This window comes from Kitasatospora sp. NPDC057500, assembly GCF_042802195.1.
GTDB lineage: Bacteria > Actinomycetota > Actinomycetes > Streptomycetales > Streptomycetaceae > Kitasatospora.
This window is the reverse complement of the sequence record NZ_JBHVER010000014.1, coordinates 1-50,647: the sequence shown is the minus strand read 5'-3', so window position 1 is coordinate 50,647 and position 50,647 is coordinate 1. Positions and strand designations below refer to the sequence as shown.

Below are 50,647 nucleotides of genomic sequence, written 5' to 3'. Positions count from 1 at the left end.
CCCGGGGGCCCCGCGGGCCGGGCCCCCCGCGGGGGTGGGGGGGCGGTCGCCGTTCCCCGGGGCCGTCGGGCCGGCCCGACGACCCGAACGGGTGAACAGAGGCGGGCACGCGCACCAGCCCGCGGTTGGGCGGCGTTGAGTGGAGGGACGAGTGCACGCACCACGTGCCCGGGGGCGAGCGAGCGGAAGGGGTCGGCCGATGCCCGGTCTTCAGCGAGCCGTGCTGCTGCGGGCGGCCGCGGCCGCGCTGGCGCTCGGAGCCGCGCTCGGGGCGCAGAGCGCGGTCGGCCCGGCGCTGGCCAGGCGGGGGGTGGAGCGTGCCGAGCGGGACGCGACCGTGTGCGCGGAGGCGCTCCGGACGGGGGCGGCGGCGCGCGGGGCCGGCCCGGACGCACGGGTGCGGGCGGCCCTCGCCGGCCGTTACGACCTCGACCGGTACGACCTGGGGTGGCCGTACGGCTGCGATCCGGATCACCCGTTGGGGTGAAATCACCTCGGATCCGATTAACCCTCACTCTTTCGGCTTAACTCCAAAAACCGGAGGAACCCGGCGCCCCCGGGAGCGTTCATAGGGGCGTGACGGTGTTTCCCGAGGGGGTTGTCCGGATGGCCGGGCCGGCGACGGAGTGGATCGGCACGGCCGCCCGGCTGGGCCTGGCCGTGGTCTGGGGCTGGGCCGGGCTGGCGAAGGTCGCCGACCCGGCGGAGGCGGCCCAGGCGGTGCGCGCGTACGAGATCCTGCCCGAGTCCCTGGTCAAGCCGGTGGGCCACGGGCTGCCCTTCCTGGAACTGGCCCTGGCGCTGCTGCTGCTGATCGGCCTGGGCACGCGGGTGGCCGCGGGCATCTCGGCGGTCCTGCTGCTCGCCTTCATCGGCGGGATCGCCTCCGCCTGGGCGCGCGGCATCTCGATCGACTGCGGGTGCTTCGGCGGCGGCGGGACGGTCGACGCCTCGCAGACCGAGTACCTCCAGGAGATCCTGCGCGACACCGGGTTCCTGCTGCTGGCCGGCTGGCTGCTCCGGTGGCCCCGCACGAAGTTCTCGGTGGACGGCCGGCTGGCGCTCTGAGCCGCCCCGCCCGCCGGTCCCACCGCCGCACCCCCACCCCCGAACCTGGAACTCCAAGGCTGATGAGCGAGAAGAACCGAGAAGGCAAGCGCACCGCCCGTGAGCGGATGCTGGCGGAACGCGTTGAGGAAGAGGCCCGCGGCCGGCGGAAGAAGAAGCTGGTCATCGGCGGCGTGGCGCTCGCGGTGATCGCCGCCGCCGTGGTCACCGGCGTGGTGGTGCAGGACCAGCGCTCCCAGCCGGAGACCCCCACCGCCGCCCCGGCCGGCACGATCGGCGACAAGAACCTGATCGTCCCGGTCGGCTCGGACAACGCGCCCTCCGTCCTCACCGTCTACGAGGACCCGCGCTGCCCCGCCTGCGGCGTCTTCGAGCGGGAGTTCTCGCCCACCATCAGCCAGCTGGAGGACCAGGGCAGGATCTTCACCAACTACCACATCGTCTCGTTCATCGACCGGGCCGTGCCGGGCAAGGGCTCCAAGTACGCCGCCAACGCGCTCGGCTGCGCCCAGGACGCCGGGCACTTCCGCGACTACCACGACGTGCTCTACCGCAACCAGCCGGACGAGACCAACGACGCCTTCGGGGACAAGGCGGTCCTGATCAACCTCGCCAGGCAGGTCGACGGCCTGGTCACGCCCTCCTTCGAGGCCTGCGTCAACGACCTGGAGTTCAGCGGCTGGGTCTCGGCGGTGCAGCAGGACTTCGACAAGTCCAACTTCAAGTCCACCCCGACGGTGCTGCTCAACGGCCAGCCGATCTACCCGAAGTTCAACAACGAGGAGATCACCCCGGCCAACCTGGTGAAGTGGGTGGACGCCGCCAACCAGGGCAAGCAGCTGGGCACCCCGGGCACCCACGGCCAGTCCCCGGCGCCCACCAGCACCGCCTCGGAGCCCAACAACCCCTCGCCCAAGGCGGGGTGAACCGGGCGCGTACGCTGCGGGGTGGCCGCCGCCCCCTCCCCGTCCCGACGGGTCGGGGGGGGGGGGCCCCCCCCCCCCCCCCCGGCGGGTGGGGGGGGCGGCGGGCCGTGCTCCGGGCCGGCGCCGATCTGTGCCCGACTGTGACCCGCCGGGGTGCCCTCGACGGGCCGCCGACCCTGTAGCGTCGGAGCTGCCATGGATATCGCCTACATTCCCAGCCCGTCGCGGGGGGTCCTGTACCTCGGACCGGTCCCGCTGCGCGCCTACGCCTTCTGCATCATCCTCGGTGTCGTCGTGGCCGTCTGGCTCGGCAGCAAGCGCTGGGTCGCCCGGGGAGGCGGGCGGCACACCGTCGGCGACATCGCCGTCTGGGCCGTGCCGTTCGGCCTGGTCGGCGGCCGGCTGTACCACGTGATCACCGACCACCAGCTGTACTTCGGCGAGGGGAAGAACCCCTGGAACGCCCTGAAGATCTGGGAGGGCGGCCTCGGCATCTGGGGTGCGATCGCGCTGGGCGCGGTCGGCGCCTGGATCGGCGCCCGCCGGCGCGGCGTCCCGCTGCCCGCCTACGCCGACGCGATCGCCCCGGGCATCGCGCTCGCCCAGGCGCTCGGCCGCTGGGGCAACTGGTTCAACCAGGAGCTGTACGGGCGGGAGACCACCCTGCCGTGGGGCCTGGAGATCACCAGGACGCTGCCCGGCGGCGAGGTGGTCACCACGATCCACCACCCGACCTTCCTCTACGAGTCGCTCTGGTGCGTGGGCGTCGCCGCGCTGGTGATCTGGGCGGACAAGCGGTTCACCCTGGGCCACGGGCGGGCCTTCGCGCTGTACGTGGCCGGGTACACGGCGGGCCGGTTCTGGACCGAGTGGCTGCGGATCGACGAGGCGCACGAGTTCTTCGGCCTGCGGCTGAACGACTGGGTGGCGATCGTCGTCTTCCTCGCCGCGATCGCGTACTTCGTGATCGTCGGGAAGAAGCGGCCCGGGCGGGAGGACCCGGCGTCCATCGACCCGATGGCGCGCGCCGAGGCGGACGCCGCGGCGCCGGCCGACGGGCAGCAGGACGACCTGTCGAAGGGCGAGCGGTCGAAGGACGGGTCGAAGGACGACGGGCCGAAGGACGAGCTGCCCGGGGACGGCAGGCTCGACAGGCTGGAGAAGGACGCCAAGCACCCCGCCTGACCTGCGCCGACCCCGCTCCCGGCCGCCCTCCGCACCTCGTGCGCAGGGCGGCCGGAGCCATGTTCGGACAGCCTTACTTTGCTGGAAATGCGCAGCTCAACAGGGCTACGGTCGATAAGTAAGGCGATCGGACCAATGGACGGAGGGGTAAGGCCGTGACTGCGACCGCCCTGGAACACGAGACCGGGCACCACCCCCGGATACCCGCCGCAGGACACCACCGGGACGTCAACGGCGGCTGGCTGCGCCCGGCGGTGTTCGGCGCGATGGACGGCCTGGTCTCCAACTTCGCGCTGATGACCGGTGTCGTCGGCGGCGCCGTCTCCAACAGCACCGTGGTGCTCACCGGCCTGGCCGGGCTGGCGGCCGGCGCCTGCTCGATGGCGGCGGGGGAGTACACCTCGGTGGCCTCCCAGCGGGAGCTGGTGCAGGCCGAGATCGAGGTCGAGCGGCTGGAGCTGCGCCGCAACCCGCACGGCGAGCTGGCCGAGCTGACCCAGCTGTACGTCGAGCGCGGGGTGGATCCCGAGCTCGCCCACGAGGTGGCGCGGCAGCTGTCCGCCGACCCGGAGCAGACGCTGGAGATCCACGCCCGGGAGGAGCTGGGCGTCGACCCCAACGACCTCCCCTCGCCCTGGGTGGCGGCCGCCTCCTCGTTCGTCTGCTTCGCGGTGGGCGCGCTGCTGCCGCTGCTGCCGTACCTGCTGGGAGCCACCTCGCTGGTGCCGGCGCTGCTGGTCGCGGCGGTCGGACTGTTCACCTGCGGCGCGGTGGTGGCCCGGGTGACGGCGCGCAGCTGGTGGTACAGCGGGGTGCGCCAGCTGCTGCTGGGCGGCGTCGCGGCCGGGGTGACCTATCTGCTGGGCACGCTGATCGGCGGGCAGGTCTGACGCGGCTGTGCCGTTGCATTGTTATGCGCCTGAACGGGTGAGGTTGCACACATGGTGAGCCGATCAAGCCTGGCCTTGTCTCGCGATGCGGGCCCATTGACCGAGGAATCGCATCCGCGGATCGATTTCCGGGATGGAATCCCAGGGCGCTTTGATCAACTTCCCTGGGTGCGGGATTTCGCCCCTGTTTCAGGCCCCGGGGCGCCGGGCACAATCGTCGGGACGTGCGGTGTGGCACGTCCCCTCACCGCCCGGTGACCTGCGGATCAGTCCGCGATGTGGACGGAAATTTCCGCTTCCCGGGACCTTCGGCATCATGTAACGTGCGTGCCTCAATCGCATCAGGGCCAACGTCGTCCCTACTGCACCAGTTTCGAAAGACGACGACGGGAGAGCCGATGCTGTCTGCATCCATGCACTCCGCCAACGAGCCCCAGGCCGGCGCCGCGCGCCCGCCGTACGCGCTCGTTCCGGATGCGCGACCTGCTGCTCAGGGCCTGTACGACCCGCGAAACGAGCACGACGCCTGCGGCGTCGGATTCGTCGCCACGCTGACCGGCATCGCCGACCACACCGTCGTCGAGCAGGCGCTGACCGTCCTGCGCAACCTGGAGCACCGCGGCGCCACCGGCGCCGAGCCGGACTCCGGCGACGGCGCGGGAATCCTCACCCAGATCCCGGACGCCTTCCTGCGCACCAAGGTGTCCTTCGACCTCCCCGAGGCCGGCGCCTACGCCGTCGGCATCGCCTTCCTGCCCGACGCCGACGACGCGGACGCCGCCGCCGTCGCCCGGATCGAGGCGATCGCGGCCGAGGAGGACCTGACCGTCCTCGGCTGGCGCGACGTCCCGGTCAGCCCCGACCTGCTGGGCGCCACCGCGCGCGGTGTGATGCCGCGCTTCCGCCAGCTCTTCCTGGCCGGCGAGGGCAAGGCCGGCATCGAGCTGGACCGGATCGCCTTCGTGGTCCGCAAGCGCTCCGAGCGCGAGGCCGGGGTCTACTTCCCGTCGCTGTCCGCGCGCACCATCGTCTACAAGGGCATGCTGACCACCGGCCAGCTGGAGCCCTTCTTCCCCGACCTGTCGGACCGGCTCTACGCCTCCGCGCTCGGCCTGGTGCACTCCCGGTTCTCCACCAACACCTTCCCGAGCTGGCCGCTCGCCCACCCGTACCGGTTCGTCGCGCACAACGGCGAGATCAACACGGTCAAGGGCAACCGGAACTGGATGACCGCCCGGGAGTCCCAGCTCGCCACCGACCTCATCCCCGCCAACAAGAACGGGCAGGGTCTGAGCCGGATCTTCCCGGTCTGCACCCCGGACCACTCCGACTCGGCGTCCTTCGACGAGGTCCTGGAGCTGCTCCACCTCGGCGGCCGCACGCTGCCGCACGCCGTGCTGATGATGATCCCGGAGGCGTGGGAGAACCACGCCACCATGGACCCGGCCCGCCGCGCCTTCTACCGGTACCACTCCAACCTGATGGAGCCCTGGGACGGCCCGGCCTGCGTCACCTTCACCGACGGCATCCAGATCGGCGCCGTGCTGGACCGCAACGGCCTGCGCCCCGCCCGCTACTGGATCACCGAGGACGGCCTGGTCGTCCTCTCCTCCGAGGTCGGCGTGCTCGACATCGAGCAGACCCGGGTGGTCAAGAAGGGCCGGCTGCAGCCCGGCCGGATGTTCCTCGTGGACACCGCCGAGCACCGCATCGTCGAGGACGAGGAGATCAAGTCGGCGCTGGCCGCCGAGCACCCCTACGAGGAGTGGGTCGAGGGCGGCCAGATCCAGCTCGCCAAGCTCCCCGAGCGCGAGCACATCGCGCACACCCACGCCTCGGTCACCCGCCGCCAGCAGACCTTCGGCTACACCGAGGAGGAGCTGCGGGTCGTCCTGGCGCCGATGGCCAGGACCGGCGCCGAGGCGCTCGGCTCGATGGGCACCGACTCGCCGATCGCCGCGCTGAGCGAGAAGCCGCGCCTGCTGTTCGACTACTTCGTGCAGCTCTTCGCGCAGGTCACCAACCCGCCGCTGGACGCCATCCGCGAGGAACTGGTCACCTCGCTGCTGTCCAACCTCGGCCCCGAGGGCAACCTGCTGGCCGCCGAGGCCGCCGCCTGCCGCTCCGTCGGCATCACCTTCCCGGTGATCGACAACGACGAGCTGGCCAAGCTGGTCCACATCAACGCGGACGGCGACCAGCCCGGCCTCAAGGCCGTCACGCTGTCCGGCCTGTACAAGGTCGCCGGCGGCGGCGAGGCCCTGGCCGCCCGGCTCGCCGCGATCGCCGCCGAGGCCGATGCGGCGATCGCCGACGGCGCCCGGATCATCGTGCTCTCCGACCGGCACTCGGACGCCGAGCACGCCCCGATCCCCTCGCTGCTGCTCACCTCGGCGATCCACCACCACCTGATCCGCACCAAGCAGCGCACCCGGGTGTCGCTGCTGGTCGAGGCGGGCGACGTGCGCGAGGTGCACCACGTCGCGCTGCTGATCGGCTTCGGCGCCGGCGCGGTCAACCCGTACCTGGCGATGGAGTCGGTCGAGGACCTGGTCGCCCAGGGCACCTTCCTGACCGGGATCGAGCCCGAGAAGGCGATCAAGAACCTGATCAAGGCGCTCGGCAAGGGCGTGCTCAAGGTGATGTCCAAGATGGGCATCTCCACCGTCGCCTCCTACCGCGGCGCCCAGGTCTTCGAGGCGATCGGCCTCTCCCGGGAACTGGTGGACGCCTACTTCGCCGGTACCACCACCAAGCTCGGCGGCATCGGCCTGGACGAGATCGCCAAGGAGACCGCCGCCCGGCACGCCAAGGCCTACCCGGCCTCCGGCATCCCCGCCGCGCACCGCGCGCTGGAGATCGGCGGCGAGTACCAGTGGCGCCGCGAGGGCGAGCCGCACCTGTTCGACCCGGACACCGTCTTCCGGCTCCAGCACTCCACCCGCAACCGCCGCTACGACATCTTCAAGCAGTACACCGACCGGGTGAACGAGCAGTCCGAGCGGCTGATGACGCTGCGCGGCATGTTCAGGCTCGACGCGCTCGGCCGCACCCCGGTGCCGGTCGAGGAGGTCGAGCCGGTCTCCGAGATCGTCAAGCGGTTCTCCACCGGCGCCATGTCCTACGGCTCGATCTCCCGCGAGGCGCACGAGACCCTGGCGATCGCGATGAACCGCCTCGGCGGCAAGTCCAACACCGGTGAGGGCGGCGAGGACCCGGACCGCCTGTACGACCCCGAGCGACGCTCGGCGATCAAGCAGGTCGCCTCCGGCCGGTTCGGCGTCACCTCCGAGTACCTGGTCAACGCCGACGACATCCAGATCAAGATGGCCCAGGGCGCCAAGCCCGGCGAGGGCGGCCAGCTGCCCGGCCACAAGGTGTACCCGTGGGTCGCCAAGACCCGGCACTCCACCCCGGGTGTCGGCCTGATCTCGCCGCCGCCGCACCACGACATCTACTCGATCGAGGACCTGGCGCAGCTGATCCACGACCTCAAGAACGCCAACCCCGAGGCCCGCATCCACGTGAAGCTGGTCTCCGAGGTCGGCGTCGGCACGGTCGCGGCCGGCGTCTCCAAGGCGCACGCGGACGTCGTCCTGGTCTCCGGCCACGACGGCGGCACCGGCGCCTCGCCGCTCACCTCGCTCAAGCACGCGGGCGGCCCCTGGGAGCTCGGCCTCGCCGAGACCCAGCAGACCCTGCTGCTCAACGGCCTGCGCGACCGGATCGTGGTGCAGACCGACGGCCAGCTGAAGACCGGCCGCGACGTCGTCATCGCCGCCCTGCTGGGCGCCGAGGAGTTCGGCTTCGCGACCGCCCCGCTGGTGGTCTCCGGCTGCATCATGATGCGCGTCTGCCACCTGGACACCTGCCCGGTCGGCGTCGCCACCCAGAACCCGGTGCTGCGCGATCGGTTCTCCGGCAAGCCGGAGTTCGTGGTCAACTTCTTCGAGTTCATCGCCGAGGAGGTCCGGGAGATCCTGGCCTCGCTGGGCTTCCGCTCGATCGAGGAGGCCGTCGGCCACGCCGAGCACATCGACGCCGAGGCCGCGGTCGACCACTGGAAGGCCGCCGGGCTCGACCTGGCCCCGCTGTTCCACGTGCCCGAGCTGCCCGAGGGCGCGGCCCTGCACCGCACCACCACCCAGGACCACGCGCTCGACAAGGCCCTGGACAACCAGCTGATCGACCTGGCCCAGGACGCCCTGGAGAGCGGCGACGCCGTCCGCATCCAGCTGCCGATCCGCAACGTCAACCGGACCGTCGGCACCATGCTCGGCCACCACGTGACCAAGCGGTACCGCGGGGAGGGCCTGCCGGAGGGGACCATCGACGTCACCTTCACCGGCTCGGCCGGCCAGTCCTTCGGCGCCTTCGTGCCGCGCGGCATCACGCTGCGCCTGGAGGGCGACGCCAACGACTACGTCGGCAAGGGCCTGTCCGGCGGCGTCATCGTGGTCCGCCCGGCCCGTGACGCGGCGGCGATCGGCAACGACGCGCAGAACCACGTCATCGCCGGCAACACCATCGGCTACGGCGCCACCGGCGGCCGGATCCACCTGCGCGGCAAGGCCGGCGAGCGGTTCGCCGTCCGCAACTCCGGGGCCACCCTGGTCGTCGAGGGCGTGGGCGACCACGGCCTGGAGTACATGACCGGCGGACGGGTCGTCATCCTCGGCGAGACCGGGCGCAACCTGGCGGCCGGCATGTCCGGCGGCATCGCCTACGTGCTGGACCTGCGCCCGGCGAACGTCAACAGCGGCATGGTGGGCATCGAGGCCCCCAGCGCCGCCGACCGCGACTGGCTGCGCGAGACCGTGCAGCAGCACTACGAGGAGACCGGCTCCACCGTCGCCGCCGAGCTCCTGGCGGACTGGGGCAGCGGGGTCTCCCGCTTCTCCACGATCATGCCGACCGACTACAAGGCAGTGCTCGCCGCCAAGGACGCCGCTGAGCGCGATGGCCTCTCCGAGGCCGAGACCACTCGCAAGATGATGGAGGCGGCACATGGCTGACCCCAAGGGCTTCCTGACCACGCCCAAGCAGCTGGCCGAGCGGCGTCCGGTGGACGTGCGACTGCGGGACTGGAACGAGGTCTACGTCGAGCGCAGCCTGCTGCCGATCATCACCAAGCAGGCCGGCCGCTGCATGGACTGCGGCATCCCGTTCTGCCACAACGGCTGCCCGCTCGGGAACCTCATCCCCGAGTGGAACGACCTCGCCTACCGGGACGACTGGAAGGGTGCGATCGAGCGGCTGCACGCGACCAACAACTTCCCGGAGTTCACCGGGCGGCTCTGCCCGGCGCCCTGCGAGTCGGCCTGCGTGCTCGGCATCAACCAGGACGCGGTGACCATCAAGAACGTCGAGGTCACCATCATCGACAAGGCCTGGGACCGGGGCGGGGTCACCCCGCAGGTGCCGGAGCGGCTGTCCGGCAAGACGGTCGCCGTGGTCGGCTCCGGGCCGGCCGGCCTGGCCGCCGCCCAGCAGCTCACCCGGGCCGGGCACACCGTGGTGGTGTACGAGCGGGCCGACCGGATCGGCGGCCTGCTGCGGTACGGCATCCCCGAGTTCAAGATGGAGAAGCGCCACATCAACCGCCGCGTCGAGCAGATGCGCGCGGAGGGCACCCGGTTCCGCACCGGCGTGCACGTCGGCGAGGACATCACCGGGCAGCAGCTGCGCGAGCGCTTCGACGCGGTGGTCGTCGCGGCCGGCGCCACCACCGCCCGCGACCTGCCGGTGCCCGGGCGCGAGCTCAAGGGCGTCCACCAGGCCATGGAGTACCTGCCGCTGGCCAACAAGGTGCAGGAGGGCGACTTCGTGGAGTCGCCGATCAGCGCCAAGGGCAAGCACGTCGTGGTCATCGGCGGCGGCGACACCGGCGCGGACTGCGTCGGCACCGCGCACCGGCAGGGGGCGGCCTCCGTCACCCAGCTGGAGATCATGCCGCGGCCCGGCGAGGACCGGCCGGCCAACCAGCCGTGGCCGACCATGCCGATGACCTACAAGGTCACCTCGGCGCACGAGGAGGGCGGCGAGCGGGTCTACTCCGTCTCCACGACCCACTTCAGCGGCGACGAGGAGGGCAACGTCCAGGAGCTGCACCTCGTCGAGGTGGCGTTCAAGGACGGCCGCTTCGAGCAGGTCCCGGGCACCGAGCGGGCCGTCCCGGCGCAGCTGGTCACCCTGGCGATGGGCTTCACCGGGACGGACGTGCGGAACGGTCTGGTCGACCAGCTGGGCGTGGACCTCGACGCACGCGGTAATGTGGCCCGGGACGGCCGCTTCGCCACCAACGTCGATGGCGTCTACGTCTGCGGTGACGCCGGACGGGGCCAGTCCCTGATCGTCTGGGCTATCGCGGAGGGCCGCTCGGCCGCCGCGGCGGTCGACAAGTACCTGGGCGGCAAGACCCCGCTGCCCGCTCCGATCCGGCCGACGGACCGCCCCCTGGTGGTCTGATCCGGTCCAGGTAGCCCGGCGCCGCACTGCCGGGTCGTACCGAGCCGCACCCCGTCAGCGTCGCCGGGCCACCGCGGTCCATGGCGCCTGCCCACATCCCCGACCAGTTTGGGGGCAGGCGCCTTTCGCGTTCTCCGGGGGCGGGCGGGGCCGCCGGGCGGGCCGGTCGCCGGCGCGAAGCGGACGGGAGGGGCGGCCGTGTGCCCGGGTCGCGTCAACCGTTGTCGATTCCGGCCGAGTTGTGGCTTCCGGGCGGACATCGGGGGGCTGGGGATGTCCATGGCGACGGCGGGGGGCTAGAGTGCGTTCCGGGGAGCTACGGGTCGGCTACCGCGCGTATCCGGACGGTGGTCGTCCGGGAGGTCACGGCGGGGGCCGGCGGTTCCGCGAGGGCGTTCCGAGGACTGTTGTTTGTCGGTCCCTGATGGAAGACTGCGGCCGACGGCCGGGGGGCTGCGCGAGGTGCGGAGGGTTGAGGCGATGGGTGCGACTCAGGCGGGTGGTGGTGCCACCGTGCGGCGTCTGCTACTGGGGTCGCAACTACGAAGGCTCCGGGAGGCCCGGGGCGTCAGCCGCGAGGAGGCCGGGTACTCGATCCGGGCCTCCGAGTCGAAGATCAGCCGGATGGAGCTCGGCCGGGTCGGCTTCAAGGAGCGCGACGTCGCCGACCTGCTGACGCTGTACGGCGTCGACGCCGAGCCGGAGCGGGCCTCGGTGCTGGGGCTGGTGCGGGCCGCCAACGCGACGTCCTGGTGGCACGGCTACGGGGACGTCCTGCCCGGCTGGTTCCAGAACTACCTGGGCCTGGAGGAGGCCGCCACCGAGATCCGCAGCTACGAGGTGCAGTTCGTCCACGGGCTGCTGCAGACCGCCGACTACGCGCGGGCGGTGATCACCCACGGCGGGCACGTCACCGAGCCGGCGGAGATCGAGCGGCGGGTGCAGGTGCGGCTCAAACGCCAGGAGGTGCTGACCGCCGACCGGGCGCCGCGGCTGGTCGCCGTCCTGGACGAGGCCGTGCTGCGTCGCCCCTGGGGCGGGCCGGAGCTGATGCGGGCGCAGGTCGACCGGCTGCTGGAGCTGACCGAGCTGCCGAACGTCGAGCTGCAGGTCATGCCGCTGGGCTTCGGCGGACTGCGCGCGGAGGGCGGGGCGTTCTCGGTGCTGGCCTTCGACGAGCAGGAACTGCCGGACATCGTGTACCTGGAGCAGTTCACCACCGCCCTGTACCTGGACAAGTCGGCCGAGGTCGCCGAGTACGCGGGTGCGATGGACGGACTGGTGGCGGACAGCCTCTCCCCCGAGCGGACACGAGAACTTCTTCGCTCCGTACGCCAAGAACTCTGACGGATAAGTACGATGAGCCCCGATCAGATCTGACGCGAACGACAGCGGACGGTGTTCGTGCGTTCCCGGAGGCATGAGAGGGACCAGATGTCGTACCTTTCCGAGTTGGCGCTGCAGTACATCGACGGTGAGTGGCGCGAGGGCAGCGGCTCCTGGGACATCGTCGACGTCGACCCCTTCACCGGCGACAAGATCGCCGCGATCACCGTCGCCACCGTCGAGGAGGTCGACCAGGCCTACCGGGCCGCGGCGCGGGCGCAGCAGGAATGGGCGGCCACCAACCCCTACACCCGCCGGCTGGTCTTCGAGCGCGCGCTGCGGATCCTGGAGGACCGCGAGCAGGAGATCACCCGGGACATCATGACCGAGCTCGGCGGCACCGCCGTCAAGGCCTGGTTCGAGCTGTCGCTCACCAAGGACATGCTGCGCGAGGCCATGCAGTTGTCGCTGCGCGCCGAGGGCCGGCTGCTGCCCTCCCCGGTGGACGGCAAGGAGAACCGGCTCTACCGGCTGCCGGTCGGCGTCGTCGGCGTGATCAGCCCGTTCAACTTCCCGCTGTTCCTGTCGATGAAGGCCGTCGCCCCGGCGCTGGCGCTCGGCAACGGCGTGGTGCTCAAGCCGCACCAGGAGACCCCGGTGGTCGGCGGCACCCTGATCGCCAAGGTCTTCGAGGAGGCCGGCCTGCCGGCCGGCCTGCTGAACGTGGTGGTCACCGACATCGCCGAGATCGGCGACGCGTTCATCGAGCACCCGATCCCCAAGGTGATCTCCTTCACCGGCTCCGACAAGGTCGGCCGGCACGTCGCCACCGTCGCGGCCTCGCACTTCAAGCGGACGGTCCTGGAGCTCGGCGGCAACAGCGCCCTGATCGTGCTGGACGACGCCGACGTCGACTACGCGGTGGACGCGGCCGTGTTCAGCCGCTTCGTGCACCAGGGGCAGGTCTGCATGGCCGCCAACCGGGTGCTGGTCGACCGCGCCGTGGCCGAGGAGTTCACCCGGAAGTTCGTCGCCAAGGTCGCCACCCTCAAGGTCGGCGACCCCCGGGACCCCGCCACCCACATCGGCCCGCTGATCAACCCGGTCCAGGCCGACGCCCTCACCGCGCAGGTCGACCAGGCGGTCGCCGCCGGTGCCACCGCGCTGCTGCGCGGCACCACCACCGGCAGCCTGATGGAGCCCGTGGTGCTCGGCGACCTGCCGGCCGACGCGCCGATCCTGCGGCGCGAGCTGTTCGGGCCGGTCGTGCTGGTCGTGCCGTTCGACGGCGAGGACGAGGCGGTGCGGATCGCCAACGACACGCCCTTCGGGCTCAGCGGCGCCGTGCACACGGCCGACGTGGAGCGCGGCGTGCGGGTCGCGCAGCGGATCGAGACCGGCATGATCCACGTCAACGACGGGACCATCGCGGACGAGCCGGTGGTGCCCTTCGGCGGCGAGAAGAACTCGGGCGTGGGCCGGCTGAACGGCGAGTCCACGGTCGACGCGTTCACCACGGTGAAGTGGATCTCGATCCAGCACGGGCGCAGCCGCTTCCCGTTCTGACCGTTCCAGCCGTGCCGGCCGTCCCCTCCCGCCCCTTCCCGGCGCCCGAGAGGACGGCCGGGTTCCACTTGCCGGCCGGGGCTGCCCTATGCTGCGCCTGTCGGACCACGGGGGGACTGTGTTCGACCGCGCGTGACCGGAACGGACCGAAGGGGTGGCAGGGGTGACCGGGTTTCAGGACATCGGCCGGGAGTGGCTCGTGGGTGGCGAGGACGACGAGGCGCGTCCGCCCGCCGACCTGCGCCCCGAGATCCCGCACCCCGCCCGGATGTACGACTACTACATCGGCGGCAAGGACAACTTCCCGGCCGACCGCGAGGCCGCCGAGAAGGTGCTCGCCATCAGCCCGATGGTGCGGCTCAGCGCGCTGGCCAACCGGGCCTTCCTCGGCCGCGCGGTGCGGCACCTCGCCGAGGAGGGCATCCGGTGGTTCGTCGACATCGGCACCGGCATCCCCAGCGCGGGGAACACCCACGAGGTCGCCCAGCGGGTGCGGCCGGACGCCCGGGTGGTCTACCTCGACAACGACCCGATCGTGCTGGTGCACGGCCGCGCCCTGCTGAGCGGCACCACCCCGGAGAGCACCTCGGTGGTCCAGGCCGACCTGCGCGACCCGGCCGCGATCCTGGCCGTCCCCGAGGTCCGGCGGGCGCTGGACTCCGGCGAGCCGGTGGCGCTGCTGCTCGTCGCCGTCCTGCACTTCATCGACGAGCAGGACGACCCGTACGCCATCGTGCGCACCCTGGTGGACGCCCTGCCGCCCGGCAGCCGCCTCGTCCTCTCCCACGGCACCCTCGACTTCACCCCGACCGCCGACGCCGGCCGCGGCCCCGCCGTCTACCGCAACGCCTCCGCCCAGCTGACCATGCGCAGCCGCGACCAGGTGCTGCGCTTCCTCGACGGCCTCACCCTCACCGCCCCCGGCCTGGTCACCGCCCCCCTCTGGCGCCCCGACACCCCCGAGCAGCCCACCGACTCCCAGATCGGCATCTGGGCCGCCGTCGCCGAGAAGCCCTAGGCTCTCTCGGGTCGCGCCCGACGGCGGAGGGGCCGGCGCGGGAGCACCGGCTGACGCCGCAGCAGGGGCGACCGGGCCGACGTCCCGCTCCGGGCCACGGTTCAGGCCGCCCGGGCCTCGCGGCGGTAGCCGCCCGGGGCCAGGCCGAACTCGCGCTTGAACGCCTTCGCGAACGCGTACTCCGAGCCGTAGCCGGTCCTCGCGGCGACGGTGGTCAGCGGCGCCTCCGACTCGCGCAGCAGCCGGGCCGCCGTGGTCATCCGCCAGCGGGTCAGATAGGCCATCGGCGGCTCGCCGACCAGCGAGGTGAAGCGGCGGGCGAACGCCGCCCGGGACAGGCCGGCCCGGGCGGCGAGCGACTCCACCGTCCACGCCGTCGACGGCGCCTCGTGGATCGCGGCGAGCGCCGGGGCCACCGCCGAGTCGCCGAGTGCCGCCGCCCAGCCGGCCGCGGCGCCGGGCGGCTGCTCCTCCAGCCACGCCCGCAGTATGTACAGCAGCAGCGAGTCGATCAGCGCCGGGACGATGCCGGCCGAACCGAGCCGGGGGTTCTCCAGTTCGGCGCCGAGCAGCTGGACCGCCGCGCTCAGCTCCGGGTGCCGCCCGTGCCGGGTCTGCAGGTGGACGATCGCCGGCAGCTGCCACACCAGCGGGTGCGGACGGGACTGGTCGAGGTGGTAGTTGCCGCACAGCAGGCTGGTGCGCGGCCCCTCGCCGCCGATCGACAGGGTGCCGATCGGCAGGGACGGCCGGAACTGGGAGGGCTGTTCGAGGACGGCGGGGGTGCCCGGCCGGTCGGCGAGGACGTGGCCGCGCCCGTCGCGCAGGAACACCACGTCCCCCGGGCTGAGCGCGATCGGCGCGGCTCCCTCCTCCAGCGGCACGAGCCAGCACGTCCCGTACAGCACCACGTGGAAGCCGGCGCCGACGACCGGGGGCAGCCGCAGCCCCCACGGGGCCCGCCCCTCGGTGCGGACGGAGGCGGGCTGCCCCGTGCGCATCGAGCTCAGTGCCTCGGTCAGGATGTCCACGTGCCCTCCTCGGTCGCCGCGCCGTCCCAGGGAAACCCTACGGAACTCAGCCGACGGTCAGGACGATCTTGCCCTGGGTGCGGCCGGTGGCGATCAGCGCGTGCGCCTCGGCGGCCTCCTCCAGCGGGAAGGTCCCGGCGATGTGCGGACGGATCCGGCCCTCGTCGACCAGCCGGGCGATCGCCTCCAGCGAGGCGTAGTCCGGCTCCACCGAGATCCCCGCGAACCGCCGCCCGGCGGCCTCGACCTCGGCGGCCAGCCCGGTGTTCCAGTGCTCCATGATCGAGACCAGCACGCCGCCCGCCGGCAGCACCTCCAGCGAGGCGGCGCCCTGCGAGGACGAGTCGAACACCACGTCCACCCGGCCGACCCGACCGAGGAAGCCCTCCTCGCGGTAGTCGAGCACCTCGTCGGCGCCCAGCGAGCGCACGAAGTCGTGCTTCGGCGCGCTCGCCAGGGCCGTCACGTGCGCGCCGCGGGCCTTGGCGATCTGCACGGCGAGGTGGCCGACGCCGCCCGCCGCCCGGTGGATCAGCACCCGCTGGCCCTCGGACAGCCGCGCCGCGTCCACCAGGCCCTGCCAGGCGGTGAGCGCGGCCAGCGGCAGCGCGGCGGCCTGCACGTGGTCCAGCGAGGCGGGCTTGCGCGCCACCTGGCGGGAGGGCACCGCCACGTACTCGGCGTAGCCGGTGGCGGCGCGCGGGAAGAAGGGCATCCCGAACACCTCGTCGCCGGCCTTGAACCGGGCGCCGGGGCCGGCCTGCTCGACCACGCCGGAGATGTCCCAGCCGACCCCGAACGGCGGCTCGCCGAGCAGCGGGAAGACGCCGGCGCGCACCGCCGCGTCCACCGGGTTGACGCCGCTGGCGTGGACCCGGACGAGGACCTCGCCGCCGAGCGGGGTGGGCCGCTCGACCTCGACGACCTCCAGGACCTCCGGGCCGCCGAAGGACTTCTGGGTGACTGCGCGCATGGGACCGCTCCTTCTGGGGAAGACCGTGCTCTCGGTGACGTGATCAACGGTAGGAGCGCTCCGCGCGCGGCTGAATATCCCGCTGTCTCGGGAAGATGTCCCAGCGTCTCGCCGGCCGGCCGCCTCGGCCGCGAAATCCGGGCGCGGTGGACCCTCCCACGGCGGGAGGGTCCACGATGGGGCCGTGCGAGACCCAGACGACGTCCTGCGGGACGACCTCCTCACCATCGGGCGCTTCGCCCGCCTCTGCCGGCTGAGCGTCAAACAGCTCCGCCACTACGACGACACCGGCCTGCTCACCCCGGCCCGGGTCGACCCCGCCACCGGGTACCGCTACTACGCCCCGGACCAGGCCCGCGACGCGCTCACCGTCGCCCTGCTGCGCGAACTCGACGTGCCGCTCGCGGTGATCGGCGCGACCCTGGCGGCCACCGAGGCGGAGCGGGCCCGGCTGCTGCGCGCCGAACGCGACCGGGTCGCCGAGCGGATCACCCGCGACCGGGCCCGCCTGGAGCTGCTGGAGCGCCTCGCGGACGGCGGCGGGCTGCCTGGGTACGAGATCACCACCGGCCGGGAGCCGGGACGCCGGCTCGCCGTGGTGCGGGCGGTGGCCGGGCCGGGCGAGCTGGCGCAGCGGATCGGCGGGTGCGTCGGACGGCTGCTGGCGGGCCTGGACGGCACGCCGTGGCGGCCCCCGCTGTGGGGGCTGTTCCCGCTGGACCTCGCGGAGGGCATGCGGATCGCGGTCGGCGCCGAGACGACGGGGCCGGAGGGCGCAGCGGGTGCGGCGGACGGGGCGGACGCGCCGCCTGCCGGCCTGGAGCGCGCGGTGCTGCCCGGCGGGCCGGTGGTGGCGACGGTGCACCACGGCCCGTACGTCCAACTGCCGCTCGCCTACCACGCGCTGCTGGCCGCCGTGCACGAGCGCGGGCTGCGGCCGCTGGCGCCGGTGCGGGAGGCGTACCTGGTCGGGCCGGGGGAGGCCCCGGCGGAGGAGTGGACGACCCGGCTGGTGGTCCGGGTCGAGGAGCGGACGGAGGAGGCGGCATGACGGAGCCGCGCGGCGGGAAGCACTGCGAGACGACGGCGCTGGGCGTGCTGCTGCGCCACGAGGGCGTCGAGCTGTCCGAGCCGATGCTGTTCGGGCTCGGGGCCGGGCTGTCGTTCGTCTACTGGGACGGCAGGGGAATGGACTTCCCGTTCCTCGGCGGCCGGGTCAAGCCGTTCGAGCTGACCCGCGCCCTGGCCGCCCGGCTCGGCCTGGAGCTGGACGTCCGGGAGACCGCCTCCGCCCGGCGGGCGTGGCAGAACGTGGCCGACGAGCTGGACGCCGGGCGCCCGGTCGGGCTCCAGCTCGACAGCTACCACCTGGAGTACTTCACCTCCAAGGTGCACTTCGGCGGGCACGTGGTCGCGATGGAGGGCTACGACGCCGGGAACGCCCGCCTGGTGGACACCGAGCAGCAGGGCGGCGCGGTCACCACCAGCCTGGCCTCGCTCGCGGCGGCGCGCGCCGAACGCGGCCCGATGACCGCCCGCAACCGCTCCTTCACCCTCGCCCTGCGCGGCGAACTCCCGGACCTGCGGGCCCTGGTGGCCCCGGCGATGGCCGAGTGCGCGGCGGCCTTCCTGCACCCGCCGATCGCCAACCTCGGCCACCGGGGGATCGCCAAGGCGGCCGGCCTGGTGCCCGGCTGGCTGGCCCGCGCCGAGCAGCCGGAGCGCCAACTCCCGCAGGCGGCCCGGCTGATGGAGCTGGCCGGGACCGGAGGCGCGCTGTTCCGCAACCTCTACCGGGACTTCCTCGGCGAGTGCGCCGAACTGCTCGACGACCCCCGGGTCCGCGCGGCCCGCGACCGCTACGCCGAGGCGGCGGCGGGTTGGAGCGAGGTGGCCGAACTGGTCGCCGCGGCGGGGGAGCGCGGGGACGCCGCGCCGCTGGAGCGGGCCGGCCGTCTGTTGGACGGGCTGGCCCGGATCGAGCGCGAGGCGATGGGGGAGTTGATCCGGCTGGGGTGACCGGGTCAGCCGGCGGCCAGGCCGCCGATGGGTCCCCGCTCGTGTCCGTCGGCCGGGCAGCACCAGCGGGCCTCGCCGGCCGTGAGGACGGGCTTCAGGAGGTGCGGGTGCCCCGGGCAGGCCGGCCACTGGAAGAACTCGTAGCCGGCCAGGTGGTCCTGGACGATCTCGGCCACCCAGGCGGTGAGCTGCCCGGAGGGCAGTGCGGGGTCGGCGGGCAGGGCGAACCGGAGGGTGCCCGTGGCCAGTCCGAGCATGAATCCGGACGGGGTGTCCACCGAGAGGTCCCAGCGCAGGCCCGTCGGCGGAACCCCGGACCCGGGCGCCCGCAGCAGGTCCCGCCCGACCCGGGCGCACGGTTCGCCGAACGCGCCCGGCACCCCGCGCGGCGGGCGGCCGTCCAGTGCCCAGGCCGCGACCGGGCGCAGCCGGCCCGGGTGGGTGGGGCCGGGGTCCGGGGGGTTCGCTGCCATGCCGGGCACGCTACCGGGGCCGGGCGGCAGGGAACAGCCCCGGGGTGCGGGCCCGGGGCTGTTCCGGTGGTGCTGCGGTACTGGGGTGGGTGCGGTCAGAAGACCGGCCGGCCGGCCCGGACCAGGCGCCAGGACTCGGTGAAGAAGTCCGCCGGGTCGATGACGCCCTTCTCCTTCACCCACGCGATCATCGCGTTGCGGATCTCGTCCGAGTTGGCCCACACCAGCTGGGCCGCCGCGACGTGCGGGAAGTTGCCGCCGCCGTTGGCGCGGTAGTTGTTGACCGCGAGGACGAACCGGGCGTCCGGGTCGATCGGCCGGCCCTCGAAGGACAGGCCGACGATCCGCGAGCCGACCGGCTGGGCGATGTCGATGTCGTACGAGACGCCGTACACCGCGTCGTAGTTGTAGTCCGGGGTGTTCTGCGCGTTGGTCAGGGTGGCCCGGTCGACCGGCGCGCCCGGGGCGAGCTGCGCGTAGTACTTCGCCGAGAACTCCAGGTAGTCCTTGATCTGGGCACCCGTCAGGATGCGGGCCTCCAGGGTGTTCTCGTAGATGTACAGGCCGGCCGCGTCGCGCAGCTTGACCTGGCCGGCCGGGATCCGCGCGGTGCGGTTGAACGGTGCGGCCTGGGCGAGCACCGGCAGCCCGGCGTACTGGCCGCCGGCCAGCGCGGCGCGCACCACGTCGGCCTGGACCCGGCCGATGAGGTCGATGATCGGGGTGTCCCGGAACGGCGCCTCGGCGATGGACAGCTCGGTCCTGGCGGTGCCGATGACCTGGTTGACGTAGGCGACGACCTTCTTGTGCTGGTCGGCCATCAGGCCGACGATCTCCGGGTCCTCCGGGACGGTGTTGGAGTTCAGCACCCGGGAGGAGAGCGAGACGACCTTCCAGGCGCCCCGGTCGAACTCGACCTCGAAGTCGAAGCAGGTCAGGCGCTGGCCCCAGCACAGCGGCTCGGAGAGCACGACCGTCTTCCCGGTCTCCTTGTTGACGACCAGGCGCTGCGCGATCTCCTTGTGCGCGTGGCCCACCAGGACGGCGTCGATGCCCGGCACCTGCTCGGCCAGCGCCACGGAGGCGTTCTCCGGCCAGGGCAGCTGGTCGCCGTAGGAGGTGGCCTCGTCCGTGCCGGAGTGGCAGGCGACCACGACGACGTCCGCGCCGGCGGCCCTGACCTTCGGTACCCAGGTCTTCGCGGTCTCGACGATGCCGGGGAAGGTCATCTTCCCGGCGACGTTGGCCTTGTCCCAGATCGCGATGCCCGGGTTGGTCAGGCCGACGATGCCGACCCTGAGGGCCGGGCCGTTGCCCAGCTTCAGCTTGCGGATCACGTACGGCGGGAAGGCCGGCCTGTCGTTGCGGGCGTGCAGCGCGTTGGCGCCCAGCAGCGGGAAGTCCAGCTGCTCCTCGTAGGCGCGCAGGGTGTCGATGCCGTAGTTGAACTCGTGGTTGCCGAGCGCGGCGGCGGTGTACTCCATGGTGTTCATGGCGAGCGCCATCGGGTGCTCGGGTGCGGTGTCGGCCTCGGTGGCGATCGGCTCGACGCGGGCGTAGTAGTACGTCAGCTGGGTGCCCTGGATGGTGTCACCGGCGTCGATGAGCAGGCAGCGGTCCCAGCCCTTCTCCTCGCGGACCTGCTTGGCGAGCGTGGAGATCTTGGCGAGGCCGACCTCGTTGTGCGCCTTGTCGGCGTAGACCGCGTCGGTGAAGTAGTCCCAGTTGAGCACCCGGCCGTGCAGGTCGGTGGTGCCCATCACGGTGAAGGCCTGACGCTTGGCCCGGCCCTTGGTGCGGGCCTCGTCCGGTCCGGCCGCCGCGGCGGGGGTGGCGGCGGCGAGGCCGGCGCCGCTCGCGAGGGCGGCGCCGGCGGCGGTGGCGGCGGACCGGGTGACGAAGTCACGGCGGTTCAGGGGCATGGGGCGACTCTCCCGTTGGGACTGCGGAGCGGAGCTCGGTGACGCGCGTAGAAGTACGCGCGTAGAAGTGTGCCCGCACGGTCACCCCGGTGGGTAGCCCCCAGACCTTTCCGGCAGATGAGATCTTGGCGACTCGTTCATGACGCGAGCGGGCAGGTGCGGAGTGCCGCACCTGCCCGCTCGGACGGGGGACCTAGATGTACCCCTCACGAACCGCATGGGCGACCGCGTGCGCCCGGTTGCGCAGCTGGAGACGGGTGGTCAGACCGTGCAGCACGTTCTTGACGGTCCGCTCCGAGTAGGACAGCCGGGCCGCGATCTCCCCGGTGTCCCACCCCTCCGCGACCAGCCGCAGCACGTCCGACTCCCGCTCCGACAGGCCCGCCGGAGCCTGGCCCGGCAGGCCCTGCACGGACCGCTGGAGGCGGCCCACCTGGGCGATCAGCCGCCCCTGCAGATCCGCCGGCAGGTCGCCCTCGCCCCGGGCCGCGGCCAGCACCGCACGCCCCAGCCGCTCCGGCGTCGCCTCCCGGCGCCACAGGATCGCCGCGACCCCGCACTCGACGGCCTCCATCAGCTCGCTCTCGCGCAGCCGCTCGACCACCAGGACCACCCGCTGGCCGCCGCCGCGCACCAGTCGGCGCAGCGCCGCCGTCGCGGCCGCGTCGGCGGACTCGGCGACCAGCACCGTGACCGTGCCCGGCGTGGCCGCCCCCGCGGGGTCCACCACGGCGATCCCCGGGAAGCGGCGCAGCTGAGCCTCCGCACCCGCCCGGGAGAGCGGGTCGGCGGCCTGGACGGCGACCGGCACCGTCGAGCTGCGGGCCGCCGCGGCGGCGACCGGCCGCCCGGCCCCCGCCGTGGCGCGGGCCGCCACGGCGGCGGACACCGGCGGATGGGTGGCCGCCACCGCGGCCGTGCCCGACACGTGCCCGGTCCCGGCGACCGCACGGGACGCCACCGGGCGCTGCGGCGGGACCGCGCGCGCGGCGGGCGCCGAAGCCCGGACCGCCGAACCACGGCGGTCGTACTCGGTGTGCAGAACAGTCAAATCTGGCCCCCTCCTGGGAGAAGCCGGCCCGGCCACCCGGCGGACCCCGAACCTCGGGGCGGTACGCCCCACCCGGGACGGCCGGCCGTTTCGACGGCGATCCGGGAGCGCTGCCCATGCCCCGGAAACTGCCACCATGCTTCCCGCCCGGGCAGGTCCCCGGCCATCGTGGTCCACCACGAGATCGGGCCCGCCGGGCAGTCCCCGCCGATCGGCGGGGGCAACGCTCGGGCCGCCCCCGGTGGTCCTACGGGTGACGGACCTGCCCTCACGGCAACCGGAATCGGCCCGTCCGGGCCGAACCGCGGAAACCCACGAGTCCACCGCGGTCCATCGCGCCACGGCGAGAACCGGACTCACCGGTAACGCGTGGTTGGCACGTCAAGCCGTTTACCCGGTACAACGGCGGATACTGCCCGATCGGACACCGGCAGGCGGCCGGGAAGGGCAGAAGGGGAGAGAGGGGAAACCGGGGATGAGCACCACCACGTCCACCCACCTCGTGGAACGCGAACCGGAACTCCGGCAGATCGCCGACCGGGCCGACGCCGCCCGCCACGGGACCGGCCACGTCCTGCTGATCACCGGCGCCACCGGCACCGGCCGCACCGCGCTGCTCGCCGAAGCCGCCCGCCGCGCCGCCGCCGACGGCACCACCGTGCTGCGCGCCCGCTGCTCCGCCGAGGAGACCGCCACCCCCTACGCGGCCGCCCGCCAGCTCTTCGACACCGGCCCCACCCCGGCCGGCCCCTACGGCCGCACCCCCGCCGGCCCCGCCCCCGCCGCCCACCCCGTCGGCGCCCACTCCGTCGGCGCCACCGACCCCGACACCGCCGAGGCCACCCTCTGGTCCCTGCTGCGCCTGCACGGCACCCGCCACCCGCTGCTGCTCGCCCTCGACGACATCCACCTCGCCGACGAGCCCTCCCGCCGCTGGCTGCGCCAGGTCGCCCGCCGCATCGACCGGCTGCCCGCCCTGCTGATCGCCACCGAACACCGCCAGGCCACCCTCGACACCCCGCCCGGCCGCTTCACCCGCGACCTCACCCCCGACCTCGCCACCACCCTGCGCCTCGCCCCGCTCGGCACCCCCGCCGCCGTCCGGATCGCCCGCCGCCACCTCGGAACCGACGCTCCCCCCGGGCTCGCCGCCGACTGCGCCCGCGCCAGCGGCGGCAACCCGCTGCTGCTCACCGCGCTGCTCGCCGACCTCACGGCGGCCGGGACCGACGCCATCTCCGCCGCCATCCCCACGGCCGCCCAGCCCCCGGCCCACCCGACGGCCCAGCCCCCGACCCACCCGACGATCCACCCGACGGCCCACCCGACCGAACTGCCCGCCGCCCTGCCCGAGCGCTGCGGCGCCCTGCCCGGCGGAGCCTTCGCCGAAGCCGTCGACGCCTGGCTGCACGGCGCAGGCGACCGCGCCGTCACCGCCGCCCGCGTCCTCGCCCGGATGCGCGAACACCCCGCCGCCGAGACCGCCCCCGCCCCCGGAACCCCGGTCCTCGACCCCGTCCCGCTGCTCGCCGAACTCACCGCCGCCGACCCCGGCCGGCTCGCCGGCTGGCTCGCCCACCTCACCCTCCACCGCCTCCTCGACACCCACCGCCCCGGCCACTGGCCCCGCTTCGCCCACCCCCTGCTCGCCGACGCCGTCCTCAGGGGCCACGCCCCCGGCCACCGCGCCGAAGTCCACCTCGCCGCCGCCGAACACCTCCACCGCACCGGCGCCCCCGACGAAACCGTCGCCGGCCACCTCCTGCTCACCCCCGCCCCCACCCCCCGCTGGGCCGCCGACACCCTGCGCCGCGCCGCCCGCAGGGCCGCCGAGGACGACCACCCCGCCGACGCCGCCGCCCTGCTGCGCCGCGTCCTCGCCGAACCCCTCACCGACCGCCAGCGCGGCCTGCTGCTCACCGAAATCGGCAGCCTCGAAGTCACCCTCGGCCCCGCCGAACGCACCGTCGGCCTGCGCCACCTCGCCGAAGCCGTCCACCTCCAGCAGACCGACGAAGGCGTCTTCCGTGCCGCCAACACCCTCGGCGCCGTCCTCGCCACCCGCGGCGACACCGCCGCCGCCCTCGAACTCATGGACGAGCTCGCCCACCGCTTCGCCGACCAGGAGGACGTCCTCCACGCCGTCCAGGCCGCCACCGCCCAGATCGCCGCCCACGACGGCCGCAGCTGGCTCCAGGTCGTCGAACGCGTCCAACGCCTCGCCACCCGCACCCCCCACCGCCTCGCCCCGCCCGCCTTCTCCCTGCTCACCGAATTCGACGCCACCAGTGGCCTGCTCTCCGCCACCGAGGTCGCCGAACGCATCCGCGAACTCCACGACGCACCCGTCGACCCGCTCTGCCGCTCCTACCTGCTGGTCTCCCTCGCCACCCTCTCCCAATGGGCCGACCACCTCGACCAGGCCGACGAGATCGTCGCCCGCGGCTTCGCCGACTACCGCGGCGGCCCCCTCGACCCCGGCTACCAGTGCCTGCTCAGCGTCCGCGCCGAAACCAGGATCATGCGCGGCGAGTACCAGGCCCTGCTCGACGACTACGCCCTCACCGCCCCCGGCCCCGCCCCCGCGACACCCACCACCAAACCGCCCGCCCCCGCCCTCCAACCCACCCCCTGGGGAACACCCGGACTGCCCCGCACCCGCACCTGGGGCGCCCCCGGCCGCCCCCACACCACCACCGGCCCCTCCTGGTGGACCGCCGCCACCCCCGCCGAGGACACCGCCCCCGGCCGCTACGCCGAACTCCTCGGCCAGCAGAACGCCCACCTCGTCGCCCAGAGCGTCATCGCCCTCGTCGAGACCGGCCGACTCTGGCAGGCCCACGGCCTCGCCCGCGCCGTCGCCGCCGACCGCGCCCAGGACTCCTGGGAATGGAACGAGTACCTCTACGCCCGCGGCCTGCTCCGACTCGCCTCCGGCGAACCCGCCGAAGCCCTCACCGACCTCCTCGAATGCGGCCGCCGCCAGAGCGAACGCCAGGTCCACAGCCCCATCGTCACCCCCTGGCGCTCCGTCGCCGCCGAATGCCACCTCCAACTCGGCGAACCCGGCCCCGCCGTCACCCTCGCCGAGGAGGAACTGCGGCTCGCCCGCGTCTGGGGCACCCCCCGCACCGTCGGCCGAGCCCTGCGCACCCTCGCCGCCGCCACCGGCGGCCGCCACGGCCTCGACCTCGCCGCCGAAGCCGTCGACCTGCTGCGCACCGCCGAGATCGACACCGAACTCATCCCCGCCCTCATCACCTTCGGCCGCCTGCTCGGCGACGGCGGCCGGCGCGGCGCCGCCCGCCGCGCCCTGCGCGAGGCCGCCGGCCGCGCCGAACGCCTCGGCGCCGTCCGCCACCGGGCCGCCGCCATGGAACTGCTGCGCGCCTCCGGCGCCCGCATCGCCCGCGCCGACCACGCCGGCGCCGAAGCGCTCACCGACAGCGAACTGCGCATCTGCCGCCTCGCCGCCGCCGGGCACTCCAACGCCGAGATCGCCGCCATGCTCCACCTGGCGGTCCGCACGGTGGAGACCCACCTCACCAACAGCTTCCGCAAACTGGGCGTGCGCCGCCGGGTCGAACTGTCCGGCGCCCTGGAGGCATGACGAAGCCGGCCCCGGTCGGAAGGACCGGGGCCGGCCAGGTGCTCGGTGCGGGCCGTCAGGACGCCGGGACCAGGGCCGCCATCTCGTCCACCGCCCGGGCCAGTTCGGCCGCCGGATCGGCGCCGTCCGGCACCCACGGCTGCCAGGTCAGCGCCCGCAGGTAGCCGTCCACCGCCAGCGGCAGCCGCCGCTGCACGATCGGCTCCGTGGTCGGACCCGGACCGGCCGTGCGCAGCCGCACCAGCAGCCCCGGCACATTCGCCGACGCCGGCAGCGGCGCCGAACCCACGAACGACGCCAGCTCCTCCAACTGCGGCCACAACCGCGGCGGGAGGACCGGCGGGACCTCCTCGCCCTCGACCGGCTCGACCGGCTCGACCGGTGCGACCGGTGCGACCGCGTGCGGCTTCCGCCGCGGGTCGACCGGCGGCGGCTTCCGCCACAGGGCCACCGTCGCGACGTACGACCCCACCGCGATCAGCAGCCACATCGCCGGCGGCGCCTGGAGGAAGTAGGCCGTCGCCCCCGTGGCCACACCCGCTCCTCCGGCGACGGAGAAGCGGGTGGAGGTCAGGTAGGCCCAGAACCGGTTGCCGGACCCGCCGCCACCATTACTGGTAGCCACGGATCTCCTCGAACGCCCCGTCCAGCGAACCCGTCCCGTCGAACAGCTTGCCGCCGGTCAGGTCCGCGATCCCCTGCAACTGCCCCTTCGCCGCGTCACCGAACAGGATCGGGAACACCGGCACCGACTTCCGCTCCGCCGGCAGCCCGTCGTAGAAGGCCCGGAAGTCCTTGTCCGACGCCCCCTCGTTGCTCTCCCCGTCCGTCATCAGCACGATCGAGGTGAAACGGTCGTCCTTCGCCGCCGACTGCTGCCGCTCGATCACCCGGTACGCCTCCTGCAGCGAGGAGTACACCGCCGTCCCGCCGTCCGCCGTCAGCGCCTGCACGTCACCGTCGATCGCCTTCAACTCCTGCTGCGCGCCCGCACCGGACGGCACCGAGTGGGTCTTCGTCGACTTCACCTTCGACGCGAACGAGATCAGCGTGACCTCCTCGCGGTCCCGGAACCGCCGCACCCCCCGGCTGTCGTCCGTACCCGTCAACCGCCCCATCGCCGACTTCAAGGACGACAGCCGCGACCCGGTCATCGAGCCCGAGGTGTCCAGCACGTACACCGTCCGCGAGGGCCGGCGCAGCTCGTTCTGGTACGTGGACAGCAGACCGTCCGCCACCGTCCTGGTGCCCGGGAACGGCAGCTCGCGCAGCCGGTCCTTCGGCAGCCCCGCCGCCGGAACCGAGCCGGGCGTCACCGGCCGGCGCAGCGTCAGGTCCGAGATCCGCTTCTGCACGTCCTCCTTCAGCAGGTAGGCGGTCAGCCGCTGGAACGACTCGCGCTCCCGCTGCTGCGAAGAATTCAGCAGGGTCAGCGGGTAGTTCGCCGAGATCACACCGTCGGTCGGACGGACCACGGTGAGCTGCTGCTCGGGCGTCAGCGTCTTGTTCAACGACAGCAGCACCGACTCGTAGTTCACCAGTGCCCCGACCGAGCCCTGCTCGGCCCGGGTGTACGCCTGCGCCAGCCAGCCCGAGGAGCCCGAGGTCAGCTTCTGCCCGGCGAAGAACTGCTTCAGCTGCGGCGTCGCCTTCTGCACGTCCGCCTCGGTCAGCGCCGAGGTCGCCCCCGAGAACGCCGAGGCCACCGCCACCAGCGCGGAGAAGCCCGAGTTCGACCGCGACGGGTCCGCCATCCCGTACGCCAGCTTCCCGGACGTCGCGGCCTCCGCCAGATTGCCCCAGGTCACCTTCGAACCGTCGCCCCACGCCAAGTCGTCGAGCACCGAGGAGCGGATGCCGAAGGCGACCGGGGAGGCCATCACCGGCGTCTCGGACAGCAGCTTCGACTTGCTCCCCTCGTCCAGGTGCAGATACTGGTTCGACGGGAACCAGATCGCGTCGTACTTCCCGTCCGCCTTGCCCGAGGACACCGCGTCCGCCCCGTCCAGCGACCCCGTCCAGGCGAACTGCACCGTCACCCCGGTGGCCTTCTGGGCCTCCTCCAGCACCGGCGCCATGTCCTGGAGTTCACTGCCGGCCAGCACCCTCAGCACCCCCGGCTGCGCGCTCGGCGCCGGCGGGTCGCTCGGCTTCGGCGGGGCCGGCGCGGGCGAGGACGTGCACGCCGTCACCGTCGCCACCAGCAGGGCCAGCCCGACGGCCAGGCCTCGAACACCGCTCTTGCGCATCCTGCTCGCTCCCGTCCCCATGTCCCCCGTCACTGCTTCTTCGCCGCCTGGACCAGGCTCTTCATGATCTCCGCGGTCGGTACCGTGGCCTTGTTGACGTTCGCCGCCTGGAGATCGGTGGCGAACGCGAACTTCGGGTTGCTCTGTGCGGCGTTGACGCTCTGCACCTGCTTCGTGAACGCCTCCGCGCCGGCCACGCCGCCCAGCGGCCGGAAGCCGTACTTGACCTCCAGCTCCCGCAGCCTCGCGTCGTCGGCCAGCGCCTCCCCGAGCTTGCGCCCGTTGTCGGTGAACCCGACGAGCGTGTGGTCCGAGGTGATGGTGGTGTCCGGGTAGAGCACCACCATGTCCTCCGGAGCGGTCTTCTTCATGACCAGGTCGAGCGCCTGCGACTCGTAGGCGAGGACCAGCGGGCGGCCGTTCCCGGAGACGAAGTCCAGGAACGGCTCCTCCGTGGAGCTCTTCATGATCCCCTGCTTGGTGACCGCGGCCTTCAGCGCCGGACCGATGGAGCCCACGGTCGCCTGGTCCGTCACCACCTGGTGGTTGTTCAGCAGGTAGGCGAGCATCGCGACGTAGAGCGTCCCGGACGAGGACGTGTCGGGGTTGGTGGTGGTCAGGAAGATGTCCCCGGCGAGGGCCTTGGGCCGCTCCGCCGCGTTGAGCTGCTCCCAGGTCCGGTTGGCGGAGACCGCCTTGAGGAACTCGTCCATCGAGAACGTCCAGACGCCGCTCTCGCTCTTCTTCGCCAGGTTGTTCTCCTTGAGGACGCCGGCGACGTCCAGGTGGGTGACGATCACCAGCGGCGAGTAGAACGGCCGGGGCGGCGTCCCGTTCAGCTGGTTCTGCTGCGCGATCTCGTCGGCCGGCAGCTGGCTCGCCGGGAAGACGAAGTCCGCCGACCCCTTCCTGACGTCGTTCATCTGCCAGGAGCCGGCGCTCTGCACGCTGACCTCAAGCCCCCTCTTGGCCAGCGCGGCCTTGACCTCGGGATCCGCGAAGAACGGGCCCTTCTCCGATCCGATGACGCCGGTGATCTTGACCACGGACTGCTCCGGGTCCTTCTTGAACAGGTTCACGGCCGTGAACACCAGGCCGGCGGCCACCAGTAGTGCCACCACGACCCCGAACGCACCACGCTTCATGCCGGACGTTTCCCCCTCGTCGGAACCACTTCCGGGCCCGGCATCGCACCGGGATGACGAGCGTCCCGCCACGCCGCGAGCGGTGGCGGAAGTGACGGTGAACCAGGGGTGAACACACCTTCACGGAATCGCATCGGGGAGCGGGCACCGACGACTCCGGGGAACCTCTCGCACACCGGTCCGACGTTGTGTCAGATTGTTCAACTCTCCTTACGGCAACGGCCATCCTCTTGTTTGGACCCGCATCGTCGTTACGCGCCGGTAATGCCTACTCTCAGCAGTATGCGCCGAGCAAAAATCGTCTGTACCCTCGGGCCCGCCACCGACACCTACGACCAGATCAAGTCCCTGGTCGACGCCGGGATGGACATCGCCCGATTCAATCTGAGCCACGGCTCCCACATCGAGCACGAGGAGCGCTACCGCCGGGTCCGCAAGGCCTCGGACGAGACCGGCCGCAGCGTCGGCGTTCTCGTCGACCTTCAAGGCCCGAAGATCCGCCTCGGCACCTTCGCCGAGGGTCCCGTACTTCTCGAACGCGGCGACGAGTTCACCATCTCCACCGACAACGGCGTCGAGGGAGACCAGAACGGCTGCGGCACCACCTACCCCGGACTCGCCGGGGACGTCACCGCCGGCGAGCGGATCCTCGTCGACGACGGGCGGGTCACCCTGGAGGTCGTCGAGGTGGACGGGCCGCGGGTCCGCTGCGTCGTCGTCGAGGGCGGCCTGGTCTCCGACCACAAGGGCCTCAACCTCCCCGGCGTCGCCGTGTCGGTGCCCGCGCTCAGCGAGAAGGACATCGCCGACCTGCGCTGGGCCCTGCGGGCCGGGGCGGACCTGGTCGCGCTCTCCTTCGTCCGCAGCGGACGGGACGTCGAGGACGTCCACCGGGTGATGGACGAGGAGGGGCGCCGGGTCCCGGTCATCGCCAAGATCGAGAAGCCGCAGGCGGTGCGGAACCTCGACTCCATCGTGGACCGCTTCGACGGGGTCATGGTGGCCCGCGGCGACCTCGGGGTGGAGATGCCGCTGGAGCAGGTGCCGATGGTCCAGAAGCGGGCCGTCAAGCTCGCCCGGCGGAACGCCAAGCCGGTCATCGTGGCGACCCAGATGCTCGACTCGATGATCAACTCCTCCCGGCCCACCCGCGCGGAGGCCTCCGACGTCGCCAACGCCGTCCTCGACGGCACCGACGCGGTGATGCTCTCCGGCGAGACCTCGGTCGGGAAGTACCCGTCCGAGACGGTCCGCACGATGGGCCGGATCATCGAGGCCGCCGAGCAGGACATCCTGTCCGCCGGTCTGCCCACGCTCATCCCGGGCACCAAGCCCCGCACCCAGGGCGGCGCCGTCGCCCGCGCGGCCGCGGAGATCGGCGACTTCCTGCACGCCAAGTACCTGATCGCCTTCACCCAGTCCGGCGACACCGCCCGCCGGCTGACCCGCTACCGCTCGCCGATCCCCGTCCTCGCCTTCACCTACGAACCGGCCGTCCGCAGCCAACTCGCCCTCACCTGGGGCGTGGAGACCTTCCTCGGCCCGTTCGCGCCCACCACCGACGAGATGGTCGAGCAGGTCGACGCCGCCCTGCTCTCCCTGGGCCGCTGCCAGAAGGGCGACATCGTCGTCATCACCGCCGGCTCCCCGCCCGGCCTCGCGGGCTCCACCAACCTCGTCCGCGTCCACCACGTGGGGACCCTGGACAACTGACCCACCCCCGTCGGCGCGGCCTTCCGGGAGGGGGCCGCGCCGGCCTCAGTGCTTGGGTCCGATGTGGGTGTCCATGAGCGCCACGGACTCCCTGCGCGCGACGGACACGTTCACCTGGCCGGTCGGCCGGGGGCCGAGGCCTTCCACTCGACGCCGACGGAGTCGAGGGTGTCCGTGAAGAGGCGGACGATGTCGGTCGAGGTGTTGGCAGTGGACGCAGGTGGAGCGCTTCCGGCCGGGGAGCTCTCCGTGCTTGGCGCGGTCCTGGTGCTTCCACCAGGAGACGGTGCCGGGCGGGACGCCGAATCGGCGGGCCACCTCGGCGTTCGCCACGCCTCCGCGAAGGAGGTGGACGGCCTGTTCGCGCACAGAATTCGTGGTCATGTGCGACAGCCTCGGCTGGAGGGCGAGCCCTGGCAGGGAGACCGCTGAATGCCACTCGATGTGATGAAATTCCCACTGTCTGGGAATGTAAGGAAAATCTTGTGCCGAGTGTGGGATTCGAACCCACACGCCCTTTCAGGCAATCGCTTTTGAGGCGATCGTGTCTGCCCTTCCACCAACCCGGCTAGTCGCGCCCGTGAAGGATACCCTGCGCGCATCGTTCGGCGCAGCTAGGTACCCTCGTGCATGCAGTACCCCGCCGGAACGAGGAGCCCCGTGAGCACCGCCGACGAGCAGGCAGAGCCGCTTGAGACCGATTCGCCCCAGATCACCCGGATTGTGATCGCCGAGGACGAGGCGCTGATCCGTCTCGATCTGAAGGAGATGCTGGAGGAGGAGGGGTACACCGTCGTCGGGGAGGCCGGGGACGGCGCTGCGGCGGTCCGGCTGGTGCAGGAGCTGAAGCCGGATCTGGCGATCCTGGACGTGAAGATGCCGGTGCTGGACGGGTTGTCGGCGGCCGAGCAGATCCACGAGCAGCACCTGGCGCCGGTGCTGATGCTGACCGCGTTCTCGCAGCGGGAGCTGGTGGACCGGGCGCGGGACGCGGGGGCGATGGCGTACATCGTCAAGCCGTTCTCCAAGAGCGACCTGGTGCCCGCGATCGAGATGGCGGTGTCCCGGTACACGGAGATGCGGACGCTGGAGGAGGAGATCGCGGATCTCACCCAGCGGCTGGAGACCCGGAAGCTGGTGGACCGGGCGAAGAGCGTGCTGCAGACCAAGTTCGGGCTGAACGAGCCGGCCGCGTTCCGGTGGATCCAGAAGACGTCGATGGACCGCCGGATGACGATGGCGGCGGTGGCCGAGGCGGTCATCGAGGAGGGCGCCGCGCAGGACCGCAAGAAGGCCGAGGAGGCCGAGGGTCCTGCGGAGTAGCCGGCGGGACGGGAAGGGCCCCGGCACGGGTGTGCCGGGGCCCTTCCCCGTGGAACGGGCGGGTCAGTCCTCGCCGAGGTAGGCCTTGCGGACGGACTCGTCGTGCAGGAGGTCGGCACCGGTGCCCTGGAGGACGATGGTGCCGGTCTCCATGACGTAGCCGCGGTCGGAGAGGGAGAGCGCGGCCTGGGCGTTCTGCTCGACCAGCAGGATGGTGGTGCCGTCGGCCTTGAGCTCGACGATGGTCGCCATGATCTTCTGCATCATCAGCGGCGAGAGGCCCATCGAGGGCTCGTCGAGCATCAGCAGCTTGGGGCGGGACATCAGGGCCCGGCCCATGGCGAGCATCTGCTGTTCGCCGCCGGAGAGCGTGCCGGCGGCCTGCTTGCGGCGTTCGCCGAGGATGGGGAAGAGGCCGTAGGCGCGTTCGACGTCCTTGGCGATTCCGTCGGTGTCGCTGCGCAGGAAGGCGCCGAGGAGCAGGTTCTCCTCGATGGTCATGCGCGGGAAGATGTGCCGGCCCTCGGGGGAGTGGGCGAGGCCGAGGGCGACGATCCGGTGGGCGGGGACGGTGTTGATCGGCTGCCCGTCGAAGGTGACGGTTCCGGCGGTGGGCTTGAGCAGGCCGGAGAGGGTGCGCAGGGTGGTGGTCTTGCCGGCGCCGTTGGTGCCGATCAGGGTGGTGACCTCGCCCTGGTTGACGGTGAAGCTGATGCCCTTGACGGCCTCGATCTTGCCGTAGGCGACGCGGAGGTCCTGGACCTCGAGGAGTGCGGTCACTGGTCGGTCTCCGTAACGGGGGCGGTGCCTTCGAGCGCGGTGCCTTCGAGCGGGGCGCCGAGGTAGGCGGTGATGACGCGTTCGTCGTTCTGGACGGTCTCGCGGTCGCCCTCGACGATCTTCTGGCCCTGGACGAGCACGGCGGTGCGGTCGCAGAGGTTGAAGATGAACCGCATGTCGTGCTCGATGACGAGGACGGAGACGCCCCGGTCGCGGATGGCGAAGACGAGTTCCTCGGCGGCCCGGGTCTCCTGCGGGTTCATGCCGGCGGTGGGCTCGTCGAGGAGCAGCAGGCCGGGGTCGGAGGCGAGGGCGCGGGCGATCTCCAGCTTGCGCTGCTCGCCGTAGGGGAGGTTGCGGGCGAGGTGGTCGGCCTTGCCGGCGAGGCCGGTGAACTCCAGGAGTTCCATGGCCTTCTCGCGGCTCTCGGCTTCGGAGCGGCGGTAGCCGGGGCTGCGCAGGACGGCGGAGAGCAGGCCCTGGCGCATCCGGCTGTGCCGGCCGACCTGGACGTTCTCCAGGACGGTCATGTTGGCGAAGAGCCGGATGTTCTGGAAGGTGCGGGCGATGCCGGCCTGGGTGACCAGGTGGGGCTTGGGGGGCAGGACGGTGCCCTGGTAGGTGACGGTGCCCTCGGTGGGGACGTAGAGGCCGGTGAGGCAGTTGAAGAAGGTGGTCTTGCCGGCGCCGTTGGGGCCGATGAGGCCGATGATCTCGCCGTGGCGGACGGTGAGCGAGACGTTGTTGACGGCGGTGAGGCCGCCGAAGCGCATGGTGACGCCGGAGACGTCGAGCAGGGGTGCGGCGGGGCCGGGGGCGGCGTCGGCGGGTGCGGGGGCGTTGGCGGTGGTCATCTGGGGGTCACGCCCCTGCCTTGGTGAGGGCGACGCCGTCGCCGGTGGGCTGTGCGGGGATGGCGGCCTCGTGGAACTCCAGCTGCTGGCGCCGGTTGGGGATGAGGCCTTCGGGGCGCACGCGCATGAGGACGATGAGGGCGATGCCGAAGGCGAGCAGCTGGTAGTCGGCGAGGAATTCCAGCTTCTTCGGGATGAGGAAGAGGAGGGTGGCGCCGACCAGCGGGCCGCTGATGGTGCCCATGCCGCCGAGGATGACGGCGGCCAGCAGGAAGGCGGAGTTGGGCGGGAGGGCCTCGGCGAAGGTGTACTGGTCGGGGGTGACGGTGTAGCTGACGTGGGCCTGGACGGTGCCGGCGAGGCCGGCGAGGCAGGCGCCGAGGGCGAAGGCGAGGAGCTTGAGGCGGAAGCCGTTGATGCCCATGGCCTCGGCGGCGGTCTCGTCCTCGCGGATGGCGACCCAGGCGCGGCCGATGCGGGAGTTGCCGACGCGGGCGAAGACCAGCACGACCAGGGCGGTGACGAGGAGCATCAGCAGGTAGTAGTTGGAGAAGCGGCCGAGTTCGACGCCGAAGACGGTGGTGGGCTTGCCCAGGTCCCAGCCGAGGATGGTGAGGTCGGGGATGCGGGGGATGCCGTTGGATCCGTTGGTGACCTTGGGGCCGGTGGTGCCGTTGAGGTTGAGCATGGTGATGCGGAAGATCTCGCCGAAGCCGAGGGTGACGATGGCGAGGTAGTCGCCGCGCAGTCGCAGGGTGGGGGCGCCGATGACGACGCCGAAGACCATGGAGACGACGGCGCCGGTGAGCACGGCGGCCCAGAACGGGAACTGGACGTGGATCGGCGAGGCGGGGGAGCCGGAGACCAGGGCGGCGCTGTAGGCGCCGACGCCGAGGAAGGCGACGTAGCCGAGGTCGAGCAGGCCGGCGAGGCCGACGACGATGTTGAGGCCGAGGGCGACGGTGGCGAAGATCAGGATGTTGGTGGCGACCGAGGTGTACTGGTCGCTGGTCTGGGTGAAGGGGAAGCTGGCGGCGGCGGCGAAGGCGGCGCCGGTGGTCACGGCTTGGTACTTGACGGTGAGCGCGCGCAGCCGGGCGATCAGTCCGGAGCGGCCGAGTGCGGCGATCACGGAGGCGGCGAGCAGCAGGTAGCCGGTGAAGAGTTCGCCGTACTCGGTGTCGATGCCGAAGGTGATGGCGAACAGGCCGATGGCGAAGGCGACGACGATCAGGCCGACCTCGGCCCAGGACGGCAGCTCGCGCGGGGTGGGCAGCGGGCGCTGGACGTTGCCGAGCCGCAGCCAGGTGTTGGCGAGGTGGCCGAGCTGGACGAGCAGGACGGCGCCGGTCGCGATGGCGATGCCGCCGGCGAGGGCGGTGAGGACCGGGGCGACCGGCTTGTCCTCGGGGATCGCGTGGGTGGCGAACCAGAGGACGGGGGCGATCGGGACGAGCAGGAAGAGCCGTCGGTCGAGGATGCGCAGCGGGACGGCGGTGCGCCGGTCGAGCGGGAGGCCGAGGGCGCCGGCGACGGCGAGCAGGGAGCCGGCGGCGAGGATCCAGCCGCCGGGTTCGAGGTGGGCGAGTCCGCCGAGGTCGGTGGCGATGGACAGGACGGAGAACCAGCCGACGGCGAGGGCGCCGGTGGCGGCGAGCAGGACGGCGTTGTGGCTGTGCCGGGGGGCGGCCCAGCGCAGGCCGGGGACGCCCTGGGTGGCGAGCAGCAGGAGGAGGGTGACCGGGCCTGCGATGAGGGCGAGCCACTGGAGTCCGGCGGGGGAGCCGTAGTAGGTGAGGTCGCCCGGGTAGTCGGGTGTCCAGGTCCAGGGCATCAGGGCGGAGCCGGTGACGGCGAGGGCGCCGAGGCCGGTGAGGAGGGCGGCGGTGCGGCCGGGGAGGGGGATGACCGGGGTGGTTTCGGTGCTGTTGGTGGTCATGGTGCTCACGCCCTGTCCGCGACGCGCTCGCCGAGCAGGCCTTGGGGCCGGACGAGCAGGACGACGATGAGGAGTACGAAGGCCCAGACGTCCTTCCAGGCGCCGCCTCCGAAGAGGTGCATGCCGGGGAGGTTCTGGATGTAGCCGGTGGCGAGGGCTTCGGCGAGGCCGAGGGTGATGCCGCCGAGCATGGCGCCGTAGATGTTGCCGATGCCGCCGAGGACGGCGGCGGTGAAGGCCTTGAGGCCGAGCAGGAAGCCCATCCGGAAGTCGACCTGGCCGCTGCGCAGGCCGTAGGCGACGGCGGCGACGGCGGCGAAGGCGGCGCCGATGGCGAAGGCCATGACGATGATCCGGTCGGTGTCGATGCCCATGAGCTTGGCGGTGTCGGGGTCCTGGCTGGTGGCCTGCATGGCGCGGCCGGAGCGGGTTCGGGTGACGAACCAGCCGAGGGCGATCATGCAGAGCGGGGCGGCGATGATCAGGAAGAGGTCGCTGCGCTGGATCGCGACGGAGCCGATCTCGAAGGGATCGCCGGGGATCTTCGGGAAGACCCGGGCCTTCTTGGCGTCCGGGTAGAACGCGAAGACCAGTTGCTGCAGGGCGATGGACAGGCCGATCGCGGTGATCAGCGGGGCGAGCCGGGGGGCTTTGCGCAGTGGCCGGTAGGCGAAGCGCTCGGCGGCGACGGCGGTGAGGGTGGAGACCAGGATGCCGGCGATCAGCATCAGCGGTAGGGCCAGCCACAGGGTGGTGCCGCCGGGGAGGGCGAGGTAGGCGGTCAGGGCGCCGAAGCCGCCGACCATGACGATCTCGCCGTGGGCGAAGTTGATGAGCTGGACGATGCCGTAGACCATCGTGTAGCCGATCGCGACGAGCCCGTAGAGGGCTCCGAGGATCAGGCCGTTGGCCAGCTGCTGCGGTAGGTCTTGCACCGCTGGGCCTCCGTTGTGCGTGTGGGGTGTCCGCGTGGGTGGTGGATGTGGGTGCGCGCGGGGTGCTCGTGGCGCCCCCGCGCGCTGACTCCGGCGTGTTGCGGTGTGCCTGACGGTAGGTCAGGAGCGGTTCAGCCGCTGAAGGTGCCGGACTTCTCCGCGGCCCACTTGCCGTCCTTGACGGTGTAGACGGTGAGCTGCTTGTTGGTGGTGTCGCCGAACTCGTCGAAGGAGACCTTGCCGGTGACGCCCTCGAAGGAGATCTTCTGGACGGCCTCGACGACCTTGGGGCGGGGGGTGTCGGGCAGCTTGCCGTTGTTGGCGGCGACGACGGCCTTGACGCCCTGGATGATGGCCCAGGCGCTGTCGTAGGAGTAGCCGCCGAAGGTCTCGTAGGGGTCCTTGAAGGCGGCGCTCTTGTAGTCGGCGATGAACTTGGCGGCCGTGGGCAGCTGTTCGACGGGCAGGCCGATGGCGGTGGCGAGGTCGCCCTGGCCCTTGGGGTTGAGCTTGATGAAGTCGCCGCTCTGGATGGCGTCGCCGCCCATCAGGGGGATGTTGACGCCGGCGTCCTTGAGCTGGAGGGAGAGCGGGCCGGCGGCGGGGTACTCGCCGCCGTAGTAGACGGCTTCGGCGCCGGAGGACTTGACCTTGGTGACGACGGCGGCGAAGTCGCGGTCGTCGGGGTTGATGTGTTCCTCGCCGACGACCTGGCCGCCGTTCTTGAGGAACTGGCCCTTGAAGGTGGCGGCGAGGCCGGCGCCGTAGGTCTTCTGGTCGTCGATGAGGAAGACCTTGGTCTTCTTGGCGTCCTTGACCAGGTAGTCGGCGGCGAAGGGGCCCTGGATGGCGTCGGTGGTGGCGGTGCGGAAGTAGCTCTTGAAGGGGCGGGACTTCTCGCCGGTGGCCCACTTCTCGCCCTGGCTGAGGGCGACGCCGGTGTTGGCGGGGGAGATCTGGACGAGGCCTGCGTCGTTGAAGATCTGCTGCATCGACTGGGCGACGCTGGAGTTGAGCGGGCCGACGACGCCGATGACGTTCTTGTCGCCGACCAGCTGGGTGGCGTTCTGCTGGCCGGGGGCGGGCTTGCCGGTGTCGTCGAGGGCCTTGAGCTCGAACTTGATGCCGGGGACCTCGTTCCTCTCGTTGGCCTGGTTGACCGCGAGCTGGGCGGAGTTGCGAAGGCCGAGGCCGAGGGCGGAGAGGTCGCCGGTGAGCGGGGCGTCGACGCCGATGACGACGGTGGTGGTGGAGCCGCTTCCCTGGCCGCTGTCCCCGGACTTCTTGTCGTCGCGGGAGCCGCAGGCGGTGAGGGTGAGGGCGCCGATCACGGCAATGCTCACGACAACTGCTGAACGATGACGCACGGGGATCCCCTTCGGTTCAGGAGGGCGCCGCGCCTGAACGGCGGGAGCCTGAATGCGCGGTGGGCCTGGCCCATTCCGGTGGCGCGGTGACTGGGCGTGACTCTAGATGCCGGTCGGCGGCTCGGGCAGTGGTGCGGCGAGGCTGTGATTCTCTTGTTATGAGCACACAGAGAATTCGTCTCAGCATGTGGTCGTTCCGGTCCGATCGATCCGCTGGTACCGGGGGCTCCGTTCCCAACTCGCCCTATGTAAGGCGTAGAAGGGCAGGTGACTCCTGGCCTCACCGATAATCGAACGGCGCCGTCCGCGGTGTTGGTGCCGGTCGTGTGCGTCCGAATATCGGACGTCGACCCGGTCGACGGGCCGCTTTCGCCTGGTTCGCCCCCCTGGAACTGTCAGTTGCTCGGATGTCCTACTTGTTACGCAGTGTTACATTGCCCGAAATGCCCGGACATGCCGCCGCCCCCTTGTCCAGACCAACGACTGCCCAAGGCGGTTGAAGGTCAAACAAGGGGGCGGGCAAGGGATTTGACGATGAATCGGGTCAGAGGTCGCGCAGCATGCAGGTGAGGCGGCAGCTGGTGACCCGCTTGCCGGTGTCGTCGGTGATCGCGATCTCGTAGGTGGCGGCGGTGCGGCCCTTGAAGACGGCGGTCGCCACGCCGGTGACCAGACCGGAGGTGGCCGAGCGGTGGTGGGTGGCGTTCAGGTCCACGCCCACCGCGTACCGGCCCGGGCCGGCGTGCAGCATCGCGCCGACCGAGCCCAGCGTCTCGGCCAGCGCCGCCGAGGCGCCGCCGTGCAGCAGCCCGTACGGCTGCTGGTTGCCGTCCACCGGCATGGTGCCGACCACCCGGTCGCCGGAGGCCTCGACGATCCGGATGCCCAGCTTCTCGCCGAGCCGCCCGCCGGAGAAGGTGCCCGGGTCCACGCCGAGCCGGGCGAAGTGCTCCAGCATCTCCGGCGAGACGTCGAGGAGGGGGGCCGGGGCGGCGCCGCCCGGGGTCGCGCCGGGGGGTGCGGTGGGGGAGGTGGTGGCTGCGTCGGGGGCCGGATCGGTCATGGGGGAGCTCCTGCCGCTCGGGGGTCGCGTCGTCGTGCTGCCTGTGATCGTACGACCGTCCTACTCGGCGGTAGGGGCGGTGGCGGGAGGAAACGGGTGTGGCGCCCGGGGCGCGAGCGCACCGGAGGGGCGCCCGCCCCCGGCGTGCCCCTTTTGTCGGTGCCGGGCCCTAGGATCGGTGGCCGGTAGTGGAATCGGCAGGAACGGACGTTGACGTGGCTACGCAGAGTACGGACAAGGGCGCGCCGGGTGGCGGCGGGACCGGATCGCGGCCCCGCCTGATGCTGCTCGACGGGCACTCCATGGCCTACCGGGCGTTCTACGCGCTGCCCGTGGAGAACTTCAACACCTCCACCGGCCAGCCCACCAACGCGGTGTACGGGTTCGCCTCGATGCTCGCCAACACCGTCCGGGACGAGGCGCCGACCCACCTCGCGGTCGCCTTCGACCTCTCCCGCCAGACCTTCCGCTCGGTCGAGTTCCCGGACTACAAGGCCAACCGCGCCAAGACCCCGGACGAGTTCCGCAGCCAGGTCGGCCTGATCGGCGAACTGCTCGACGCCATGAACGTGCCGCGGCTGACCGCCGAGGGCTTCGAGGCCGACGACATCATCGCCACCCTGGCCACCGCCGCCGAGGCGGCCGGCTACGACGTCGACATCGTCACCGGCGACCGCGACTCGCTCCAGCTGGTCAGCGAGCACATCACCGTGCTCTACCCGACCAAGGGCGTCTCCGAGCTGACCCGCTACACCCCGGAGAAGGTCGCCGAGAAGTACGGCGTCACCCCGCGCCAGTACCCGGACCTCGCCGCGCTGCGCGGCGACCCGTCCGACAACCTGCCCGGCATCCCCGGCGTCGGCGAGAAGACCGCCGCCAAGTGGGTCAACCAGTTCGGCTCCTTCGAGGAACTGGTCACCCGCGCCGACGAGGTCAAGGGCAAGATCGGCGAGAAGCTGCGCGAGCACCTCGACTCGGTCAAGCGCAACCGCGTCCTCACCGAGCTGGTCCGCGACGTCGAACTCCCGCTCGGCGTCGAGGACCTGGCCCGCGCGCCGTTCGACCAGCCGGCCGTCGGCGCCCTGATGGAGTCGCTGGAGTTCCGCAACGCCAACTTCCGCGACCGGGTCTTCGGCATCGACCCGGCCGCCGCCGAGCCCGAGGCCGCCGAACTCGCCCCCGGCGTCGACGTCGACGGCGAACTGCTCACCGACCCCGGCACCCTCGCCGCCTGGCTGCGGGAGCACGCGACGGAGAAGTCCCCGGTCGCGCTGGCCGCCGTCTACCAGTGGGCGCTCGGCAGCGGCGAGGTCACCGAGGTCGCGCTCGCCGCCGGGGAGACCGCCGCCTGGTTCGACCCGGCACTGCTCGCCGAGGAGGACGAGCGCGCCTTCGCCGGCTGGCTGGCCGACCCGGCCGCGCCCAAGGCGCTGCACATCGCCAAGCAGGTCATGCGCGCCTTCGCCGAGCGCGGCTGGACCATCGAGGGCGTCGTCGCCGACACCGCCCTCGCCGCCTACCTGGAGAAGCCCGGCCGGCGCACCTTCACCCTGGAGGTGCTCGCCGAGGAGTACCTGGCCCGCTCGCTCGCCCCGGCCCCCGCCGCCGAGTCCGGCCAGCTCGCCTTCGACGCCCCGGAGGAGGACCCGGCCGCGCACGCCCAGGCCCTGATGCTCCAGGCCCGCGCCGTGCTCGACCTCGCCGCGCTCTTCGACACCCGCCTCGCCGAGGTCGGCGCCACCGAGCTGCTGCGCGACATGGAACTGCCGATCGCCGCCCTGCTCGCCCGCATGGAGCGCACCGGCATCGCCGCCGACCGCGGCTGGCTCACCGGCCTGGAGTCCCAGTTCGCCGCCGAGATCCAGCGCGTGGTGGAGGAGGCGCACGCCGCGGCCGGCCACGAGTTCAACCTCGGCTCGCCCAAGCAGCTCCAGGAGATCCTCTTCGGCGAACTCGCCCTCCCGAAGACCAAGAAGATCAAGACCGGCTACACCACCGACGCCGACGCGCTCACCTGGCTCGCCACCCAGACCGACAACGAGCTGCCGGTCATCCTGCTGCGCCACCGCGACCAGGCCAAGCTGCGCACCACCGTCGAGGGCCTGCTCAAGACCGTCTCCCCGGCCGGGCGCATCCACACCACCTTCAACCAGATGGTCGCCGCCACCGGCCGGCTCTCCTCGCAGGACCCCAACCTGCAGAACATCCCGGTGCGCACCGAGGAGGGCCGGATGATCCGCCGCGCCTTCGTCGTCGGCGAGGGCTACGAGTCGCTGCTCACCGCCGACTACTCGCAGATCGAGCTGCGGATCATGGCCCACCTCTCGGAGGACGCGGCGCTGATCGAGGCCTTCGCCACCGGCGAGGACCTCCACACCACCGTCGCCTCCCAGGTGTTCGAGGTGCCGGGCGAGTCCGTGGACGCCGAGATGCGCCGCAAGATCAAGGCGATGTCCTACGGCCTCGCCTACGGCCTCTCCGCGTACGGGCTCTCCCAGCAGCTCGGCATCAAGCCGGCCGAGGCCCAGGGCCTGATGGACACCTACTTCGAGCGGTTCGGCGGCGTGCGGGACTACCTGCACCGGGTCGTCGAGGAGGCCCGCGCCACCGGCTACACCGAGACCCTGCTCGGCCGCCGCCGCTACCTGCCGGACCTCAACAGCGACAACCGCCAGCGCCGCGAGATGGCCGAGCGGATGGCGCTCAACGCCCCGATCCAGGGCTCGGCCGCCGACATCGTCAAGATCGCCATGCTCCGGGTGGACGAGGCGCTGCGCACGGCCGGGCTGACGTCCCGGATGCTGCTCCAGGTGCACGACGAAATCGTGCTGGAGCTGGCGCCGGGCGAGCGCGAGCCGGTCGAGGCGATCGTCCGCGAGCAGATGGCGGGCGCCTACCCGCTGCGCGCCCCGCTGGACGTCTCGGTCGGCGTGGGCGGCGACTGGGAGGCCGCCGCGCACTGAGGCACCGTCAACAGGTCCCGGGTGGAGCCTCGTCGAGGCTTCGCCCGGGGCCTTCTCGGCGTCGGGGAGCGGTCCTACCCTGGCGGGTATGCCTGCCGAAGAGCTGATCCGACGCGGTCGTGACGGCGACACCGTCGACCTGGTGCTCGAAGCGGGCGGGGGGTCCTGGCCCGCCGCCGTGCTCCTGGTGCTGCGCGCGCTCGCCACGCTGCTCGCCGTGGGCCTCGCCTTCCTGCCCGCGGTCCTCCTGGTCGTGATGGTCGCGGTGATCGTGGGTGCCACCTTCGTGGCCGCGGTGACCGTCTGCGGGGTGCTGTGGGCCGGCGCCGCGCTGCTGCTGTGGCCGTTCCTCGCGGTCGCCGAACTGCGGTCGGTTCGCCGGGTCCAGTTCACCCCGGCCCGGGCGCCGACCGAAATGCGCTTCGTCCGGGGCGTCCGCGCCGATGCCTGGGCCCCGATCTCCGGCCTGCGGCGGATCCAGCTGGACGAGAGCGTGGAGGAGCCCTACGAGGGCGACCCCGCGCCGGCCGCCCGTACCCTCACCATCACGGTGGTGACCTCGGCCGGCGGCGACGGCCCGCGCCGGGCGCCGGACGGCACCGACGCCGACGCGCTCCAGCGCTCCCTGAAGGACCTGCTCGGCCCGGCCGGGGTCCCCGTCCTGCGTCACACCGAACGACGCGTCCGCCCCAAGCCCCCCGCCCCCTCCGGCGGCTGGGTCTACGGAGGCTCGGGCTCGGCCAATTCCGGCGGGGGCTTCTCCGGCGGCGGGTGAGCCGGGGCGGGGGTCCTCGCCGACCTTTGTGGCGCCAGGGGTTGATACCGGGTCAGGGAGCCCCTTCACTTGTCATGGCGCCGTCGTTTCTTGATCGCGGCGCCGGTCCGCACCAACGCTCCGACGCCTCACCCGACGAGTCTGGAGATCCCCTCATGTCCCAGTCCCGCCTGCGACGCGCCGTCGTCGTGCTCACGGCCCTGCCCCTGCTCGCGCTCGGCGCGGGCCAGGCCGCGGCCGCCCCTGCCCCCGCCGTCCCCGCCCCCGCCGTCCCCGCGCCCGCTTCCCAGGTGGCCGCGATCGAGGACGGCGTCGCCCGCACCCTCGCCACCTCCCTCACCGACCCCGCCCTGCGCGAGCGGCTGCGTTCGGCGACCGCCGCCCCCGGCGGCGCCGAACTCGCCCCGCTGACCGCCGGCGCCCCCGGCCTCGCCGCCGCCACCACCCGGGCGGACCGCGGCATCGCCGCCGCCAAGGGCCTCGGCGCCGACCTCGGCCCGCTGCTGCGCGTCCAACTGGCCGACCCTTCGATGCGCGCAGCCCTCGACGCGGGCACCGCACCGCTGGTCGCCGTCGCCGCCACCGACGACCACGCCCGCACCGTCCGCGCCTACGACACCGCCGGCCGGGCCCTCGGCCTCGACACCGGCACCCTGCCCACCCGCCCCGTCTACCTGGTCGACATCGACACGGCCAAGGCGATGACCGCCGGAATCGAGCTGCTCCGGCGGGAGTTCGCCGCCCAGGGCCTCGGACCCGCCGCGCAGGCCGCGTCCGGCTGGTGGGGCACCAAGATCACCTCGATCCAGGTGAACGACGACGAGGAGCCCTGGTTCAAGGGAGCCGCCGAGATGTTCAGCCTGGTGAGCGGCTTCGGCCAGGACGGCAAGGTCCGGGTCGACCCGGTCACCATGCCTTACCTCCAGTACGACGGCACGGTGTACTACCCGAACCAGATCCTGGTGAACTGGTCCAACTACAAGTACAACCTGGCCGACGTCGTCCTGATGGAGGACGACGGCGACACCAACTACCTCGCCCTCGCCAAGGCCGTCGCCGCCGTCCTGCTCACCATCACCGACCAGGGCGCCTACATCCCCCTGGTCAACGCAGTCCTGGACGCACTGCCCGCCTCCTGGTGGGTCGACGACCCGGACTACGTCGACTCCTGGTACACCCTCGCCCGCACCAGCACCGGCCGCCTCAACGGCGCCCGCGCCAACGGCTGGATGACCGTCGAGCCCTACTGGGTCAGCCAGCTCTGACCCCCGCCCCACCCCCGCCGTCGGCCCCCTCCCGGGGCCGGCGGCACCGGGGGAGCGTGCGCGTAGCGTGGAGAGCGAGGCTGTCCCGCGACACGCCCTGCGGTGACCGCGTGCACCCCCAGTGGTGCTTCCTCCGACGGGACGCGACGGTCCGATGTCCAGAGAGCTGCTCTTCTACCGCGCCGGTGACGGGGTGCCGAACGCCGGCCGGATCGAGCAGGACGGCCGGTTCGCCCAGCCCCCGGTGATCACGCCGCCGGCCGGCTGGACGCATGTCGCCGCGGTGGGCCGCGAGTTGTTGTTCCGCCGGATCAGCGAGGGCCGCATCGCCACCGGCCGGCTCGACCTCGACGGCGCTTTCGCCGACCTGGCCTCGGGGGGTCTCGCCACGTCCTGGACCCACATCGTGCCCGTGGGGCGGGAGTTGCTGGTCCACCGGGCCGCCGACGGCTCGGCCGCCGCCGGCCGCCTCGGCACCGGGGGGATCCACGCCGACCTGGCCGACCTCGGCTTCGCACCCGGCTGGTCCGCCGTCACCGCCACCATCGCCTGACCCGGCCAGGCCCGCTGCCGCGACGTGTCGGGCCGGACGGCCCGCAGTTGAACACCCCCTGTGATGGGAGTGATCCCGTACTACCGTGGGCCCGATGACAACGGAATCCACGTCGACCGGCCGGCCCACCGCCCTGGCCGGGGCACCGACGCTCCAGGCCCGCAACTCCGCCGCCTTCTGGACCGCGACCGGCGTGTCCCGGGGGCACGAGGTGATCCGGCGGCGCGGATTCGTCGCCGTCGACGGCGACGCGCGCGCCGGCCTGCGGATCCTGGTCCAGGAACCCGACCTCGACCCGGGCGAGGCGGCCGAGGTGAGCGGGCTGGTCCGCCGTGCGGCAGGCCCGGTGACCGTCGAGGATCCGTTCAGCTCGACGGACCTGAGCCACCTGGGCCTGCGCACCTGGCAGATGCCGGTCATGCTGCGCCTGCCCGGCCCCGCCGACGCCCCGGCCCTGGAGGTGACCCGGGCGCGGCGGCCCGAGGACCTCCGGGCGGCCGAGCGGATCGTGATCGAAGGCTTCGAGCTGAACGCATTCGAGCCCCACCGCGCCGGTGAGCTCTTCCCGACGACGCTGATCGAACAGCCGGGCGTGGACGTGTTCGTCGCCTCGGTCGACGGCGTCGCCGCAGGAGCCGGCGTGAGCGTGGTGGCCGACGGCGTCGCCAGCCACTACTGGATCGCCACCTCCTCCGCCTTCCGCTCCCGCGGCGTGGGCCGCGCCGTCATGCTCGGCGCCCTCGCCCACGTCGCGGACCTCCCGGCCACCCTCACCGCGTCGAAACTGGGCAGGCCGCTCTACGAGTCCCTGGGCTACCAGGTCGCGGCCCCCTCGACCTGGTGGGCCTCGGCGTAGGAAGTCGGCGGGCCCGACTTCCTACGCACACCTGGACCGTACCTATGACGGAGGTGGTGGATCATGCCCAGGCGTGACTACGAGGACGACCCCAACGCTCCCGAGGCCAACTCCCTGGTCCCGGCCGCGTCCGTGGTCGTGGTCGACGATGCGGGCCGGGTTCTTCTCCAGCGACGTACCGACAACGGGATGCGGGCGCTGCCCGGCGGCAGGATGGACATCGGCGAGTCGCTCGCCGGGTGCGGGGTGCGCGAGACCCGCGAGGAGACCGGCATCGACATCGAGATCACCGGAATCGTCGGCACCTACACCGACCCCCGGCACGTGTTCGCCTACGACGACGGCGAGGTCCGGCAGGAGTTCTCCATCTGCCTCCTCGGACGCCCGCTCGGCGGGGAGCTGCGGGTGTCCGACGAGTCCCACGAGGTGGCGTGGTTCACCCCGACCGAAACGGATGATCTGCCGATGGTGTCGAACATCCGCAGGCGGCTGGCCGACTGGCGCTCCGGGGCGATCCCCGTGGTGCGCTGACAACGAGGTCGAACGCATGATCAACCAGCTCAAGCACTTCAGCGCTGTGGCCACGCGCTCCGACAAGCGCGCCTACGCCTTCACGGGCACCGTGACCGAGGCCTCGATCCGCTTGTGGCTCAGGCCCTGAGCTTGATCCTAAACTTCAGTGATCTTCGGGGCAGTCTGCGTCGACCCATGTGGCGGTGATGTCCGCGCACGTGATGACGACCGAACCGGCCCTGAAAGCGATCTCGTGCGTGCAGCCGTGGTCGTGGGGAAGGATCTCGTCCAGGATCAGCGTGCCGAGGCTCTCCCAGCCGGACACTTCGTTCGGAGCGTCGATCCGGATCCCAGTCACCCCGGTGTAGTGAATGGCCAGGTCCTCGTCATGCTTCCAGCAGTTGTGCCGGAGGCGGAGGTCGAATTCTCGACTGTTGTCGAGGAAGGCGGCCCGGTAGAACGACAGGTCCTTCACACAGCGTCGTCCTGTGAAGTCGTAGTGGCCCCCATCTGTGGCGAATGCCCTCGCGCCCTGGGGCAGTTTCGTGCTCAGCGCCGGCAGAAGCTCAAGGTACGTGCGGGGGTCGACGATCCCCGAGAGCTCGCCGATTTGGGCGTTGAGATCGACATGCTTCACTTGCGCGCTCCTACGGTGGATCAGCGGTCAGGCCATGTGTGGCCTCAGATTGACACGCCTGCTCGCGGCGTCGCCCAACCATTTCCCACGTCGTGTGGGCAGGACCTGCGGACCGTGATCGGGCACTGCGCCACTTGCGGGACACACCAGACCGACCTGCCGCCTTCCGCCTCGTGATCCGCCTGACAGGCCCCTGGCCACCGCTCGTCGTTCGGCTCCTGGCGTTGGCGCGCTCCGCCGTGGTCGGGCTGCCGCGGGATGTGTCACGGACGTGCCCTCGATGGGGTGAAGCTGACTGCGGCAGCGCACAGTTCGCGTGCCGATGGTGAGGACGGTGCTTCCTGCTATCGTCCGCTGTGTCGGGCGCCGCTTCCAGGCGTGAACGGATGGGGAGTTGCTCTGTGACCAGCGATGCCGTCGGCCGCCACCCGGAGCGGGCCTTCCGGCTGATCGTGACGGGCGGCGGAACCGGCGGCCACACATACCCGGCGCTCACTGCGGTCCGTACCGCGCGGGCGAGGCTCGCCGCCGGCGGCCGGGCGCTGGACGTGCTGTGGGTCGGCACGGCGGACAGCCTGGAGTCCCGTGTCGCGGCGGGTGAGGGGATCGAGTTCGCGGCGGTCGCCACGGGGAAGATCCGGCGCCACCGGAATCCGATCAAGATGGTCTCCCCTGCGAACGTCCGGGACATGGCGCGTGTGCCGCTCGGTGTCGTCCAGGCCCGCGCGGTGGTCTCCCGGTTCCGCCCGGATGTGGTGCTGGCCACGGGCGGATACGTCGCGGTTCCGGTGGGCATCGCCGCTTCGCTGTGTCGTCGCCCGCTGGTCGTCCACGAGCAGACGGTGCGCCTAGGCCTGGCCAACCGAACGCTCGCAGGACGGGTGGCACGCATCGCGGTGTCGTCCGAGTCCACGCTGCCGCTGCTTCCGGAGGCGGTCCGCTCGCTCGCGGTCGTCACCGGCAATCCGGTGCGGCCCGAGGTGCTGACCGGTGATGCGGAAAGGGCGATCCAGGCTCTTGGGCTGCACGGCTTCCGCCGTGACCTGCCGACGGTGTACGTCACCGGAGGCGCGCAGGGCTCGGAGCAGATCAACGGACTGGTGGCCGACGTTCTGCCCTGGTTGCTGGCCAGTGCCAACGTGATCCACCAGTGCGGCCCGGCGAACGTCGAAGCCTTGCGGGCCCGCGCCGCGGCTCTTCCCCCGCATCTGGTGTCCCGGTATCTGCTCACCGGGTTCGTCGGCCCCGAGCTGCCCGATGTCCTCGCACTGGCCGATGTGGTGGTCTCCCGCAGTGGGGCGGGCACGATCGCGGAGCTGACGGCGCTGGGCAAGGCCTCGGTTCTCGTTCCCCTCGCCAGCTCGGCCGGCAACGAGCAGGCCCACAACGCCGGCCACCTGCACGATGCCGGGGCGGCGGTCGCGCTGCTCGGCGATGTGACGGCGGAGCGCCTCCGTGTGGCGGTCGATCCGCTGCTGACCGACAGCCACCGCCGCGCGGGCATGGCCGAGTGCGCGCGCTCCTACGGTCGGCCGGATGCCGCTGACCGGCTGGCGGACCTGGTTCTGTCGGCCGCCGTCGAGCATTGATGGGCGGTCACCGGATCCCGGGGCAACGGCTGAACTCCCGTCAAGCCGTACTGGGGCAGCCAACTCTGACCGCCGGCTTGGCACGGCCGCTTCGCAGCCCTCGGCCGGGTCGTGGGGGCTCTGGCACGTCGGCGGGTCAGATGGGGAGGTCCCAGCCCGGGCCGTCCTCGCTGCCGAGCCAGACCCGCTGGCCCGTCGCCGAGACCCTGAGGCCGAAGGCGTCCTGGTGCGGCTCGCCCGCGCTCTGCCAGGCCTCGACGGCGGTCTCCACCTGGTCCCACAGGCGGAGCGGTCCGCGTTGAACCACGGTCCACCCGCCCTCGGGGTCGGGCATGGTCCTGGCCTGCGAGCCGGTGGCCACGTCCGAGAGGATCTGCCGCCCGCCGGCTCCCATCCGCTCGGCGGAGGGCGCCGCGAGCTGTGCGACCCAACCGCCGGTCCACGTGTCGAGCTTCGCGGGATCGATCCGGCTCGCGCGCTCCTCCCCGGGAAGAAGGGCCAGGGTGGGACGGGGCGGCCGGTCATGGGGCCGGGCGATCATGAAACTGGTGTAGCCCGGCAGGAACCGGCCGGTGGCCTCGCCGGGGCCGGTTACGTCGAGGAGTGCCAGCGCGTTGGCGTAGCTCCACCCGGACAGGGTGACCAGGAGGCGGCCACCCGGCTTCACCTGGCGAAGCCAGGCCATCGGCAGGTAGCGGACCGAGCACGTAGCGATCAGCCGGTCGAAGGCGCTGCCGTTCGGGTCCCCGCCGAGACCGTCACCGACGATGAGGCGCGGGGCGTAGCCGGCGGCCCGAAGCGCGGAAGCGGCGCGTGCTGCCACCAGGGGGTCGTACTCGATGCTGGTGATGTTCCCGTCGCCGAGGCGGTGTGCGCCGAGGGCGGTCGAGTAGCCGGTCCCGGTGCCGATTTCGAGGACGTGATGACCGGCGTCCGCGCCGAGCCGCTGCCACATGCCCAGCACGAGCGAAGGCAACGTGGAGGACGAGGACGGCGAGCCCGTCACGTGCCGGTCGCCGATGTCTTCCGGGCTGGTGCGGCCGTCGAGTTGGGTGATGAGCGTGCGGTCGGCATAGACCCCCTCCAGCCACCCGGGGGCGTCGCGGAGGATGGTCCGGTAGCTGGTCGGGGCGCTGCCGTCGACCGGAGCGAAGTAGGAACCCACGAAGAGTTCGCGGGGTACTGCGGCGGCGGCCTCGGCCCACGCGGGATCGGCGAGCGTGCCGTTCTCGGTGAGTTGCTCGACCAGGGCGGTGCGCAAGGTGTCCGAGGTGGTCACTGGTCGTGGCCTCTTCCCAGTTGGTCGGCGATCGCGACTGCGATTCGGTGGGTGGTCCCGGCCGGCTGCCACGCCCATTGCCCGTTCGGGTTGCACTCCAGGAAGTGCCACGTGCCGTCTGCGGTGACGGCGAAGTCGAAGGCGCCGAAGGCGAGCCGGAAGGCGGCGAGGTATTGGGCGACGGCCTCGGCAACCGATGAGGGGATGCCGATGGGGCGGCAGCGCATCCGGTCCTGTCGGTATCGCCAGTCGACGTCCGGGCTGTCGATGCGGGTGCCGAACAGCCGGTCTCCGACTGCGGTCACCCGGGTGTCGTACGCCTTCGGAATCCTGGCTTGGAACATGTGCGGACACGCCGTCACGGCGTTGTTGATCTCCTGGCTGCGGACTTCGCGGACCCATGCGGCCCGAGCCTGCCCGTCGGCGGAGTACGGGGTGTTCCACACGGGTTTGTAGACCGTGCCACCGGCATGGTGGTCGGTGAACTCCCGTGCCTCGTCCGCGTCGTTGGTGATCAGCGTGTGGGGAACGTGGAATCCGCAGCGCTGTGCGGCGGCGAGCTGGGCCGGTTTGTACTCCGCCGCCCGGTTGTGCCAGGGATGGTTCATGTAATGGGCTCCGGGGAGCGAGGCCAGGATGCCACCCGCTCCCCAGAACGTTTGCGAGGCGGCGAACCGGCGGTCCTGGCCGTCAAGGTCAAGCGGTCCCTCGTAGGGGGAGGGCCTGCGAACCCAGACGGAACGAACGGCAGTGAGGTCCAGCTCACGGCTCGACGTGCGGAGGGTACCCCGCTGACCGTCCACGCTGTACGCGGCGGTCAGCGAGGCGCCCGCGTGCAGGTCGGTGCCGGGATCGAGACGGACCACGGGAACCCGGCGCTCGGCGAGTACCCGCAGTACCGCATCCGCCGTCACGTCGGAGGAGGTGGTCAGTACCAGCACCGACCCGCTTCGGTGGTCCATCAGCCTGAACTCTGGTCCTGGTCGTAGGATTCGGTGACGTCGCTGTCGGTGGCCCCGCCCGGAGCGGCCCCGTCACCGGGGCTCGTCTGGGTGGGCGTGACACCGCTGGTGCTGGTGCCGTGGCTGCCCAGCTCGACCGTTCGGCCGCGCTCGTCCACGATGACGGCGATCTGCGTCTCGGGGTCGATCACGGGCGTGAACGCCGGGAGCGTGGCGGTGGCCGCATAGGGCTCCATCCTGCTGATGCCCCACGGTACGGGCGTCTGCGTCATACATCCTCCTGAGCGGATTTGATGGTCATCCCGTCCCAGTCGGGGCGGGGGTCTCCGCGCACGAAGTCGGGGTGGCCGACTTCCTGCGC

The 50,647-nt window shown here is 72.3% G+C and carries 40 protein-coding genes, 1 tRNA gene and 2 pseudogenes; 23 read left to right on the top strand and 20 right to left on the bottom strand.

The features are described from left to right. Window positions 1–199 precede the first annotated feature (199 nt). The 10 genes from ACFU74_RS05395 to ACFU74_RS05350 all read left to right on the top strand — a co-directional run bounded on the left by ACFU74_RS05395 (window position 200) and on the right by ACFU74_RS05350 (window position 14,447). Complete coding sequence (locus ACFU74_RS05395; RefSeq protein WP_380752051.1) at window positions 200–487, top strand: hypothetical protein; 288 nt, start codon at window positions 200–202, stop codon at window positions 485–487. Between the two features lie 119 nt (window positions 488–606). Continuing rightward, a complete protein-coding gene (locus tag ACFU74_RS05390) occupies window positions 607–1,068 on the top strand; it encodes a MauE/DoxX family redox-associated membrane protein (protein WP_380752048.1) in 462 nt (153 codons plus the stop codon). Window positions 1,069–1,130: 62 nt separating this feature from the next. Continuing rightward, window positions 1,131–1,994, top strand: coding sequence for a DsbA family protein (locus tag ACFU74_RS05385; RefSeq protein ID WP_380752045.1), 864 nt, complete (start codon window positions 1,131–1,133; stop codon window positions 1,992–1,994). A gap of 195 nt (window positions 1,995–2,189) precedes the next feature. Then, window positions 2,190–3,179 (top strand): prolipoprotein diacylglyceryl transferase, encoded by a 990-nt coding sequence (gene lgt / locus ACFU74_RS05380; protein ID WP_380752042.1) that lies wholly within the window; start codon window positions 2,190–2,192, stop codon window positions 3,177–3,179. Between the two features lie 170 nt (window positions 3,180–3,349). Continuing rightward, entirely contained in the window at window positions 3,350–4,069 is a 720-nt protein-coding gene (locus ACFU74_RS05375; protein ID WP_380752160.1) for a VIT1/CCC1 transporter family protein, read from the top strand. A gap of 413 nt (window positions 4,070–4,482) precedes the next feature. After that, entirely contained in the window at window positions 4,483–9,084 is a 4,602-nt protein-coding gene (gltB, locus tag ACFU74_RS05370; RefSeq protein ID WP_380752158.1) for a glutamate synthase large subunit, read from the top strand. Next, window positions 9,077–10,537, top strand: coding sequence for a glutamate synthase subunit beta (locus ACFU74_RS05365; RefSeq protein WP_380752039.1), 1,461 nt, complete (start codon window positions 9,077–9,079; stop codon window positions 10,535–10,537). Before gltB ends, ACFU74_RS05365 begins: the two co-directional genes overlap by 8 nt. 480 nt (window positions 10,538–11,017) lie before the next feature. Then, window positions 11,018–11,884: a helix-turn-helix domain-containing protein gene (locus ACFU74_RS05360; RefSeq protein WP_380752036.1), complete on the top strand. Its 867-nt coding sequence runs from the start codon at window positions 11,018–11,020 to the stop codon at window positions 11,882–11,884. Window positions 11,885–11,971: 87 nt separating this feature from the next. Continuing rightward, the gene (locus ACFU74_RS05355; RefSeq protein ID WP_380752033.1) at window positions 11,972–13,429 is read left to right on the top strand and encodes an aldehyde dehydrogenase family protein; all 1,458 of its coding nucleotides are present in this window, start codon (window positions 11,972–11,974) and stop codon (window positions 13,427–13,429) included. Window positions 13,430–13,592: 163 nt separating this feature from the next. Continuing rightward, entirely contained in the window at window positions 13,593–14,447 is an 855-nt protein-coding gene (locus tag ACFU74_RS05350) for an SAM-dependent methyltransferase (RefSeq protein WP_380752030.1), read from the top strand. A gap of 101 nt (window positions 14,448–14,548) precedes the next feature. Here the strand turns inward: ACFU74_RS05350 and ACFU74_RS05345 are convergent, their stop codons facing one another. Next, window positions 14,549–15,478: an AraC family transcriptional regulator gene (locus ACFU74_RS05345; RefSeq protein ID WP_380752027.1), complete on the bottom strand. Its 930-nt coding sequence runs from the start codon at window positions 15,476–15,478 to the stop codon at window positions 14,549–14,551. Window positions 15,479–15,524: 46 nt separating this feature from the next. Next, window positions 15,525–16,451, bottom strand: a complete 927-nt coding sequence (locus ACFU74_RS05340; RefSeq protein ID WP_380752024.1) for an NADP-dependent oxidoreductase — start codon at window positions 16,449–16,451, stop codon at window positions 15,525–15,527. A gap of 184 nt (window positions 16,452–16,635) precedes the next feature. On the opposite strand from ACFU74_RS05340, the gene ACFU74_RS05335 reads away from it, so the two are divergent. Continuing rightward, window positions 16,636–17,502 (top strand): MerR family transcriptional regulator, encoded by an 867-nt coding sequence (locus ACFU74_RS05335; protein ID WP_380752022.1) that lies wholly within the window; start codon window positions 16,636–16,638, stop codon window positions 17,500–17,502. Further along, the gene (locus ACFU74_RS05330) at window positions 17,499–18,470 is read left to right on the top strand and encodes a BtrH N-terminal domain-containing protein (RefSeq protein WP_380752020.1); all 972 of its coding nucleotides are present in this window, start codon (window positions 17,499–17,501) and stop codon (window positions 18,468–18,470) included. Before ACFU74_RS05335 ends, ACFU74_RS05330 begins: the two co-directional genes overlap by 4 nt. Window positions 18,471–18,475: 5 nt before the next feature. Here the strand turns inward: ACFU74_RS05330 and ACFU74_RS05325 are convergent, their stop codons facing one another. The 3 genes from ACFU74_RS05325 to ACFU74_RS05315 all read right to left on the bottom strand — a co-directional run bounded on the left by ACFU74_RS05325 (window position 18,476) and on the right by ACFU74_RS05315 (window position 21,775). Then, on the bottom strand, window positions 18,476–18,943 hold the full coding sequence (locus ACFU74_RS05325; protein WP_380752017.1) for a hypothetical protein: 468 nt from the start codon (window positions 18,941–18,943) through the stop codon (window positions 18,476–18,478). A gap of 95 nt (window positions 18,944–19,038) precedes the next feature. Beyond that, entirely contained in the window at window positions 19,039–20,865 is a 1,827-nt protein-coding gene (locus ACFU74_RS05320) for a bifunctional metallophosphatase/5'-nucleotidase (RefSeq protein WP_380752014.1), read from the bottom strand. A 193-nt stretch (window positions 20,866–21,058) separates the two neighbouring features. Then, window positions 21,059–21,775, bottom strand: coding sequence for a LuxR C-terminal-related transcriptional regulator (locus ACFU74_RS05315; RefSeq protein ID WP_380752155.1), 717 nt, complete (start codon window positions 21,773–21,775; stop codon window positions 21,059–21,061). Window positions 21,776–22,391: 616 nt separating this feature from the next. Here ACFU74_RS05315 and ACFU74_RS05310 point away from each other — a divergent pair. Next, on the top strand, window positions 22,392–25,526 hold the full coding sequence (locus ACFU74_RS05310; protein ID WP_380752011.1) for an AAA family ATPase: 3,135 nt from the start codon (window positions 22,392–22,394) through the stop codon (window positions 25,524–25,526). 55 nt (window positions 25,527–25,581) lie between these two features. Here the strand turns inward: ACFU74_RS05310 and ACFU74_RS05305 are convergent, their stop codons facing one another. The 3 genes from ACFU74_RS05305 to ACFU74_RS05295 are packed head-to-tail and all read right to left on the bottom strand — an operon-like array spanning window position 25,582 to window position 28,920. Then, window positions 25,582–26,151 carry a hypothetical protein gene (locus ACFU74_RS05305; protein WP_380752008.1) on the bottom strand — a complete coding sequence of 190 codons (570 nt, stop codon included), beginning with the start codon at window positions 26,149–26,151 and terminating at the stop codon, window positions 25,582–25,584. Beyond that, a complete protein-coding gene (locus ACFU74_RS05300) occupies window positions 26,138–27,775 on the bottom strand; it encodes a substrate-binding domain-containing protein (protein ID WP_380752005.1) in 1,638 nt (545 codons plus the stop codon). Before ACFU74_RS05300 ends, ACFU74_RS05305 begins: the two co-directional genes overlap by 14 nt. Before the next feature lie 29 nt (window positions 27,776–27,804). Next, window positions 27,805–28,920 (bottom strand): substrate-binding domain-containing protein, encoded by a 1,116-nt coding sequence (locus ACFU74_RS05295; RefSeq protein ID WP_380752002.1) that lies wholly within the window; start codon window positions 28,918–28,920, stop codon window positions 27,805–27,807. Window positions 28,921–29,202: 282 nt separating this feature from the next. Here ACFU74_RS05295 and pyk point away from each other — a divergent pair, with 282 nt between their 5' ends. Further along, complete coding sequence (gene pyk, locus ACFU74_RS05290) at window positions 29,203–30,633, top strand: pyruvate kinase (RefSeq protein WP_380751999.1); 1,431 nt, start codon at window positions 29,203–29,205, stop codon at window positions 30,631–30,633. Window positions 30,634–30,870: 237 nt separating this feature from the next. On the opposite strand, the pseudogene ACFU74_RS05285 reads toward pyk, so the two are convergent. After that, window positions 30,871–31,017: pseudogene (locus tag ACFU74_RS05285) on the bottom strand (transposase); the annotation flags it as partial. 102 nt (window positions 31,018–31,119) lie between these two features. Continuing rightward, a tRNA-Leu gene (locus ACFU74_RS05280) sits at window positions 31,120–31,202 on the bottom strand. A gap of 61 nt (window positions 31,203–31,263) precedes the next feature. On the opposite strand from ACFU74_RS05280, the gene ACFU74_RS05275 reads away from it, so the two are divergent. Beyond that, window positions 31,264–31,956 carry an ANTAR domain-containing response regulator gene (locus ACFU74_RS05275; RefSeq protein WP_380751996.1) on the top strand — a complete coding sequence of 231 codons (693 nt, stop codon included), beginning with the start codon at window positions 31,264–31,266 and terminating at the stop codon, window positions 31,954–31,956. A 63-nt stretch (window positions 31,957–32,019) separates the two neighbouring features. On the opposite strand, the gene ACFU74_RS05270 is transcribed toward ACFU74_RS05275, so the two are convergent. From ACFU74_RS05270 to ACFU74_RS05245, 6 genes are all read right to left on the bottom strand, one after another. After that, window positions 32,020–32,736 (bottom strand): ABC transporter ATP-binding protein, encoded by a 717-nt coding sequence (locus ACFU74_RS05270; protein ID WP_380751993.1) that lies wholly within the window; start codon window positions 32,734–32,736, stop codon window positions 32,020–32,022. Beyond that, window positions 32,733–33,590 carry an ABC transporter ATP-binding protein gene (locus ACFU74_RS05265; protein WP_380751990.1) on the bottom strand — a complete coding sequence of 286 codons (858 nt, stop codon included), beginning with the start codon at window positions 33,588–33,590 and terminating at the stop codon, window positions 32,733–32,735. Before ACFU74_RS05265 ends, ACFU74_RS05270 begins: the two co-directional genes overlap by 4 nt. Before the next feature lie 7 nt (window positions 33,591–33,597). Continuing rightward, window positions 33,598–35,529 (bottom strand): branched-chain amino acid ABC transporter permease, encoded by a 1,932-nt coding sequence (locus tag ACFU74_RS05260; protein ID WP_380752153.1) that lies wholly within the window; start codon window positions 35,527–35,529, stop codon window positions 33,598–33,600. Window positions 35,530–35,534: 5 nt separating this feature from the next. Beyond that, window positions 35,535–36,464, bottom strand: coding sequence for a branched-chain amino acid ABC transporter permease (locus ACFU74_RS05255; protein WP_380751987.1), 930 nt, complete (start codon window positions 36,462–36,464; stop codon window positions 35,535–35,537). 131 nt (window positions 36,465–36,595) lie between these two features. Then, complete coding sequence (locus ACFU74_RS05250; protein ID WP_380751984.1) at window positions 36,596–37,831, bottom strand: branched-chain amino acid ABC transporter substrate-binding protein; 1,236 nt, start codon at window positions 37,829–37,831, stop codon at window positions 36,596–36,598. 544 nt (window positions 37,832–38,375) lie between these two features. After that, window positions 38,376–38,789 (bottom strand): PaaI family thioesterase, encoded by a 414-nt coding sequence (locus ACFU74_RS05245; RefSeq protein ID WP_380752151.1) that lies wholly within the window; start codon window positions 38,787–38,789, stop codon window positions 38,376–38,378. A 386-nt stretch (window positions 38,790–39,175) separates the two neighbouring features. Between ACFU74_RS05245 and polA the strand changes: the two genes are divergently transcribed. From polA to ACFU74_RS05210, 7 genes and pseudogenes are all read left to right on the top strand, one after another. Further along, window positions 39,176–41,857, top strand: coding sequence for a DNA polymerase I (gene polA, locus ACFU74_RS05240; protein ID WP_380752148.1), 2,682 nt, complete (start codon window positions 39,176–39,178; stop codon window positions 41,855–41,857). An 88-nt stretch (window positions 41,858–41,945) separates the two neighbouring features. After that, the gene (locus ACFU74_RS05235; RefSeq protein WP_380751981.1) at window positions 41,946–42,632 is read left to right on the top strand and encodes a hypothetical protein; all 687 of its coding nucleotides are present in this window, start codon (window positions 41,946–41,948) and stop codon (window positions 42,630–42,632) included. Window positions 42,633–42,787: 155 nt separating this feature from the next. Then, entirely contained in the window at window positions 42,788–43,897 is a 1,110-nt protein-coding gene (locus ACFU74_RS05230) for a DUF3103 family protein (protein WP_380751978.1), read from the top strand. A gap of 154 nt (window positions 43,898–44,051) precedes the next feature. Beyond that, entirely contained in the window at window positions 44,052–44,450 is a 399-nt protein-coding gene (locus tag ACFU74_RS05225; protein WP_380751975.1) for a hypothetical protein, read from the top strand. 94 nt (window positions 44,451–44,544) lie between these two features. After that, the gene (locus tag ACFU74_RS05220; protein WP_380751972.1) at window positions 44,545–45,306 is read left to right on the top strand and encodes a GNAT family N-acetyltransferase; all 762 of its coding nucleotides are present in this window, start codon (window positions 44,545–44,547) and stop codon (window positions 45,304–45,306) included. A gap of 63 nt (window positions 45,307–45,369) precedes the next feature. Beyond that, window positions 45,370–45,837, top strand: coding sequence for an NUDIX domain-containing protein (locus tag ACFU74_RS05215; RefSeq protein ID WP_380751969.1), 468 nt, complete (start codon window positions 45,370–45,372; stop codon window positions 45,835–45,837). After that, window positions 45,779–45,967: pseudogene (locus tag ACFU74_RS05210) on the top strand (IS5/IS1182 family transposase); the annotation flags it as partial. The gene ACFU74_RS05215 and the pseudogene ACFU74_RS05210, both read left to right, overlap by 59 nt. A gap of 15 nt (window positions 45,968–45,982) precedes the next feature. On the opposite strand, the gene ACFU74_RS05205 reads toward ACFU74_RS05210, so the two are convergent. Further along, a complete protein-coding gene (locus ACFU74_RS05205) occupies window positions 45,983–46,456 on the bottom strand; it encodes a hypothetical protein (RefSeq protein WP_380751966.1) in 474 nt (157 codons plus the stop codon). Window positions 46,457–46,857: 401 nt separating this feature from the next. Here ACFU74_RS05205 and ACFU74_RS05200 point away from each other — a divergent pair, with 401 nt between their 5' ends. Beyond that, on the top strand, window positions 46,858–48,045 hold the full coding sequence (locus tag ACFU74_RS05200; RefSeq protein WP_380751963.1) for a glycosyltransferase: 1,188 nt from the start codon (window positions 46,858–46,860) through the stop codon (window positions 48,043–48,045). 136 nt (window positions 48,046–48,181) lie between these two features. Here the strand turns inward: ACFU74_RS05200 and tgmC are convergent, their stop codons facing one another. From tgmC to tgmA, 3 genes are read right to left on the bottom strand one after another with little or no spacing between them, the layout of a single operon-like run. Next, on the bottom strand, window positions 48,182–49,324 hold the full coding sequence (gene tgmC, locus ACFU74_RS05195) for an ATP-grasp peptide maturase system methyltransferase (RefSeq protein WP_380751960.1): 1,143 nt from the start codon (window positions 49,322–49,324) through the stop codon (window positions 48,182–48,184). After that, entirely contained in the window at window positions 49,321–50,286 is a 966-nt protein-coding gene (tgmB, locus tag ACFU74_RS05190; protein ID WP_380751957.1) for an ATP-grasp ribosomal peptide maturase, read from the bottom strand. The genes tgmC and tgmB overlap by 4 nt, the downstream gene beginning before the upstream one ends. Continuing rightward, a complete protein-coding gene (tgmA, locus tag ACFU74_RS05185) occupies window positions 50,286–50,558 on the bottom strand; it encodes a putative ATP-grasp-modified RiPP (RefSeq protein WP_380751954.1) in 273 nt (90 codons plus the stop codon). Before tgmA ends, tgmB begins: the two co-directional genes overlap by 1 nt. Window positions 50,559–50,647: the final 89 nt, after the last annotated feature.

Coding starts and splice junctions, on each gene's coding strand:
- ACFU74_RS05395 (WP_380752051.1), top strand. CDS start 200: ATGCCCGGTCTTCAGCGAGCCGTGCTGCTGCGGGCGGCCGCGGCCGCG.
- ACFU74_RS05390 (WP_380752048.1), top strand. CDS start 607: ATGGCCGGGCCGGCGACGGAGTGGATCGGCACGGCCGCCCGGCTGGGC.
- ACFU74_RS05385 (WP_380752045.1), top strand. CDS start 1,131: ATGAGCGAGAAGAACCGAGAAGGCAAGCGCACCGCCCGTGAGCGGATG.
- lgt (WP_380752042.1), top strand. CDS start 2,190: ATGGATATCGCCTACATTCCCAGCCCGTCGCGGGGGGTCCTGTACCTC.
- gltB (WP_380752158.1), top strand. CDS start 4,483: ATGCACTCCGCCAACGAGCCCCAGGCCGGCGCCGCGCGCCCGCCGTAC.
- ACFU74_RS05365 (WP_380752039.1), top strand. CDS start 9,077: ATGGCTGACCCCAAGGGCTTCCTGACCACGCCCAAGCAGCTGGCCGAG.
- ACFU74_RS05360 (WP_380752036.1), top strand. CDS start 11,018: ATGGGTGCGACTCAGGCGGGTGGTGGTGCCACCGTGCGGCGTCTGCTA.
- ACFU74_RS05355 (WP_380752033.1), top strand. CDS start 11,972: ATGTCGTACCTTTCCGAGTTGGCGCTGCAGTACATCGACGGTGAGTGG.
- ACFU74_RS05340 (WP_380752024.1), bottom strand. CDS start 16,451: ATGCGCGCAGTCACCCAGAAGTCCTTCGGCGGCCCGGAGGTCCTGGAG.
- ACFU74_RS05330 (WP_380752020.1), top strand. CDS start 17,499: ATGACGGAGCCGCGCGGCGGGAAGCACTGCGAGACGACGGCGCTGGGC.
- ACFU74_RS05325 (WP_380752017.1), bottom strand. CDS start 18,943: ATGGCAGCGAACCCCCCGGACCCCGGCCCCACCCACCCGGGCCGGCTG.
- ACFU74_RS05320 (WP_380752014.1), bottom strand. CDS start 20,865: ATGCCCCTGAACCGCCGTGACTTCGTCACCCGGTCCGCCGCCACCGCC.
- ACFU74_RS05310 (WP_380752011.1), top strand. CDS start 22,392: ATGAGCACCACCACGTCCACCCACCTCGTGGAACGCGAACCGGAACTC.
- ACFU74_RS05300 (WP_380752005.1), bottom strand. CDS start 27,775: ATGCGCAAGAGCGGTGTTCGAGGCCTGGCCGTCGGGCTGGCCCTGCTG.
- ACFU74_RS05295 (WP_380752002.1), bottom strand. CDS start 28,920: ATGAAGCGTGGTGCGTTCGGGGTCGTGGTGGCACTACTGGTGGCCGCC.
- pyk (WP_380751999.1), top strand. CDS start 29,203: ATGCGCCGAGCAAAAATCGTCTGTACCCTCGGGCCCGCCACCGACACC.
- ACFU74_RS05275 (WP_380751996.1), top strand. CDS start 31,264: ATGCAGTACCCCGCCGGAACGAGGAGCCCCGTGAGCACCGCCGACGAG.
- ACFU74_RS05265 (WP_380751990.1), bottom strand. CDS start 33,590: ATGACCACCGCCAACGCCCCCGCACCCGCCGACGCCGCCCCCGGCCCC.
- ACFU74_RS05260 (WP_380752153.1), bottom strand. CDS start 35,529: ATGACCACCAACAGCACCGAAACCACCCCGGTCATCCCCCTCCCCGGC.
- ACFU74_RS05245 (WP_380752151.1), bottom strand. CDS start 38,789: ATGCTGGAGCACTTCGCCCGGCTCGGCGTGGACCCGGGCACCTTCTCC.
- polA (WP_380752148.1), top strand. CDS start 39,176: ATGCTGCTCGACGGGCACTCCATGGCCTACCGGGCGTTCTACGCGCTG.
- ACFU74_RS05235 (WP_380751981.1), top strand. CDS start 41,946: ATGCCTGCCGAAGAGCTGATCCGACGCGGTCGTGACGGCGACACCGTC.
- ACFU74_RS05230 (WP_380751978.1), top strand. CDS start 42,788: ATGTCCCAGTCCCGCCTGCGACGCGCCGTCGTCGTGCTCACGGCCCTG.
- ACFU74_RS05225 (WP_380751975.1), top strand. CDS start 44,052: ATGTCCAGAGAGCTGCTCTTCTACCGCGCCGGTGACGGGGTGCCGAAC.
- ACFU74_RS05220 (WP_380751972.1), top strand. CDS start 44,545: ATGACAACGGAATCCACGTCGACCGGCCGGCCCACCGCCCTGGCCGGG.
- ACFU74_RS05215 (WP_380751969.1), top strand. CDS start 45,370: ATGCCCAGGCGTGACTACGAGGACGACCCCAACGCTCCCGAGGCCAAC.
- tgmB (WP_380751957.1), bottom strand. CDS start 50,286: ATGGACCACCGAAGCGGGTCGGTGCTGGTACTGACCACCTCCTCCGAC.
- tgmA (WP_380751954.1), bottom strand. CDS start 50,558: ATGACGCAGACGCCCGTACCGTGGGGCATCAGCAGGATGGAGCCCTAT.